Annotated in this window: 55 protein-coding genes and 4 pseudogenes; 35 read left to right on the top strand and 24 right to left on the bottom strand. The window is 69.2% G+C overall.

The window, feature by feature from the left end:
* Window positions 1-178: 178 nt before the first annotated feature.
* A complete protein-coding gene (locus AB0H84_RS43970; protein WP_357618291.1) occupies window positions 179-793 on the top strand; it encodes a TetR/AcrR family transcriptional regulator in 615 nt (204 codons plus the stop codon).
* 40 nt (window positions 794-833) lie between these two features.
* On the opposite strand, the gene AB0H84_RS43965 is transcribed toward AB0H84_RS43970, so the two are convergent.
* Together AB0H84_RS43965 and AB0H84_RS43960 are read right to left on the bottom strand one after the other, a co-directional pair.
* Window positions 834-3,095, bottom strand: coding sequence for an alpha/beta fold hydrolase (locus AB0H84_RS43965; RefSeq protein ID WP_357618288.1), 2,262 nt, complete (start codon window positions 3,093-3,095; stop codon window positions 834-836).
* Window positions 3,092-4,081, bottom strand: coding sequence for an ATP-binding cassette domain-containing protein (locus tag AB0H84_RS43960; RefSeq protein WP_357618285.1), 990 nt, complete (start codon window positions 4,079-4,081; stop codon window positions 3,092-3,094). The genes AB0H84_RS43965 and AB0H84_RS43960 overlap by 4 nt, the downstream gene beginning before the upstream one ends.
* A gap of 164 nt (window positions 4,082-4,245) precedes the next feature.
* On the opposite strand from AB0H84_RS43960, the gene AB0H84_RS43955 reads away from it, so the two are divergent.
* The 4 genes from AB0H84_RS43955 to AB0H84_RS43940 are packed head-to-tail and all read left to right on the top strand — an operon-like array spanning window position 4,246 to window position 6,590.
* The gene (locus tag AB0H84_RS43955; RefSeq protein WP_357618310.1) at window positions 4,246-5,445 is read left to right on the top strand and encodes a histidine kinase; all 1,200 of its coding nucleotides are present in this window, start codon (window positions 4,246-4,248) and stop codon (window positions 5,443-5,445) included.
* Window positions 5,430-6,101, top strand: coding sequence for a response regulator transcription factor (locus tag AB0H84_RS43950; RefSeq protein WP_357618282.1), 672 nt, complete (start codon window positions 5,430-5,432; stop codon window positions 6,099-6,101). The genes AB0H84_RS43955 and AB0H84_RS43950 overlap by 16 nt, the downstream gene beginning before the upstream one ends.
* A 31-nt stretch (window positions 6,102-6,132) precedes the next feature.
* The gene (locus tag AB0H84_RS43945) at window positions 6,133-6,270 is read left to right on the top strand and encodes a hypothetical protein (protein WP_357618279.1); all 138 of its coding nucleotides are present in this window, start codon (window positions 6,133-6,135) and stop codon (window positions 6,268-6,270) included.
* A gap of 2 nt (window positions 6,271-6,272) precedes the next feature.
* On the top strand, window positions 6,273-6,590 hold the full coding sequence (locus AB0H84_RS43940) for a hypothetical protein (protein ID WP_357618277.1): 318 nt from the start codon (window positions 6,273-6,275) through the stop codon (window positions 6,588-6,590).
* A 108-nt stretch (window positions 6,591-6,698) separates the two neighbouring features.
* Here AB0H84_RS43940 and AB0H84_RS43935 read toward each other — a convergent pair whose 3' ends face one another.
* Window positions 6,699-7,352 (bottom strand): methyltransferase domain-containing protein, encoded by a 654-nt coding sequence (locus AB0H84_RS43935; RefSeq protein ID WP_357618274.1) that lies wholly within the window; start codon window positions 7,350-7,352, stop codon window positions 6,699-6,701.
* Between the two features lie 38 nt (window positions 7,353-7,390).
* Here AB0H84_RS43935 and AB0H84_RS43930 point away from each other — a divergent pair, with 38 nt between their 5' ends.
* The 3 genes and pseudogenes from AB0H84_RS43930 to AB0H84_RS43920 all read left to right on the top strand — a co-directional run bounded on the left by AB0H84_RS43930 (window position 7,391) and on the right by AB0H84_RS43920 (window position 11,450).
* Window positions 7,391-7,828: a MerR family transcriptional regulator gene (locus tag AB0H84_RS43930; RefSeq protein ID WP_357618271.1), complete on the top strand. Its 438-nt coding sequence runs from the start codon at window positions 7,391-7,393 to the stop codon at window positions 7,826-7,828.
* A gap of 114 nt (window positions 7,829-7,942) precedes the next feature.
* Window positions 7,943-8,188: pseudogene (locus AB0H84_RS43925) on the top strand (DUF3224 domain-containing protein); the annotation flags it as partial.
* Window positions 8,189-8,327: 139 nt separating this feature from the next.
* On the top strand, window positions 8,328-11,450 hold the full coding sequence (locus AB0H84_RS43920; protein WP_357618268.1) for a Tn3 family transposase: 3,123 nt from the start codon (window positions 8,328-8,330) through the stop codon (window positions 11,448-11,450).
* A 229-nt stretch (window positions 11,451-11,679) separates the two neighbouring features.
* Here AB0H84_RS43920 and AB0H84_RS43915 read toward each other — a convergent pair whose 3' ends face one another.
* The 3 genes from AB0H84_RS43915 to AB0H84_RS43905 form a co-directional block, all read right to left on the bottom strand.
* Window positions 11,680-12,921: an FAD-dependent monooxygenase gene (locus tag AB0H84_RS43915; RefSeq protein WP_357618265.1), complete on the bottom strand. Its 1,242-nt coding sequence runs from the start codon at window positions 12,919-12,921 to the stop codon at window positions 11,680-11,682.
* 432 nt (window positions 12,922-13,353) lie between these two features.
* Window positions 13,354-14,376, bottom strand: coding sequence for an NAD(P)H-binding protein (locus AB0H84_RS43910; protein ID WP_357618263.1), 1,023 nt, complete (start codon window positions 14,374-14,376; stop codon window positions 13,354-13,356).
* Between the two features lie 22 nt (window positions 14,377-14,398).
* Window positions 14,399-15,433, bottom strand: a complete 1,035-nt coding sequence (locus AB0H84_RS43905) for an NAD(P)/FAD-dependent oxidoreductase (RefSeq protein ID WP_357618260.1) — start codon at window positions 15,431-15,433, stop codon at window positions 14,399-14,401.
* 319 nt (window positions 15,434-15,752) lie between these two features.
* On the opposite strand from AB0H84_RS43905, the gene AB0H84_RS43900 reads away from it, so the two are divergent.
* A complete protein-coding gene (locus AB0H84_RS43900; RefSeq protein ID WP_357618257.1) occupies window positions 15,753-17,396 on the top strand; it encodes an FAD-dependent oxidoreductase in 1,644 nt (547 codons plus the stop codon).
* Window positions 17,397-17,731: 335 nt separating this feature from the next.
* On the top strand, window positions 17,732-18,058 hold the full coding sequence (locus AB0H84_RS43895) for a hypothetical protein (RefSeq protein WP_357618254.1): 327 nt from the start codon (window positions 17,732-17,734) through the stop codon (window positions 18,056-18,058).
* A 4-nt stretch (window positions 18,059-18,062) separates the two neighbouring features.
* On the opposite strand, the gene AB0H84_RS43890 is transcribed toward AB0H84_RS43895, so the two are convergent.
* Both AB0H84_RS43890 and AB0H84_RS43885 read right to left on the bottom strand, forming a co-directional pair.
* Window positions 18,063-18,905: an alpha/beta fold hydrolase gene (locus tag AB0H84_RS43890; protein WP_357618251.1), complete on the bottom strand. Its 843-nt coding sequence runs from the start codon at window positions 18,903-18,905 to the stop codon at window positions 18,063-18,065.
* 108 nt (window positions 18,906-19,013) lie between these two features.
* Window positions 19,014-19,829, bottom strand: coding sequence for an oxidoreductase (locus AB0H84_RS43885; RefSeq protein WP_357618248.1), 816 nt, complete (start codon window positions 19,827-19,829; stop codon window positions 19,014-19,016).
* 141 nt (window positions 19,830-19,970) lie between these two features.
* On the opposite strand from AB0H84_RS43885, the gene AB0H84_RS43880 reads away from it, so the two are divergent.
* Entirely contained in the window at window positions 19,971-20,594 is a 624-nt protein-coding gene (locus tag AB0H84_RS43880) for a TetR/AcrR family transcriptional regulator (RefSeq protein ID WP_357618245.1), read from the top strand.
* A gap of 159 nt (window positions 20,595-20,753) precedes the next feature.
* On the opposite strand, the gene AB0H84_RS43875 is transcribed toward AB0H84_RS43880, so the two are convergent.
* Complete coding sequence (locus tag AB0H84_RS43875; protein WP_357618242.1) at window positions 20,754-20,906, bottom strand: hypothetical protein; 153 nt, start codon at window positions 20,904-20,906, stop codon at window positions 20,754-20,756.
* A 236-nt stretch (window positions 20,907-21,142) separates the two neighbouring features.
* Between AB0H84_RS43875 and AB0H84_RS43870 the strand changes: the two are divergent.
* Window positions 21,143-21,692, top strand: a pseudogene (locus AB0H84_RS43870) (zinc-binding dehydrogenase).
* A 296-nt stretch (window positions 21,693-21,988) separates the two neighbouring features.
* Here AB0H84_RS43870 and AB0H84_RS43865 read toward each other — a convergent pair.
* The gene (locus tag AB0H84_RS43865; protein ID WP_357618239.1) at window positions 21,989-22,915 is read right to left on the bottom strand and encodes an alpha/beta hydrolase; all 927 of its coding nucleotides are present in this window, start codon (window positions 22,913-22,915) and stop codon (window positions 21,989-21,991) included.
* Between the two features lie 151 nt (window positions 22,916-23,066).
* Here AB0H84_RS43865 and AB0H84_RS43860 point away from each other — a divergent pair, with 151 nt between their 5' ends.
* Both AB0H84_RS43860 and AB0H84_RS43855 read left to right on the top strand, forming a co-directional pair.
* Entirely contained in the window at window positions 23,067-23,942 is an 876-nt protein-coding gene (locus AB0H84_RS43860; RefSeq protein WP_357618237.1) for a helix-turn-helix transcriptional regulator, read from the top strand.
* A 23-nt stretch (window positions 23,943-23,965) separates the two neighbouring features.
* The gene (locus tag AB0H84_RS43855; RefSeq protein WP_357618234.1) at window positions 23,966-24,664 is read left to right on the top strand and encodes a hypothetical protein; all 699 of its coding nucleotides are present in this window, start codon (window positions 23,966-23,968) and stop codon (window positions 24,662-24,664) included.
* An 8-nt stretch (window positions 24,665-24,672) separates the two neighbouring features.
* Here AB0H84_RS43855 and AB0H84_RS43850 read toward each other — a convergent pair whose 3' ends face one another.
* Both AB0H84_RS43850 and AB0H84_RS43845 read right to left on the bottom strand, forming a co-directional pair.
* Window positions 24,673-27,063, bottom strand: coding sequence for an excinuclease ABC subunit UvrA (locus AB0H84_RS43850; RefSeq protein ID WP_357618231.1), 2,391 nt, complete (start codon window positions 27,061-27,063; stop codon window positions 24,673-24,675).
* Between the two features lie 271 nt (window positions 27,064-27,334).
* Window positions 27,335-27,745 (bottom strand): VOC family protein, encoded by a 411-nt coding sequence (locus tag AB0H84_RS43845; protein ID WP_357618228.1) that lies wholly within the window; start codon window positions 27,743-27,745, stop codon window positions 27,335-27,337.
* A 152-nt stretch (window positions 27,746-27,897) separates the two neighbouring features.
* On the opposite strand from AB0H84_RS43845, the gene AB0H84_RS43840 reads away from it, so the two are divergent.
* The 4 genes from AB0H84_RS43840 to AB0H84_RS43825 all read left to right on the top strand — a co-directional run bounded on the left by AB0H84_RS43840 (window position 27,898) and on the right by AB0H84_RS43825 (window position 31,027).
* A complete protein-coding gene (locus tag AB0H84_RS43840) occupies window positions 27,898-28,995 on the top strand; it encodes an FAD-dependent oxidoreductase (RefSeq protein WP_357618225.1) in 1,098 nt (365 codons plus the stop codon).
* An 82-nt stretch (window positions 28,996-29,077) separates the two neighbouring features.
* Window positions 29,078-29,983 carry an LLM class flavin-dependent oxidoreductase gene (locus AB0H84_RS43835; RefSeq protein WP_357618222.1) on the top strand — a complete coding sequence of 302 codons (906 nt, stop codon included), beginning with the start codon at window positions 29,078-29,080 and terminating at the stop codon, window positions 29,981-29,983.
* A 133-nt stretch (window positions 29,984-30,116) separates the two neighbouring features.
* Window positions 30,117-30,347, top strand: coding sequence for a DUF6289 family protein (locus AB0H84_RS43830; protein ID WP_357618219.1), 231 nt, complete (start codon window positions 30,117-30,119; stop codon window positions 30,345-30,347).
* 101 nt (window positions 30,348-30,448) lie between these two features.
* Window positions 30,449-31,027 carry a TetR/AcrR family transcriptional regulator gene (locus AB0H84_RS43825; RefSeq protein ID WP_357618216.1) on the top strand — a complete coding sequence of 193 codons (579 nt, stop codon included), beginning with the start codon at window positions 30,449-30,451 and terminating at the stop codon, window positions 31,025-31,027.
* Here AB0H84_RS43825 and AB0H84_RS43820 read toward each other — a convergent pair.
* On the bottom strand, window positions 31,024-31,413 hold the full coding sequence (locus AB0H84_RS43820; protein ID WP_357618213.1) for a cupin: 390 nt from the start codon (window positions 31,411-31,413) through the stop codon (window positions 31,024-31,026). The genes AB0H84_RS43825 and AB0H84_RS43820 overlap by 4 nt on opposite strands.
* Window positions 31,414-31,441: 28 nt before the next feature.
* Complete coding sequence (locus tag AB0H84_RS43815) at window positions 31,442-32,911, bottom strand: MFS transporter (RefSeq protein ID WP_357618210.1); 1,470 nt, start codon at window positions 32,909-32,911, stop codon at window positions 31,442-31,444.
* Window positions 32,912-33,125: 214 nt separating this feature from the next.
* Between AB0H84_RS43815 and AB0H84_RS43810 the strand changes: the two genes are divergently transcribed.
* The gene (locus AB0H84_RS43810; RefSeq protein WP_357618207.1) at window positions 33,126-34,058 is read left to right on the top strand and encodes a LysR substrate-binding domain-containing protein; all 933 of its coding nucleotides are present in this window, start codon (window positions 33,126-33,128) and stop codon (window positions 34,056-34,058) included.
* 21 nt (window positions 34,059-34,079) lie between these two features.
* On the opposite strand, the gene AB0H84_RS43805 is transcribed toward AB0H84_RS43810, so the two are convergent.
* Window positions 34,080-34,922 (bottom strand): enoyl-CoA hydratase/isomerase family protein, encoded by an 843-nt coding sequence (locus AB0H84_RS43805; RefSeq protein WP_357618307.1) that lies wholly within the window; start codon window positions 34,920-34,922, stop codon window positions 34,080-34,082.
* 124 nt (window positions 34,923-35,046) lie between these two features.
* Between AB0H84_RS43805 and AB0H84_RS43800 the strand changes: the two genes are divergently transcribed.
* Window positions 35,047-35,430, top strand: coding sequence for a helix-turn-helix domain-containing protein (locus tag AB0H84_RS43800; protein ID WP_357618204.1), 384 nt, complete (start codon window positions 35,047-35,049; stop codon window positions 35,428-35,430).
* A gap of 206 nt (window positions 35,431-35,636) precedes the next feature.
* Here the strand turns inward: AB0H84_RS43800 and AB0H84_RS43795 are convergent, their stop codons facing one another.
* The gene (locus AB0H84_RS43795) at window positions 35,637-36,191 is read right to left on the bottom strand and encodes a DNA-binding protein (protein ID WP_357618202.1); all 555 of its coding nucleotides are present in this window, start codon (window positions 36,189-36,191) and stop codon (window positions 35,637-35,639) included.
* A gap of 47 nt (window positions 36,192-36,238) precedes the next feature.
* A pseudogene (locus AB0H84_RS43790) lies at window positions 36,239-36,808 on the bottom strand (helix-turn-helix domain-containing protein); the annotation flags it as partial.
* Here AB0H84_RS43790 and AB0H84_RS43785 point away from each other — a divergent pair.
* Window positions 36,777-36,959 carry a hypothetical protein gene (locus AB0H84_RS43785; protein ID WP_357618199.1) on the top strand — a complete coding sequence of 61 codons (183 nt, stop codon included), beginning with the start codon at window positions 36,777-36,779 and terminating at the stop codon, window positions 36,957-36,959. The pseudogene AB0H84_RS43790 and the gene AB0H84_RS43785 overlap by 32 nt on opposite strands.
* Before the next feature lie 23 nt (window positions 36,960-36,982).
* Window positions 36,983-37,801 carry an SDR family NAD(P)-dependent oxidoreductase gene (locus AB0H84_RS43780; protein ID WP_357618196.1) on the top strand — a complete coding sequence of 273 codons (819 nt, stop codon included), beginning with the start codon at window positions 36,983-36,985 and terminating at the stop codon, window positions 37,799-37,801.
* Between the two features lie 145 nt (window positions 37,802-37,946).
* Here the strand turns inward: AB0H84_RS43780 and AB0H84_RS43775 are convergent, their stop codons facing one another.
* From AB0H84_RS43775 to AB0H84_RS43765, 3 genes are read right to left on the bottom strand one after another with little or no spacing between them, the layout of a single operon-like run.
* Complete coding sequence (locus AB0H84_RS43775; protein WP_357618193.1) at window positions 37,947-38,267, bottom strand: SDR family oxidoreductase; 321 nt, start codon at window positions 38,265-38,267, stop codon at window positions 37,947-37,949.
* Window positions 38,268-38,279: 12 nt separating this feature from the next.
* On the bottom strand, window positions 38,280-38,753 hold the full coding sequence (locus AB0H84_RS43770) for a MerR family transcriptional regulator (RefSeq protein WP_357618190.1): 474 nt from the start codon (window positions 38,751-38,753) through the stop codon (window positions 38,280-38,282).
* A 19-nt stretch (window positions 38,754-38,772) separates the two neighbouring features.
* A complete protein-coding gene (locus tag AB0H84_RS43765; RefSeq protein ID WP_357618187.1) occupies window positions 38,773-39,645 on the bottom strand; it encodes an SDR family NAD(P)-dependent oxidoreductase in 873 nt (290 codons plus the stop codon).
* A gap of 449 nt (window positions 39,646-40,094) precedes the next feature.
* Between AB0H84_RS43765 and AB0H84_RS43760 the strand changes: the two genes are divergently transcribed.
* The 5 genes and pseudogenes from AB0H84_RS43760 (at window position 40,095) to AB0H84_RS43740 (ending at window position 43,095) form a co-directional block, all read left to right on the top strand.
* The gene (locus AB0H84_RS43760) at window positions 40,095-40,310 is read left to right on the top strand and encodes a hypothetical protein (protein WP_357618185.1); all 216 of its coding nucleotides are present in this window, start codon (window positions 40,095-40,097) and stop codon (window positions 40,308-40,310) included.
* Window positions 40,288-40,533 carry a DUF4158 domain-containing protein gene (locus tag AB0H84_RS43755; RefSeq protein WP_357618182.1) on the top strand — a complete coding sequence of 82 codons (246 nt, stop codon included), beginning with the start codon at window positions 40,288-40,290 and terminating at the stop codon, window positions 40,531-40,533. The genes AB0H84_RS43760 and AB0H84_RS43755 overlap by 23 nt, the downstream gene beginning before the upstream one ends.
* Window positions 40,502-41,050, top strand: a complete 549-nt coding sequence (locus AB0H84_RS43750) for a DUF4158 domain-containing protein (RefSeq protein WP_357618179.1) — start codon at window positions 40,502-40,504, stop codon at window positions 41,048-41,050. Before AB0H84_RS43755 ends, AB0H84_RS43750 begins: the two co-directional genes overlap by 32 nt.
* Window positions 40,960-41,941, top strand: a pseudogene (locus tag AB0H84_RS43745) (Tn3 family transposase); the annotation flags it as partial. The gene AB0H84_RS43750 and the pseudogene AB0H84_RS43745, both read left to right, overlap by 91 nt.
* A 380-nt stretch (window positions 41,942-42,321) precedes the next feature.
* Complete coding sequence (locus tag AB0H84_RS43740; protein WP_357618175.1) at window positions 42,322-43,095, top strand: class I SAM-dependent methyltransferase; 774 nt, start codon at window positions 42,322-42,324, stop codon at window positions 43,093-43,095.
* A 542-nt stretch (window positions 43,096-43,637) separates the two neighbouring features.
* On the opposite strand, the gene AB0H84_RS43735 is transcribed toward AB0H84_RS43740, so the two are convergent.
* Entirely contained in the window at window positions 43,638-45,128 is a 1,491-nt protein-coding gene (locus AB0H84_RS43735; protein ID WP_357618172.1) for a carboxylesterase family protein, read from the bottom strand.
* Between the two features lie 97 nt (window positions 45,129-45,225).
* Between AB0H84_RS43735 and AB0H84_RS43730 the strand changes: the two genes are divergently transcribed.
* Entirely contained in the window at window positions 45,226-45,825 is a 600-nt protein-coding gene (locus tag AB0H84_RS43730; protein ID WP_357618169.1) for a TetR family transcriptional regulator C-terminal domain-containing protein, read from the top strand.
* A gap of 154 nt (window positions 45,826-45,979) precedes the next feature.
* Window positions 45,980-46,777, top strand: coding sequence for a Tn3 family transposase (locus AB0H84_RS43725; protein ID WP_357618166.1), 798 nt, complete (start codon window positions 45,980-45,982; stop codon window positions 46,775-46,777).
* Window positions 46,778-46,790: 13 nt separating this feature from the next.
* On the opposite strand, the gene AB0H84_RS43720 is transcribed toward AB0H84_RS43725, so the two are convergent.
* On the bottom strand, window positions 46,791-47,450 hold the full coding sequence (locus AB0H84_RS43720) for a recombinase family protein (protein WP_357618164.1): 660 nt from the start codon (window positions 47,448-47,450) through the stop codon (window positions 46,791-46,793).
* A gap of 91 nt (window positions 47,451-47,541) precedes the next feature.
* On the opposite strand from AB0H84_RS43720, the gene AB0H84_RS43715 reads away from it, so the two are divergent.
* Genes AB0H84_RS43715 through AB0H84_RS43695 form a run of 5 tightly spaced genes read left to right on the top strand, consistent with a single transcriptional unit; the run spans window position 47,542 to window position 51,937 of the window.
* Complete coding sequence (locus AB0H84_RS43715; protein ID WP_357618161.1) at window positions 47,542-47,889, top strand: hypothetical protein; 348 nt, start codon at window positions 47,542-47,544, stop codon at window positions 47,887-47,889.
* Between the two features lie 5 nt (window positions 47,890-47,894).
* Window positions 47,895-48,569: a TetR family transcriptional regulator gene (locus AB0H84_RS43710; RefSeq protein WP_357618158.1), complete on the top strand. Its 675-nt coding sequence runs from the start codon at window positions 47,895-47,897 to the stop codon at window positions 48,567-48,569.
* Entirely contained in the window at window positions 48,562-49,494 is a 933-nt protein-coding gene (locus AB0H84_RS43705; protein WP_357618155.1) for an ABC transporter ATP-binding protein, read from the top strand. The genes AB0H84_RS43710 and AB0H84_RS43705 overlap by 8 nt, the downstream gene beginning before the upstream one ends.
* Before the next feature lie 5 nt (window positions 49,495-49,499).
* A complete protein-coding gene (locus AB0H84_RS43700) occupies window positions 49,500-51,101 on the top strand; it encodes an ABC transporter permease (protein WP_357618152.1) in 1,602 nt (533 codons plus the stop codon).
* A gap of 14 nt (window positions 51,102-51,115) precedes the next feature.
* Window positions 51,116-51,937 (top strand): class I SAM-dependent methyltransferase, encoded by an 822-nt coding sequence (locus tag AB0H84_RS43695; protein WP_357618149.1) that lies wholly within the window; start codon window positions 51,116-51,118, stop codon window positions 51,935-51,937.
* Here the strand turns inward: AB0H84_RS43695 and AB0H84_RS43690 are convergent.
* The gene (locus AB0H84_RS43690; protein WP_357618146.1) at window positions 51,885-52,256 is read right to left on the bottom strand and encodes a DUF4158 domain-containing protein; all 372 of its coding nucleotides are present in this window, start codon (window positions 52,254-52,256) and stop codon (window positions 51,885-51,887) included. The two genes, AB0H84_RS43695 and AB0H84_RS43690, sit on opposite strands and share 53 nt — an antisense overlap.
* 387 nt (window positions 52,257-52,643) lie before the next feature.
* Between AB0H84_RS43690 and AB0H84_RS43685 the strand changes: the two genes are divergently transcribed.
* The gene (locus AB0H84_RS43685) at window positions 52,644-53,225 is read left to right on the top strand and encodes a recombinase family protein (RefSeq protein ID WP_357618143.1); all 582 of its coding nucleotides are present in this window, start codon (window positions 52,644-52,646) and stop codon (window positions 53,223-53,225) included.
* 159 nt (window positions 53,226-53,384) lie between these two features.
* On the opposite strand, the gene AB0H84_RS43680 is transcribed toward AB0H84_RS43685, so the two are convergent.
* Complete coding sequence (locus AB0H84_RS43680) at window positions 53,385-54,224, bottom strand: TIGR03620 family F420-dependent LLM class oxidoreductase (protein ID WP_357618140.1); 840 nt, start codon at window positions 54,222-54,224, stop codon at window positions 53,385-53,387.
* Window positions 54,225-54,258 lie beyond the last annotated feature (34 nt).

Below are 54,258 nucleotides of genomic sequence, written 5' to 3'. Positions count from 1 at the left end.
GGTCGAATGAACGCGTCGATCCGGCTGCTCGAGCCGCTCGATCACCTCCGCCACGGCCGGCTCCGCGGTGGCGAGTGGTCCAGTGAGGTACGCCCCGATGACAATGACAGTGGTCTGTTCGGAGGACCTACGACTATGCTAAGTGACTAAATTTAGTTACGCAAGAAAGTGAGATCGGATGCCAAGGACCGGAGAGCGCGGCGGCCCTCAGACGCGTGCGAGGATCTCTGAGGTCGCGACCCGGTTGTTCCTCGAGCGCGGGTTCGACACGGTCACGGTCGCCGAGGTCGCGCGGGAGGCCGGGGTCTCGAGCGTGACGGTCTTCAAGCACTTCCCGCGCAAGGAGGACCTCCTCCTGGATCGCGCGGTCGACGCCGTCGAGCTCCTGCGCTCGGCGGTGCGCGACCGCGCTCCAAGCGTCGACGTGCTGGCGTCCCTGCGCGATACGGCCCTCCGTCTCGTCGACACCCGTCACGCGCTGTCCGGCGTGAAAGACGGATCCATCCCCTTCTTCCGGACCGTCGCGGCGTCCCCCGCGCTGGTCGCGCGGGCGAGAGAGATCGCCTCCGATCTTCAGCGGACCCTCTCCGAGGAGCTCGAGCGCGACCCGACGTTCGAGGGCGACGGGACGTTGCTCGCCGCCTTCTTCATCGCCGGGTACGGCACCGTGATGGTGGAGACCGCGCGCCGCCTCATCGCCGGAGAGCCGCCGGACGCCGTGGCGGACGACCACCGCGCGCGCCTCGAACGGCTCTTCGACGCTCTCCGCAGCGGAGTCGTCCCCCGACCGTGAGACCTGGACTCCGCGTGCTGTGTCAGTCGGCGGCCGGTGGTCACCCGGTGGGCCGGCAGGTGGTGCCCGGCGGCGGGAGCCTCAGGCTCGTCAGATAGCGGTTGACGTGGGCGGTGATGCAGCCGCTCTTACCGTAGATGTAGAGCATGTGGCCGTGCCCCTCGTACCGGACGCTCGACGAGCCCGGCACGTGGCGGATGATGTCGGCGACTATGTCGTGGTCGGTCCAGCTCCCGACCCCCAGGAACGGCACCAGCCCACGGGTGGGCAGCGGCGCCCGTGGGTTGGTGACAGGCGCAGGCCAGCCGACGCAGCCCAGCGGCCACCACGACCGCTGCCCTGCGAAGTTCGGCGACAGCTCCTCGGCCCGCCGCAGCGCCCTGCGGTAGGCGGCGTAGCTCCCGTACCCCTTGCCGTCCAGGCAGTGCGTCATGTTCTGCCCGATGAGAGAGGGAACCTTGGGGCTGCCCGAGCCCTGCCTGACGTAGTCGGCGAACCCCGAGGCGTCGCCATCGGCGGCCTTCTTGATCGCGTCGGCCAGCTGGACCCAGCGCGGGACGTCAGGTTCCGGGCCGGGCGAGGTGACACTGGGCGCCGCGGCGACCTTCAGGTCGAACCCGGTGTAAGCGGCTCCGGATGGATCGTTCCGCACCGGCGTCGGCGAGCGGTCCGCGGCGGTCACCAGCCTGCGCCACACCTGGCCGACGTCGCGGCCGTGCAGGGCGCAGGCCGTGGCCGAACGGCACCAGGCGGCGAACCGCTCCATCTCCCGCTCCGCCCGCGCATACATGCGGGGCTCGTCGGCGGCGGTGTCCTCGATGTGGCCGGCGGTGCCGTCCATGACCATGGCACGGATGCGGGAGGGGAACAGACGGGCGTAGGCCGCGGCCGGCGTTCCGCCGTAGGAGTTGGCGAGGAAGCTCAGCCGCTGCTCCCCCAGGGCGACGCGGACGGCCTCGATGTCCCGGGCGACGGAGGCCGAGTCCATGTGGTCGAAGAACTCCTGGTCAGCGGCGCGGCACCGCTGCGCGCGCTCGCGGTTCGACCGTCCGAGCGCGGCGTACTCGGCACGGTCGGCCGGCAGGGTGATCCACGGGCCGGTGGCGAGGCACTCGTACGGCAGCACGCCGCCGGGCTTGACGGTGTTGCGCGGGGCGAAGCTGATCACGTCGAAGCGGTCACGCAGTTGGGCGAACTTGCCGTAGAACTGCTTCAGATCGTCGATGCCCGACGCGCCGGGGCCGCCGGGGATGGAGAAGACGGTGCCGATCCGGCGTGCCGCGCCGGAGGCGGGCAGCATGCCGACCGGGATGGTGATCTTCCGCTCGCCCGGCGCCTTCCAGTCGAGGGGCACCTGGACGGAGGTGCAGCGCATGTCCCGAGGGGCGTGCTTGTCGTCGCACGGCCGCCAGGCCGGCGAGGACGGGCCGGTGTCTGCCGAGTCGCCGGCGGCGGGCACCCACATCAGGCCCGTCAGGAGCGTCGCGGCGACGCCGACGGCCATGACCTTGACCTTGCGTCCCCGCAGCGCCGTGACCGCCGCGCCCGCCGTCAGCGCGGCGACGACGTAGGCGACGAGCAGCGCGGCCGCCGCCGGTGGCGGCAGCAGGCCGCCGCCCACCCCGGCGATCTGCGCCGGCAGATTCTCGATCATGTACGAGCCGGCCTGCGCCCGCAGCGGCGACGGCAGGGCCTGGGCGACGACGGGGAGCACCAGAAAGATCATGACGAGCGCGACCAGAGTCCCGGGAGTCGAGCGGAGCGCCGCGCCCACCCCCAACCCGACCAGCGCCGCGGCCGCCATGGACAGCCCGGAGACCACCACCGAGGCGAACACCCCGGGATCCGAGAGCGGGGTGCCCAGGGTCTGCCCGTCCAGCAGCAACTGACCGGCGCGCTCGCCGAGCACGGCCTGGGCGGCCAGGTGCATGGCGAACGCCAGCAGCTGACCGGCGACCAGGGCGACGGCCGTCAGGCCGGGAATCTTGGCGAACAGGAACAGCTGCCGCCGCGGCACTGCCACCAGGCTCGTGCGGATCATCCCGGTGGAGTACTCGGAGGTGATCGTGAGCGCGCCCAACGTGCCGAAGACGAAGTAGGCAACCGGCAGCCCGGTGCTCAGCCCGTTCCCGTTACTGGCGAAACGCAGCCGCTCCTCCGCCGTCTGATGGTCGAACCCCCGGCCCGTCAGGTACGCGACCCCCGCGCAGGCCAGCACGGCGAGCACGGAGACGGCCAGCAGGTAGGCGTTCGAGCGCAGGGAGCGGAGCTTGTGCCACTCGGACGCGACGGCGTCCATCATCGGGCCACCTCCGCGGTGGCGGGGCGGGTGCCGTACTCGACGCTGTCCGCGGTGAGCTCCATGAACGCCTCCTCCAGCGAGGCGCTGCGCGGCGTCAGCTCCCGTAACGCGATTCCGGCCCGCAGCGCCAGGTCGCCGATCCGGGCGGGGTCCATGCCCCGCACGGACAGGCCGCCGATCCCGGCGGCGTCCATGCCCCGCACGGACAGGTTGCCCTCGGCCCTGTCGGGCGTCGCCGGGTCGGCGTGTTCGGCGGTCACGGTCGCGCCGTGCGCGCGCAGGATCTCCGCAAGCCGTTCGGGACGCGTCGCGCGCACCAGCACGTCACGCTGGAAGCGGGCGGCGAGCGCATCCGTGGTGGTGTCGGAGATCAGCCGGCCGCGCCCGATGACGACGACGTGGTCGGCGGTGAGCGCCAGCTCGTTCATCAGGTGGCTGGACAGCAGGACGGTGCGGTCCTGGGCCGCGAGCGAGCGCAGCAGGTCGCGGAGCCAGCGGATGCCCTCCGGGTCCAGCCCGTTCAGCGGCTCGTCGAACATCAGCACCGCCGGGTCGCCGAGCAGCGCCGCCGCGATGCCGAGCCGCTGCTTCATGCCGAGGGAGAATCCGCCGATCCGCCGGTCCGCGACCTGTTCCAGGCCGACCTGTTCGAGGACCGCGGCCACCCGCCGAGAACCGATGCCGTTGCTGCGTGCCAGGCAGCCGAGATGGGCGTGGGCCGTGCGGCCGCCGTGCACCGCGCCGGCATCGAGCAGCGCCCCCATCGTGTGCATAGGCCGGCGCAGCGACGCGTAGGGGCGCCCGTCCACCAGCGCCGTGCCCGCGGCGGGGATCTCCAGCCCGAGTACGGCCCGCATGGTCGTTGACTTGCCGGCGCCGTTCGGACCCAGGAATCCGGTCACCAGACCCGGTTTCACCGTGAAGGACAGGTCGTCCACGGCGACCGTGCGGCCGTACCGCATGGTCAGTCCCCTCACTTCGATCACGTCTCATCCTCATCCGCTTGTCTGATCGAGCCGGGCCAGCCTCGCGCTCCGCAGCCTCGGCCTCCATGGGTGCGGACCCACCAGCTGGGTGGGAAATTGCCACCCCGGGGGTAGGGCCGGCCCCACCGCCCTTCTCCGCACCGGCAGGGCAGACTGCATCCGTGATGGGGATACGACTTGCGACCGGCGGGCCGACGCGGAAGGCGGTGACCGATCTGGCGGCGTACACGCTGAACGGGGTGACCGGCCTGGCGCTGAACGCGGTCACCGGTCTGGCGGCGCTGGCGCTGCTCCTCCTGGTGCTGGCGAGCGTCGCCCTGGTACCGGCGGCCGGTCTCGGGGCGGCGCCGCTCGCCCGCGTGCTCGTCCTCGTCCGCCGCCTGGCCGGATTCCAGCGCCGGTGGGCGGGCCAGGTGCTCGGCCTGGACAGCGCCACGGACAGCGCCACGGACAGTGCTATGGACAGCGGCCCCGGCACGTGGCGCGAGCTGGCCTGGCTGGCCCTGCACGGCGTCACAGGCCCTGCCCCCGTGGCGGCGGTGTGGGCGATGCTGTACGCCCTGAACTACGTCTGGTTCCGGCTGCATCCGATGGAGACGAGCAGGCTGAACACCTTCGCCCTCAGCTTGTCCATCGCGGCCATCGCGGTGGTCGTTCTCATCGCCATTCCCCTGTTCCGCGGCGGCCAGGCACGGCTGGCGCGACGGCTGCTGGACCCGGGCCCCGCACCGGATGCGCGGATCCGGGAGCTGACCGCGTCCCGGGCCGCGGTGGTCGACGCGCGCGCGGCCGAGTTGCGCCGTATCGAACGCGACCTGCACGACGGCGCGCAGGCCAAGCTGATCGCCATCCGCATGCACCTGGGGCTGGCCCGCGGCTCCGGCGACCCCGACGAGATACTCCGGATGATCGACGAGGCGAGGGACGTCGCCGGCCAGGCTCTGACGGACCTGCGCGACCTTGTGCGCGGCATTCATCCCCCGGTGCTGACCGACCGCGGCCTGGCCGGCGCCATCGAGGCGTCCGCGCTGCTCTGCCCGATGCCGGTCGAGGTCGAGATCGACCTGCCCGGCCGCCCGCAGCCGCCTGTGGAGTCTGCCGTGTACTTCGCCGCGGCCGAGGCGCTGGCCAACGTGGCCAAGCACAGCGGCGCCTCCCGCGCGTGGGTGCGGCTGCGGCACACCGCCGGCGTGCTCCGTCTGACCGTGGGCGACGACGGTCACGGCGCGGTCCGCCGCGACGGGGGCACCGGCGTGCGCGGCATCGAGGACCGTCTGTCCGCCTTCGACGGCTCGCTCACCATCAGCAGCCCTCCGGGCGGCCCGACCGAACTGACCATGGAGGTTCCGTGCGCGTTGTCATAGCCGAAGATCTCGCACTCCTGCGGGACGGCCTGGTCCGCCTGCTGTCAGCGAACGGCTTCACCGTGGTGGAGGCGGTGGACAACGGCCCCATGCTGCTGGCGGCGATGGTCCGGCACCGTCCGGACGTGTCCGTGATCGACGTACGGCTGCCGCCCGGCTTCACCGACGAGGGGCTGCGCGCCGCGCTGGAGGCGCGCGCCCGGGTTCCGGGGCTGCCCGTGCTGATCCTGTCGCAGTACGTGGAGCAGCTGTACGCGAGGGAACTGCTGTCCGACCGCTCCGGCGGGGTGGGTTATCTGCTGAAGGACCGGGTGGGCGACGTCGACCGCTTCGTCGACGCGGTACGCCAGGTCGCCGAGGGCGGGACCGCGATGGACCCGGAGGTGGTCTCCCAGCTGCTCACCCGCCGCGGCAGGGACGAGCCGCTGGCCGCGCTGACGCCCCGGGAGCGGGAGGTGCTGACGCTCATGGCGGAGGGGATGTCCAACCTGGCGATCGCCGCCCACTTCCAGGTCACCGACAAGGCGATCGGCAAGCACACCAACAACATCTTCGCCAAGCTCGGCCTTCCTCCGTCCGAGGATCACAACCGGCGCGTCATGGCGGTCCTGACCTATCTCCAGGCCACGCCCGTACCCCCAAGATCACCGAGATAGGGCGCTCGCCGGGGCCGAGGTACCTCCGGCCTTGATCAGTACCGCCACGACCACTAGCCTGATCGCCGTGCTGCCGGAAGGCGGGGCCGAGGCGATCGCGTCACGCGGGTGGAGCCCCGACCGCGACGAGCTGCTCGACCACGCCACCATGGAGTTTGGGACTGACTGACGATGAGCGCGGAAGAGGATTTCAAGCAGGTCGGCGCCGAGCTGGCCGACCTGGGTGTACGGATCTCCAGGATGATGGGGAGGCCCGCGCTCAAAGATCAGGCGGGGAAGGTGTTCGCGAGCCTGCAGCGCGACGGCGCGATGGTGTTCCGGCTGGTCAGGGAGACCCCCGAACACACAGCCGCGCTCCAGCTGGCCGGGGCGTCCCTGTTCGACCCTTCGGGGCAGGGCAGGGAGATCAAGGACTGGGTGGTCGTGCCGCACTCCTCGGCCGAGAAATGGACGGATCTGGCCGAGGCCGCCCTCAGCCGCCCGCGCTGATCAGCAGGCCGCCCTGACGGTGTGGCGATGGGTGCCCGAGTCGCGCTGGACGCGGAGCACGGCGTCGCCGGAGGCCGACAGGGAAGCTGGCCGGTGTGGTGTCTGCGGTCATGACGGCCTGCCGGTCGGATTGCCGGCAAGCACACAGGCGACGGGCGGGTCGAGCTCGAGGGTCTCGACCCGGAGCTGGGCGAAGCCGGCCTGGGTGAGCATGTCCTGGAGCTCCTGGGCGGCTCGGGCCGTGGTGTCCCGGGTGGCACCGGGGCAGCGGGGCTGGCTGACGAGCGCGATGCGTCCTCCGGGGCGGAGCAGGCGGCGCAGCTCGCGGAGCCGCTCCACCGGGTCGGGCCAGAACCCCACGGAGTTGACGGCGAGGACGGCATCGAGCGGATCGCCGAAACTCGGCAACCGCTCCACGGAGGCGTGCGTGAGGTGCACGCGCTGGGCGCGGACGGCGGCGGCGTTGCGACGGGCGGCCTGCCGGACCATGGCCTGCGAGTGGTCGATGCCGAAGACGTGGCCCCGGGTGGCGCGGGCGGCGAACTCGGCGATGGCGATGCCGGGACCGAAGCCGATCTCGAGCACCCTGTCGGTGGGCTGCACGTCCAGCAACGACACCGCCCAGATGTTGCGCTGCTGGTTGGAGGGGCGATGAGCGAACATCCACCCGTTCGCCCACCCGACGATGCCCCGGGGTCGGTGCGCCTGGCTCACCAGGTATCTGAGCGCGCGCTGCTTGAGAGACGTACCTGCTGTCTGCATGATCGCCAGTGAACGACTTCAAGTATGCTTGAAGTCAAATGAGTGAGCAGTTGACGATCGGCGAGCTGGCGAGCCGCACCGGTGTCGCCACCTCCGCTCTGCGCTACTGGGAGGAGCTCGGCCTGCTACCGGCGCCGGCTCGCATCTCAGGCCAACGGCGTTATCCGCCATCGGCGGTCGGGCTGGTCGGTGTGGTGTTGCTGCTGCGCGATGTCGGTTTCACGTTGCGGGAGGTCAAAGCGTTCATCGCGTCTCGCTCGTCGGCCGGCGACGGCTGGCGGGAGCTGTACCGACGCAAGCTCACCGAGCTGGATCAACGGATTGCCCAGGCCCAGGTGGCTCGCACCGCCATCGCCCATGGCCTGGCCTGCCCGCACAAGGACATCTTCGAGTGCTCCAACTTCGCCGGCGGGGTCGCGGCGTTCCTGGCGGGATCTTCTCTCGAAGAGGCTCACGAAACGGCTCATTCCCACTGACCTCCGCGAGATCGTCACGGCGGAAGGAAGAGACCGAGCTGCCGGTGCGCACATCGGCACAATCATGGCCGTTAGCATCGACGACCTGGAGAAGGCGGCGCCGGCGGTGGCTACGTCGCCTCCGAGCGAATCGAAGGCACGCTCGACGGCCGCCAGGGCACCTTCGTCGTCCAGCACTGGGGGCTGGCCGACGGAGCGGAGCAGAGCAGCGAAGGAAGCATCGTCCCGAACTCCGGGACGGGGGAACTCGCCGGGATCGCCGGTCGAGCGATGGAGCGCAAGTTCCAGGTGCTCACGCGGTCTACACGGGGGGCAGACCAAGTACGGGAGAAAGGGACAGTGGGGCTGCTGAACGGCTAGTCAGAGGGGGTGTTCCTCGGATGATGTGGCCCTCTGCTTGGGCTTGATTGCGGTTTGGTGAGCAAGGCATCTGCTGGAGTTGGTCGTCGCTACGGTTTCGGCGTCTGGACGCCGGGATCGAGGCGAGGGACGGCCTTGGATGACGTGGATCGAGCGGACCGCCTATCCGCAGTTCAAGCGGCTGACGTCGGCGCGGGTGCTGCATGTGTTCTTCACGCCGTCGCCGGAAGAGGTGGATTGGGCTGAAAAACGGACCGGCAGCCCGGAGTCGTGCTTCGCGCTGGTGCTGGCGTTGAAGTGCTTCCAGAAGATGGCGCGCTTCCCGTCCCCGGACGAGATCCCCGAGGTGGTGATCGACCACGTTCGGCGCTGCCTGGAGTTGGCCGACGATGTCTGGCCGGACCATGGCTCCTCCGGCAGCGCAAAGGCGCATCGCAAGCTGGCGCGCCAGCGTCAGGGCGTGAAGTACGACGCGGGCCGGGCCCGGGCGATTGCCGCAGTGGCGATCCGGAAGGCGGCCCAAGCCAAGAACAACCCGGCAGACCTGATCAACGTCGCGATCGAGGAATTACTCCGGCTCCGGCTGGAACTACTCGGATACACGACGCTGGAGGACCTGGCCACCAGCATTCGGGCCGAGGTGAACACCACCATCTTCGCCACGATCCTGCAGCGGATGGGCGAGGCCGGCCGGGCCCGGATGGAAGGTCTGCTCGTCGTCGGGCCGGATGGCAAATCGACGTTCAACCGGCTCAAGAAGCCCGCCCAGCGGGCCACCTGGTCGCGATTCCGCGAGCAGGTGAGATGGCTGGACCAGGTGGACGCGCTCGGCGACACCGACGCCTGGCTGGACGGCATCGCGCCGTCGAAGATCGCCGACTTCGCTGGTGAGGCCGACGCCCAGGATGTCGACATTCTGTCGCGCTACGACCCGGTCAAGCAGGTGGCGTTGCTGGCGTGCCTGACGCACACCGCCCGGATGCGGGCCCGAGATGACCTGGCCGAGATGTTGTGCAAGCGGATGGCCTCCCACGTCAAGCGGGCCAAGGCGGAGCTGGAGGAGATCCGCGCTCGCCAGCGCGCGATGAGCGAGCGGCTGATCGGCACCTACCGCCAGGTGTTGGAACGTCTCGACCCCGGCAGCGAGACCTCGGCCGCCGGGGTCGAGGCGGTGGCGCGGGCCATGGAGGCGGTGACCTCTTGCGCGGCAGTCGCCGGGCAGGTCCAAGCGCTCGGCGAGATGCTGTCGGCGCTCGTAGTGCAGACCCACAGCATGCAGACCGTACGGGCGGCGGTGGAGCAGGCCGGCGGGTTCGCCGCGCAGCTGGCCGACATTGAGGAGGTCGCCGCCTTCCACGGCGACGCCCACGAGCTGCTGGTGTACCGGTTCTTCAAGAAGGACCGGCCGGCGCTGTTCGAACTGGCGGGCAAGCTGCGGCTGAAGGCCACCTCCAGCGACGATTCGGTACTGGCCGCGCTGGCGCACGCCCGCGAGCACTCACCCAAGCGGCGCGACTTCATCCCGCTGCCGCCCCCGGTGGAGGAGGACGTCCCGGAGTCGGGCATCGCGTTCGCCTCGGGCAACTGGCGGCGCGCGGTGACCGACCGCAGACGGCCCGGCATGGTCGCGCGGCGGCACTTCGAGGCCATGGTGTTCTGCTACCTGGCCGAGGAACTGCGCACCGGCGACGTGGCCGTGCTCGGCTCGAACGAGTACGCCGACTGGAGCGCTCACCTGCTGCCCTGGGACGAATGCCAGCCGAAACTGGCGGCGTTCTGCGAGAAGGTCGGCCTGCCCGACACCCCCGCCGGTTTCGTCGCCCACCTCAAGGGCGCCCATCTGAGCGCGGCCGCGCATTTGGACGCCGGCTACCTCGACAACGCCGACCTGGTCATCGACGAGGGTGGTGTGCCCACCCTCAAGCGCCGCCGCGGTAAGGGCAGCGATGCGGAGGCCGAGCGGCTGGCGGCCGAGATCGAGCGGCGCATGCCCGAACGCTCGCTGCTGTCGATCGTGGCGCGCACGGCCCACTGGCTCACCTGGTATCGCCACTTCGGCCCGGCCTCCGGCTCCGACCCCAAGATCAAGGACAAGCTGGGGCGGTACTCGCTGGCCGTGTTCACCGGCGGCATCAACATCGGCCCGTACGAGGCGGCCAAGCACTTCGCCGGCGTCACCGCCCGCGAGCTGTCCATGGTCCGCAACCGGAACATCACCCTGAAGAAGCTGAACGCCGCGATCGCCGACGTGGTCAACGCCCTCGCCGAGCTGGACGTGATCAAGGCATGGGGGGACGGCAGCACGGTGGCCGCCGACGGCACCCAGGTGGACACCTACATCGACAATCTCCTGGCCGAGACCAGCATCCGGTACGGAGGATTCGGCGGCATCGCCTACCACTACATCTCCGACACCTACGTGGCGCTGTTCTCCCGGTTCATCCCGTGCGGGGTGTGGGAGGCGGTGCACCTGATCGAAGGGTTGCTGGCCAACGACTCCGACATCCAGCCCTCCACCGTGCATGCCGACACCCAGGGCCAGAACTTCCCGGTCTTCACCCTGGCCACGTTGTTCGGGTTCGACCTGATGCCGCGTATCCGCAATTTCAAGGACCTGATCTTCTTCCGCGCCTCTGAGAAGATCGCCTATCCACACATCGACCAGCTGTTCGGGGAGAGCGGCCGCAACGTCATCGACTGGAAGCTGATCGACAAGCACTGGATCGACCTGATGCAGGTGGCGATCTCCATCAGTGAGGGCCGCCTGTCCTCGGCCACGCTGATGCGGCGGCTGCGGTCCAACTCCCGTAAGAACCGTATCTACAAGGCCTTCCGTGAGGTCGGCCGCAGCGTGCGCACAGTGGCGTTGTTGCGGTATCTGGCCGACCCGGCGTTGCGGGCGCGGGTGACCGCGGCGACCAACAAGGTCGAGTCCTACAACGGATTCTCCAAGTGGCTCGGGTTCGGCGGGGTGCTGGCCGACAACGACCCCGAAGAGCAGGAGAAACTGATCAAGTTCAACACCCTGCTGGCCAACCTGGTCGTCTTCCACAACGCGCTGGACATCTCCGACGTCGTGCGGCAGCTTGTCGCCGAAGGCTGGAGCATCACCGCCGACCACCTCGGCCAGATCGCCCCCTACCTGCGGGCCCACATCAGCCGCTTCGGTGCGTACGCGACCGATGAGCTTCGTCACCGGCCCGATCCATTCGATCCGCTGCTGAAGGAGGTCGACTTCAGCGACGTCGAGCTGGCCGCTTGATCATGGAGGCGTTTGGTGCTGGCTGGCCGCCCCGCGATGACAGCCCGGACATGACAGGCACCGCCCGCCTAGCACTTGCCGCGAAGAGTCCAGGCATGTACGTGATAACAGCCTATTCTCCGGTACATGACCCTCCCGGCCATCCCCGCGACCTGCGTCCGAGCATTCGTTCGACGAAGTTGCGGGCCCAGACGACCTCGTTCTCCCGCTCGTATTCGAGGAACTCCACTCACGCTGCAGCGGCGGCGATATCCAGACTTTTCATCCGCGCCCTATTGGTCATCATCTTGGCGAGCAGCCGACCGGCGATCGGCAGCCGGGCGAGGCGGATCATCACGGACCGAAGCAGCAACTCGGCGCGGTTGCCTGGGGTGAAGAAACCGCGCATGCTCACACCGCTGCCGAGGTGGTGGTCGATGAACGGGCGCAGGTGGTCCTCCCAGTCCTGCAGCGCTCGTGGCACGTCGTGCGGGTGGCGTTCCAGCATGGTGCCGAGCAGGTCCGCCCCGGCCAGGCCGGTGGATGCCCCCATGCCGGAGTAAACGGTCAGGCACCACGCGGCGTCGCCGACGAGCACGACTCGGCCGCGGTGCCAGTGGTCGAGGTGCACCTGCTCGGCGGAGTCGAACAGGTGGTCCGGGGCCTTCTCGAACTGGTCGAGCAGCCAACCGAGCGTGGAGCCGGTGGGCTCGGGGCCGTAGGCGGCGCGCAGCGAGTCGATGGCCGGCCGGGTGAACTCGGCGTCCACGTCGTCGGTGCGGTAGGAGAACAGCACCGACGGCGGACGGTCGGCGAACGAGAACACCCACACCGATCGGCCCGCCTCGGCCATGTACAGCCCGTCCTGTAGGCGGTAGCCGGGTACCGGCTCGGGCAGGCTGTACACGGCGATCATGTAGTTCAGCCGACGGATCGGGCTCTGCTCGGGCTCGAACGCAAGCCGGCGCACCGTCGAGCGCAGTCCGTCTGCCCCGACCACCAGGTCGAACCGTTCGACGGTCGTCGTCTCCGTCGTCAGGTCGCGGATCTCGACGTCCACCCCGTCGAGGTACTGGTCCAGCGCGATCGGCACGGTCGAGTACCGGATCTCGACCTCGTCGGGCAGGGCGGTGAAGGCCGCGTCTTCGATGTCGCCCCGCATCACCATTCGAGACCCGCCGAACACATCGGCGTAGCCCACACCGCGGCGGCGCCGGCCCGTGCGGTCGACGTCGTAGCTCACGCCTTCCGGAGCGAAGCGATTCGGCACCGCGTCGGCGATGCCCAGCCGCTGCGCGGCGGCGAGCCCGGTCCCGAACAGGGCGATGAAGTATCCGCCGCGGCGCCGCTCGGGGGCCTTCTCCAGCACCACCACGTCCCAGCCCGCGCGATGCAGTCGCAGCGCGGAGGCGATCCCGCTGATCCCGAGGCCGACCACCAGGGCCCGCTGTCGCGATGTCGTGTTCTTGTCCATGGGATTGCGGTCCGACATTGTCGTGTCCTCCATCTGGTTGGGGTGGGTCGGCCGTTCAGGAAGCCGAGGATGTGGAGTCGTCGAGGCGGGCGAGGAAGCCGAGGAGTGTGGCGTTGACCTCGGCGGGACGCTCCTGCTTGCTTGCTTGCTTGCTTGCTTGCTGGCATGGCTGAAAACCGTCTGGAAACTGATCGGTTTCCACCTCGGAAACAGATCGGTTCCTCACCAACGAAGGTGAGGCGAGCGGGTGACGGGCTGAGATCTCAGGGCTTCAAGATCATCCTGTGGCCCCCTTTTGCGGTCAGCAGTTGCCGGCCAAAGGGACAAGCTTGCGGAGACGCCACACGTCCGGGCTTACTACCGCGTACGCCGCCGCGGCGCCGAAGTCGTGACCGATGAGATCCGCCTGCTGAGGACTCCGGTGTGACGTCATGTTCTGCTCCGGAGCGCTCAGTGGCTCGGGGCACCCACCAGTTCGCGCAGGCGAGTATTGTTCTGCAGCGCCCATCGCATGGTCCGCGGTGGGCGTCCGAGCAGGGTTTCCAGTTGGTCGGAGAGGACGTCGTACCGCCCGCTGGCGATCAGCCTGGTCTGGATCTTCAGGTGCGCTGCCACGTGTCGGGCCGCAGCCGGATCGCCCAGGGTCTCCTGCAGGACGGTCTCGTCAAGGAAGGCCTCGTTCCAGGTCTCCACTTCCTCAGGGATGTAGACGACCTGGCGTCCCAGCACGGCTGCGTAGTCCTCAGCGAACCCGTACATGTCCTTCAGCTCCGGGCCGGTGAGCGCGTAGGACTTCGAGATGTGCGGTGCGGGGTCGGCCAGGATCTTCACGCACACCTCGGCCACGTCGTGCACGGCGATGGGCGCGAGCCGCTGGTTGCCGAAGGGCAGGCGCAGTTCGCCGTTGCTTAGCGGGCCCAGGAGCATCCAGGTCAGATGGGGGTTCTCGGCGAACAGGGTCGCACGCACGTTGACGGTGGGGATGCCGGACCAGTCCAGCACCCGCTCGCAGACCCAGTGCGCCCGCTGCTGCGGTGACCAGTCCGTGACCAGTCCGCCGAGCCAGGAACGCCGCTCTTCCTCCGGTGTGGTCATCTTCTCGAGCGTCATGTACGACTGCTCGTAGTTGGACATGTGCACGAAGGCCTCGATGTCGCCCTGGGCTCGCGCCGCCGCGACCATCAAGGTGAGGGCATCGGCGTAGTACGGCTGCGGGGTCATGCTGAAGTAGATGCGCCTGACACCCTTCAGCGCGGCGGCCACGTCCGCGAGTTTGAGCAGGTCGCCGACGAAGACCTCGGCCCCGGCCTCGCGCAGCGACTGCGCGCGTTCGTCGTCCCGTCGCACGAACGCGCGCACCGGGTGGCCCTGTTCGAGCAGCATGTCGACCATCACCCTGCTCACGCCACCGACTTGGCCGCCGGCGCCGGTGATCAGAATGGGATTGCGCTCCGACATCGTCGTGTCCTTCATCGGGTTGGGGTGGGTCGGCCGTTCATGCTGTGGCCGCTTTCAGGCTCACCTCGGCGATCCCCTGCAGGGCCGCGTCGGTGTCCGCGATGGCCAGCACCTTGTTGATTTCGGCGCCGGCCAGTGCGCCGGCCGCTGCGGAGGCTCCGACCTGGGCGACCGGATCGGTGGCGTTGCCGGCCACCCACACACCCGGCACCTCGGTGATGCCGGCCGCGCCGGAGGCGAAACCGCGGGCCATGTTCGGCAGGTCCTGCACCGGCAGGCCCAGACCTTCCAGGCCCTGGGTGCGGGCCTGCATCCGCGGGCCGACCGCGAGGACGCGGCGGGCCACGACCTGACCATCGGCCAGGCGCACCCCGGCGAGGGCACCGCCGGTGTCGTTGACGACCTCGGTGACCGGGGTGTCGATGACGCGGATGCCACGGGCGGCGAAACGGGCGCGGCTGTCTTCGTCCAGGTCGGTGCCGTGGGTGAAGTAGGTCAGGTCCTCGGTCAGCTGACGGAACAGCAATGCGTGGCCGATGGAGGCCGGGCCGGTGGCGAGGACACCGATGGGTTCATCGCGCACCTCCCAGCCGTGGCAGAACGGGCAGTGCACCACGCTGTGCCCCCAGTGCTCGGCGAGCCCGGGCACCTCCGGCAGCACATCCGTGAGGCCGGTGGCCACCAGGATGCGGCGAGCGGTGACGCTGCGGCTGTCGGCCAGGGTGACGGTGAACCGCAGGTCCCCGTCCGCCGACGGAGCGGCAGGCTCGGCCGAGACCACCTCGCCCTGGACGACGCGTCCGCCGTACTGGCGCACCTGCTCGCGGCCCCGTCGAAGGATCTCCGACGGCGGAGTGCCGTCGAAGACGATGAAGCCGTGCACGGCCTCCGCGGGCGCGTTGCGCGGGGAGCCACTGTCGATCACGACGACCGAGCGGCGGGAGCGGGCGAGGATCAGCGCACCGTTCAGCCCCGCGGCGCCCCCGCCGATCACCACCACGTCGACGGTCCCCTCGGCCAGCGCATCGCTCGCGGAGTCCTCGCCGAAGAGCGGCTGGGTCACCTGTGTCATGAGTTCAACCTCCAAGCCGCCTTCGCGGCATCACGGTCCCGCAAGCCCGGACCAAGCCGGTCCGGCGAGCCCAGGACGGTTGTGTACTGAACTGTCAGAAACCTATGCGGTTCTGTACTGACTTGTCAAAGTACGGCAGGTCGGCCATACGATCAGACTGGTCAGGTCCACGAAGGACGCTCGCTGTGGTGGTTGGGCACGGCGGCGATGGCCGTGGCGAGAGTTGAGCCCAGGGAAACGGAAGTCGGGGCCGACGCCGGCAAAACGAGCGGAGAAGAATCGTGACCGGAGTGATTCGCCTGCCAGACAAGGGAGAAGCATGAGCATCATCCCCGTGCCGGACGAGCTGACCCATTACTCGTCCCGTCGGCTGGGCGAGGTCGATGAGGTGGCCTGGCCGGTGTTGAGCCAACACGCCCTGGACCTGTTGCGGTCATCCGGTGAGGAACTGCACCCCGCGCCCGGCGAGTTGCTGTGGGACGCCGGTGATCCCACCGACTTGCACCTCGTGCTGACCGGTGGCGTGCTCCTCGTGGACCGCCGCGAGGACCGGGTTGTCTTCGTGATCGAGGCCGGTGACTTCGTCGGCGAGCTGGGCATGCTGATGGGACAACGCGCCGTCTTCCAGGGCGTGGCCATGGAAGACACCGCGATCCTGCGGGTTCGGGTGGAGGAACTGCGCCGGCTGGTGGAGATCTCGGGGGAGCTGAGCGATGTCCTGCTGTCCGCTTTGGACGCCCGGCGGCGCTTCCTGAGCAGGAAGGGCGAGGGTGGTCTGGTACTGGCCGGAGACGACGACCGCGACCTGCACCGCCTCCAGGACTTCGCTGAACGCAACCAGATTCCCTACCGGACGGTGCTGCGCTCGAACCCGTCGGCGTGGTCGGAGCTGGCGCAGACCTGTGCCTTGCCCGAGACCGGTACGGCCGTTGTCACGGCACAGCGCCGCGTCATGACGGCGCCTACCACGCGTGACCTGGCAACCGCGCTGGGAATCGACCTGTGGGGCATCGCCGACGATTCCCGGTGTGACCTGCTGGTGGTGGGCGCCGGACCGGCGGGGCTGGCCGCTGCTGTGTACGGGGCGTCGGAAGGCCTGGACGTGGTCGTCGTCGAGGACGTCGCCATCGGCGGCCAGGCCGGCAGCTCGTCACGGATCGAGAACTACCTCGGCTTCTACCGCGGCGTGTCCGGGGTTGAACTGGCACGGGCGGCGATGCTGCAGGCGGTCAAGTTCGGGACCAGGCTTCTATCACCCCGCTCAGTCACTGGGCTGTCGGAGGTGCCCGGCGGGTTTCGGGTGCGGCTCGACGACGAGCACGACGTCCTCGCCTCAGCGGTGATCATCGCCAGCGGCGTGCGCTACCGGCGCCTGGACCTGCCTGGCCTCGTCGACCTGGAGGGCCGTGGCGTCTACTACGCCGCCAGCCAACTGGAGGCCAACCAGGTCTCCGGGCGGAACGCCGTCGTGGTCGGGGGCGCCAACTCCGCCGGCCAGGCGGCCCTGTTTCTCGCGCGGAACGCCGGCCACGTCCACGTCCTGATCCGCCGCGATGACCTGCGCGACACCATGTCGAACTACCTGGCGCAGCGCCTGACCCACCACGAGCGGATCACCGTGCACCCTCGCTGCGAACTGTCCGCCGTCCATGGCAGCAGCCGGCTCAGCGGGCTGACCTGGCACGACCGCGCCCGCGACCGGGACATACGACTCGACGCGGCCGCACTGTTCCTGATGATCGGCGCGGACCCCTGCACACCCTGGCTGCACGACATCGGCGTCGACCTCGACGCCAAGGGCTTCGTGCTCACCCACGACAGCTTCGCCACCTCGATACCCGGGCTGTTCGCCGTCGGTGACGTGCGCGCAGACTCCGTCAAGCGGGTGGCATCGGCCGTCGGCGAGGGATCCGTGGTCATCTCCGCAGTCCACGCCTACCTCGCCAGCAGAAGGACGTTCTGACCCGAGCCTTACGGCGAGCCATGGTTGAACAGCTCCGGATGCCGGGTCAGCTCGACCCCGGTCCGGCGGATGTGACCGGAGCGCAATCGCGCTCGGCGTCCACCGAGCCCCAGCGCCGGATCGCATCCAGGAGCAGTCGATGCTCCTCCCGGGGCCTTGCCGGTTTGATGCCGCATTCTTTCTGAGTTGGAAGGGATGCATGTCATGCCGAAGCGGTTGGATCCCGAGCCGGGGCCCGAGCTGTCCGGCTGGTGCTGTAGCACCGTGCCGAGTACCCGACCACATACCGTGGCGGTGCTGGCGGTGTCCAAGAAGGTCGCGGTAGGCAGAAGTCGTTGTGGCGCTGGGTCGCCCAGGCCGAGATTGACGGCGGCGAGGCGCCCGGTGTCACGATCGAGGAGAACGAGGAGAACCGTCGGCTGCGTGAGGACGCGATTCTGAAGGCGGCCACAACTTTCTTCGGGGAGCTCGACCTCTGCAACGGCGGATGGTCGCCGTCATCGACGAGCAGCGTTTACCTGACGGTTCTGACCGAGCGGGTTGAAGGTTGCATCGCTGGTCATCGGGCGGAGATCCGCCTCCTCCCGCCGTCGGCAGCAACGCCATGTCAGAGTCCGCCGCGCGCCGCCGATCCCGGTGGTCTCGCCGCGAGGGTCGAGTGATCCGCTACTGGGCCCATGCCGCGATCCGTTCCGCGATCGCCTCGGGGGCCTCGATGTGCAGGAAGTGACCGACGTCGGGGACGACCTCCAGCGCGTGCGGGGCGGCGAACCGATGTCGGTCGTCGACCTGCGGGGGGAGGATGCAGCCGTCGTCGGCACCGTGGAGCTGCAGCAGGGGCACCGTGATCGGCTGAGACAGGCGGCGCGTCGCCCCAAGCATGCCGGGTCGCAGCATCGCCCGGTAGTACTTGATGGGCGCGGGCATGCTCGCCCGCAGGTGCTCGTGTAGCTCCGCCTCCAGAGCCGGATCGAGCGAGAGGCCGGGCGACCAGTGACGCCAGAGGCGGTCGATGAGGGCGAGATCGCGGGCGGCGACCATCAAGCCGCTTCCCGGCAGTTGAAAGAGCCCCATGTACCAGCTTCGGCGTAGCTGAGCGGGGCGCGGCCGGCTCAGGAACGTGAGTGGGTGGGGGAATGCGAGCGTGACCGCGCGTTCGATCCGCTCCGGCGCGGTGACGCAGGTATGGTATGTGATCGCGGCGCCCCAGTCGCGGCCGATCAACTCCACGGCTCGTCCGGGAGACCAGCGGTCGATCAGCGCGAGCACGTCGCTGGTGAGGGCTGCGAGGTCGAACGGCCCCGCGGTTGGGGACGGCGCGTAACCGCGAAGCCAGGGTGCGACGACGTGACGTCCGCGGCGGCCGAGCTCGGCGAGGAAGGGCGTCGCGGTCGGCGGATGGTCCGGGAAGCCGTGCAAGACGAGCGTCGGTTGACCATCGGGATCACCACCCTGCAGCGCGTGAAAGGTGCCGTGTGGCAGGTCGAAGGCGACGCGTTCGAACTCCATGTGTGTCAGCCTTCTCCACGAGCGGTCGGACGACAGATGCTGATGCTGGCTTCGGTGTCTCTGGTTTTGGACATGGGCGTCTGCTCAGGCGCCGGGTGTCCTGCGGGGTCAGCCGGCCAGCCGGTTGAGCTTGCGGATTTGGTTGTCGAAGGCGCGCGAGGGCACGATCCGGCGCAGGAGGCTGACGCGTGCGGCCATCGAGCCGGCGGTGTACCGGAGCTTGGGCTTGGAGTCGGTGGCGGCCGCGACGATCACCTTCGCGACAACGTCCGGGTCGTCGGCGGTGCGCACGGCGGTGGCCAGCACGTCTCGGGCGATCTCCCGCTGTGCGGCGTAGACCGGCAGGGGCGAGTCGGGTGCCAGGCTGCTCGCCTCGAAACTCGTGCTTGTGTAGGCCGGCTCAATCAGCAGCATCCGGACGCCGTGCTCGCGAAGCTCGTGGTCGACGGACTCGGAGTAGCCCTCGACCGCATGCTTGGCGGCAGCGTAGACAGCCATGAAGGGCGCTGGGATCAGACCGAGTACCGAAGAGACGTTGACCACGCGGCCACTGCCCTGGGCGCGCATGTGGGGCAGCACCGCGTTTGTCATCCGCATCAGACCGAAGACGTTGATGTCGAAGACCTCCTTGGCCTGGTTGATCGAGCTCTCCTCGCCGGCGCCGACCGCGCCCACGCCCGCGTTGTTGACCAGGACGTCGATCCGACCGAACCGCTCGATCACCTCCTCGACCAGGGAGCGGACCGACTCGTCGCTGGCCACGTCGAGATCGAGGAACGTCACCCCGGCCAGCGGCCCGGCGTTCGCCGCGTTGCGGCTCGTGCCGACCACCGCGAAGCCGGCGTCCACGAGGGCGAGCGCTGCCGCCCGCCCGATCCCGGAGGAGGCGCCCGTCACAAGGGCCACTGGGGAAGCTGTCTGCATGGTGATTCCTTCGGTTTTGTTGGCATGACTTCGTCGTGCCCAGTGCGGGGTCGCCAGGACGGTTGTGTACTGAACAGTCAAAAACCTAGGCGGTTCTGTACTGAGTTGTCAAGTACGGCGGGTCGGCCCTACCTTTGGTGTATGGCGAGACCACGAAGCTTCGACCGCGACCACGTCCTGCATGCCGCCGAGCGGCAGTTCCGCACCACCGGCTACAACGGCACCAGCGTCGACGACATCAGCGCCGCCACCGGCCTGGGCCGCGGCAGCCTCTATGCCGCGTTCGACGGCAAGCACGGCGTGCTGCTGGAGGCGATGGCCGGCTACTTCGCCCGGCTGAGCCAGGGGCCGCGGAAGATGCTCGCCGGACCGGACGAGGGTGCCCTGGAACGACTGCACCAGTACTTGCTCCGCGCCGTCCATGGGGTGCCACTCGCCGCCGACGTACTCCCCGCCTCCGACCGGGCGGGGGCGGCCTGCTTCGCCGCCAAGATGGCCTTGGAGGTCGGCGCCTCCGACCCCGAGGTGAAACGCCTGGCCAAGGAGTGCTTCTCCGTGGTCCGGACGGCGGTGGCCGAGTGTGTGCGAGCGGCGCAACGCAACGGTGACATCGACCCCGACGCGGATCCCGACGACCTCGCGTACCTTCTGCTGACCATCATCCGCGGGACCGATGTAGTAGGCGCGTACGGCCACAGTCCCGCCCGCCTGACCTCGATCGCGGAGAGTGCGTTCGCCTTGCTGCCTCGCCCGCACCACACCTGAGAAGGACACGGCCGGCCTCGCTGCACAGACATCCGATGCGGTCGGCCCGCTTCGACGCCGCGGAGGGCACGGCCCGTAGGTTTACGCGCCGCCGGGAGGTCGTCTGGGCGGTTGGCGAAGAACTGCGCCCGCATCAGTCGCCGGGCTTGAACTGCACGGTCAGTCGCCGAACGCCTCGCCGCCAGCAGACGGTGGTACTTCGGCCGCCGCTCCGCCAACTCGGACCGCGTTTGCAGGAAGGAGCAGAACCTGCTGGACATCGACATACAGGTCCACCGCGTCGACCAGCTCGTCCGGGTAAGGCTCACTCATAGCCACGATCTTTATCCCCGCGCGACCAGGGCGGGGCCCGACTTCGCGACGAGATCTACGCACGACCACGTGACCTGCGGATCGGCACCTTCGCCGAGTCGATCGCGATCGACGCCGACGACGTCGCGATCAAGCCCTCCTCGCTCTCCTTCGCCGAGGCCGCCGCCGTACCCCTGGTGGCGCTCGCCGCTCAGCAGAGCCTCGTCGACCTCGCCGACGTCCGCCCCGGACAGAAGATGCTGGTGCACGCCAGCGCCGGCGCCGGCGGCCTCGGCTCGACCTCCATCCAACTCGCCAAGCACCTCGGCGCGTACGTCGCCACCACCGCCCACACCCGCGACATCGACAAGGTCCGAGACCTCGGCGCCGACGAAGCCATCGACTACACCACGACCGACTTCGCCGACGTCCTCAACGGCTACGACGTCGTCCTCGACTCGCTTGGGCCCGGCCAGCCTGAAGAAGTCGCTGATGGTCCTGAAGCCCGGCGGACTGGCCATTGGCGTGGTCGGCCCACCCGACCCGGCCTTCGCCGCGCAGCTCGGCCAGCCGCTCCTCAAGCCGGTCATGGCCGTGCTGAGCCGCAAGCTCCGCAGCCGGGCGAAGCGACTGGGCGTCCGGTACTCGTTCTTCTTCATGCGCGCCGACGGTGCCCAGCTCAAGGCCTTGGCAGCCCTGTATGACGCCGGCACGCTGCGCCCCGTGCTCGACCGCACCTTCGACTTCGACGAAACCTCGACGCCCTCGCCTACGTCGAGCAGGGCAAGGCCAACGGCAAGATCGTGATCACCCATTGACCAAGACGTCGGTGGACCCCCGTTGCCTTTTGACCGTCCCCAGCCGGGACGGCTCGGTGGGCACCAGGTTCCCGAACGTCGTTGCCCCGGTGTGTGTAAGGCGCGGGTGGCGCTCTGTGTCGGGTCTGGGGGTAACCATCTGCCAGGCGCTGGCGCCGGTGGCCAACGTGCTGGCGAGCCATGCGGCACGCTGGGTGGGGCCGTGTGATCGCCCTGGTCAGCGACATGACTATCCCTTTCTTTCGTACTTGGTCTGCCCCCCTACACGTTGTGACATCCGACCGGCTAGGCCGCCCTGCTCAGGTTCTCGCCGAAGAACCCGGCGATCCTTTCGACGGCGAGATCCACGTGCTGCTTCCTGTCATAGAGGTCAACGTGGCTGGCCCCGTCGATCCAGTGGAGCTCCTTGGGGCCGGTGGCGCGCTGGAAGGCTTCGATGCTCATCCAGGACGTGACGGCGCGGGTGCCGACGATCATGAGCAGCGGCCGGCGCCCGATCAGCGGGATCGGCGCGAAGGCGTCGAAGGACGCCATCTTGTCGATGCTGTCCCAGGTGAGGAAGCCCGCCGAGCGGGGGTGCCGGCCGCGTTCGGTGCGGTAGTACTCGAAGCCCTCGGCACCGTGCTCCCCGCCGAGCGCGTAGGCCTGCTCGACGGTGTCGGGGAAGAGGGTCAGCACCGGCGGCTCCTCGCCCCGGGCCTCGACGGTGCGGGCGTGGGCCGCGGCGTCCAGCAGGCCAAGGAACACTGCCGGGTCCTGGGCGCCGTCGGCCCCCAGGCGGAACTGGCGGGCGACGTCGACGGCGCTGACGGTGGCGACGGCTTTGACGCGGCGGTCCCCTGCGGTGGCCGAGAGGGCGTAGCCGCCGGAGGCGCAGATGCCGAGCACGCCGATGCGGTCCGGATCGACCTCGCCCCGGCTGGTCAGGAAGGAGACGGCGGCCTTGAGGTCCTCGACGCGCTGCGCGGGGTCCTCCAGGCCGCGCGGTTCACCGCCGCTCTCGCCCTGGTAGGCCGCATCGTAGGCGAGCGCGACGAACCCCCTCTCCGCCAGGTGGTGGGCGTAGAGGCCGGCGGCCTGCTCCTTCACACCGGTGCCGGGATGTCCGACGACGATCGCCGGGCGCGGCCCCTCGGCCGGGGCGTCGGGAAGGTGGAGGTGGCCGGCGAGCGGGATGCCGGTGCTGCGGAAGGTGACGTCGATCTTCGCCATGGGACTCTCCGTCCAGTGGTCAGCTGCCCGGCACGGTGCCGGGCACGTGTCCACAGTCGTCGCAACCGGGAGGAGGCAAAAGCGGCGAGTTCTTGCCTGGGAAAAGACCTGCCCCCTCAACCTCACCACCCCAGGTCCGACAATGGATGACATGACCACCCCATCCGGCCCCGGCGAACTCGGTGCCTTCCTCAAGGCCCGCCGGGCACAACTGGCCCCGCAGGACCTCGGCCTGCCCGAGCAGGACTCTCGGCGCAAGGTCGCGGGGCTCCGCCGTGAGGAGGTCGCCCAGCTCGCCGCGATCAGCGTCGACTACTACACCCGGCTGGAGCAGGGCCGGGTACGAGCGTCCGCCTCGGTGCTCGCCACGCTGGCCCGCGCGCTGCGCCTCGACGACGATCAGCAGCGGTACCTGTACCAGCTGGCCGGCAAGGCCGACGCCCGGCCGCGCAGGCGCCGGCCCGCGCAACGCGTACGCCCCGCCATGCGGCGCCTGCTCGACCAGCTCGCCGCGACCCCCGCCATCGTCCTGGGCAAGCGGCTGGACATCCTGGAGTGGAACGCCGGCGCCGCCGCCTTGTACACCGACTTCTCGCAGCTCCCCGCGGACCGGCACAACTACCTGCGTCTGCTGTTCACCGACCCGATCATCCGGGACATGCACCTGGAGTGGGAGCACGACGCCCGCGACGCCGTCGCCGCCCTGCGCATGGAGTCCGCGGCCAATCCGGACGACCCCGAGCTCGCCCGGCTCGTCGGCGAGCTGTCCGTGCGGGACGCCGACTTCCGTACCTGGTGGGCGGAGCATCGAGTCAACAACGCCGCCTACGGCACCAAGCGGTACCGGCATCGGCTGGTCGGCGAGCTCACCCTCGACTGCGACACGTGGAGCAGCCCCGACGGCTCGGGACAGCGCCTCATGGTCCTCACCGCCGAGCCCGGTTCGCCGTCGTACGACGCGCTGCGCATCCTCACCTCGTGGGTGCCCGGGCAGCCGAGCGGGAGCCCCTCCCCCGCGCCCCGATGACGCCGCTGAGAGGGGATGGCGCGATGGAATCCGGTTACGCCCTCGCCGGCTATCGGGTCGCCACCCGCGCCGATCGACCGGACTGGCAGGACGTGCGCCTTCCTGGTTCTGGTCTGGTGTCGCTGAGTGACTGCGTGGTGGATCTGGTGCCGGTGGATCCCAGTGGCTGGGACGGCTGGTTCGCCAGTCCGCAGGAGGCTGAGGTCGCGCGCGACAGGGCCGGCAAGCCGGGCCTGCACGTGCTCGGGGTCGGGTTCGCGACTGCCGATGTTCCCGGACTGCTGGCCGATATCGCCGATGGCGGCTGGGACATATCAGCCGGAAGTCTCCCGGAACGGCTGGCCCGGCACGAGAGGTTTCCCTGCCCCGGTGGCCGGCGGTTGGGGTTCGAGCTGGTCGGCTTCGACAGCGGGCGCTGGCACACCTGGACCTGCCTGAGCGGCCTCGTCGCCGACGTCCACCAGGCCACCGGCGTCCTGCCGGGACGCTGGGGGCTGATCCAGGACGAGCAGGACGCGCGGCGGGCCGCTCAATGGCTCACCGACTCAGGTCTCGGCGACCCCAAGGTGTTCCTCTGGGCGGCCGCACTGCTCACGGACGTCGCAGGAGCGATCCTCCAGAGCGAGGCACCTCCTGGGCCATCTCTCTCAGGGAACCGGCTCCGGGACGCGACCCCCTCGGCCGGCCGAGGGGCGCGCAGGTGGCGCCGGTTCCCGTCGTGATGCCGAGGTCAGGCGCCGACGTAGGCCGCGAGGTGCTGGCCGGTGAGGGTCGAGCGGGCGGCGACGAGGTCGGCGGGTGTGCCCTCGAAGACGATCCGGCCGCCGTCGTGGCCGGCGCCGGGGCCGAGGTCGATGATCCAGTCGGCGTGCGCCATGACCGCCTGGTGGTGCTCGATGACGATGACCGACTTGCCGGAGTCGACGAGCCTGTCGAGCAGGCCCAGCAGCTGCTCGACGTCGGCCAGGTGGAGGCCGGTGGTCGGCTCGTCGAGGACGTACACGCCGCCCTTCTCGGCCATGTGGGTGGCCAGCTTGAGCCGCTGCCGCTCGCCGCCGGAGAGCGTGGTGAGCGGCTGGCCGAGGCTGAGGTAGCCGAGCCCGACGTCGGCGAGCCGGCCGAGGACGGCGTGCGCGGCCGGCGTGCGCGCCTCGCCGGCGCCGAAGAACTTCTCGGCCTCGGTCACCGACATCGCGAGCACCTCGCTGATGTCGCGGCCGCCGAGGTGGTACTCCAGCACCGATGCCTGGAACCGCTTCCCCTCGCACTCCTCGCAGGTGGTGGCGACGCCGGCCATCATCGCCAGGTCGGTGTAGATGACCCCGGCGCCGTTGCAGTTGGGGCAGGCGCCCTCGGAGTTGGCGCTGAACAGCGCCGGCTTCACGCCGTTCGCCTTCGCGAACGCCTTGCGGATCGGGTCGAGCAGTCCGGTGTACGTCGCCGGGTTGCTCCGTCGCGAGCCCTTGATCGCGCCCTGGTCGACCGAGACGACACCCGCCCCGGCGGGGAGTGACCCGTGCAGGAGCGAGCTCTTGCCGGAGCCGGCGACGCCGGTGACGACGACCAGCACCCCGAGCGGGATGTCGACGTCGACGTTCCGCAGGTTGTTGGTGTCGGCGCCGCGGATCTCCAGCTTGCCGGTGGGCTTGCGCACCGTCTCCTTGAGGGAGGCCCGGTCGTCGAAGTGGCGGCCGGTGATGGTGCCGCTGGCCCGCAGCCCCTCGACGGTGCCCTCGAAGCAGACGGTGCCGCCCGCCGTACCGGCGCCGGGGCCGAGGTCGACGACGTGGTCGGCGATCGCGATCGTCTCCGGCTTGTGCTCCACGACGAGCACCGTGTTGCCCTTGTCCCGCAGCCGCAGCAGCAGGTCGTTCATCCGCTGGATGTCATGGGGGTGCAGGCCGATGGTGGGCTCGTCGAAGACGTACGTGGTGTCGGTGAGCGAGGAGCCGAGGTGGCGGATCATCTTGACGCGCTGCGCCTCGCCGCCCGACAGCGTGCCCGACGGCCGCTCGAGCGAGAGGTAGCCCAGCCCGATCTCCACGAACGAGTCGAGGGAGTGCAGCAGCTTGGCCAGCAGCGGCGCCACCGACGGCTCGTCGAGGCCGCGTACCCACTCGGCCAGGTCGCTGATCTGCATCGCGCAGGCGTCGGCGATGCTGATGCCCTTGATCTTCGAGGAGCGGGCCCCCTCGCTGAGCCGGGTGCCGTCGCACTCGGGGCAGGTGGTGAACGTGACCGCCCGGTCGACGAACGCCCTGATGTGCGGCTGCATCGCCTCCCGGTCCTTGGAGAGGAACGACTTCTGGATCTTGGGGATCAGCCCCTCGTAGGTGAGGTTGACGCCGTCGACCTTGACCTTGGTCGGCTCCTTGTAGAGGAAGTCCTGGAGCTCCTTCTTGGTGTACTCGCGGATCGGCTTGTTCGGGTCGACGAAGCCCGACTCGGCGTAGACCCGCACCGTCCAGAAGCTGTCGGACTTCCAGCCGGGGATGGTGAACGCGCCCTCGCTGAGCGACTTGGAGTCGTCATAGAGCTGGGTGAGGTCGAGATCGGAGATCGTGCCGCGGCCTTCGCAGCGCGTGCACATGCCGCCGATGCGGGTGAAGGTCGCCCTCTCGGCCTTGCGCGCGCCGCGTTCGACCGTGATCGCACCGCTGGCCCGTACCGTGGGGACGTTGAAGGAGTAAGCCTGGGGCGAGCCGATGTGCGGCTGCCCGAGGCGGCTGAACAGGATGCGCAGCATCGCGTTGGCGTCGGTGGCGGTGCCGACCGTGGAGCGCGGGTCGGCGCCCAACCGCTGCTGGTCGACGATGATCGCCGTCGTCAGCCCTTCGAGCACGTCGACCTCGGGCCGTGCCAGCGTCGGCATGAAGCCCTGCACGAAGGTGCTGTAGGTCTCGTTGATCAGCCGCTGCGACTCTGCGGCGATGGTGTCGAACACCAGCGAGCTCTTGCCGGAGCCGGAGACGCCGGTGAACACCGTCAGCCGGCGCTTCGGGATCTCGATGCTGACGTCCTTGAGGTTGTTCTCGCGCGCGCCGTGCACGCGGATCAGATCGTGGCTGTCGGCGACGTGCGCCGCAGGCGAATCCGTATCCGTCCTCGTGGCCGTGCTCATCGTGTCTCCATCTGTACGTGGGGCCGCCCTCGCGATCCCCGCCGGCGTCGGTGGCTGAATCTAACCAGTTTCGAGAAGTATGTCCGATTTCCTGAAACGGGGTGCAGCAGCTCACGCTAGCCGCGGCTCGGGCGCCGCCGCTTCTCGATTCCTGATCGGTCGTGCCACCGGCCCCTGCGCCGGGCCGGCGGCAGGACGCACGCCATGGCGACGAGCCCTCAGCCGCCGGGCGTGAGGCACGATCAAGCGTCGGAACGCCCGGCCGGAGGGCTCAGGACAGCTCGTTGATGCGGATCATGTTGCCCGCGGGATCGCGGAAGGCGCAATCGCGTATGCCCCACGGCTGCTCGGTCGGGTCCTGGATGACCTCGGCGCCGCCGCCCTTCAGCCGCGCGAAGACCTCGTCGAGGTCGGAGGTGGCCAGCACGATGCCGGCGTAGGTGCCCTTGGCCATCATCTCGGCGATGGTGCGGCGCTCGTCGTCGGTGACGCCCGGTTCGAGGCCCGGCGGGTGCAGGACGATGGATGTGCCGGGCTGGCCTGCGGGGCCGACCGTGAGCCAGCGCATCGCGCCGTTCCCGACGTCCTTGCGCACCTCGAAGCCGAGGGCGTCGCGATAGAAGGCCAGGGAGGCGTCCGGGTCAGTGTGCGGGAGGAAGGTCCAGTGGATGGTGATGTCCATGGCGGTCACGCTAGGCCCGGCCCGGGGGCCGGCGCTTCTCGATTCCTGATCGGTCCGGCCGCATCCCATCCGAGGACGAGTTGCAGTTCGGCTTACGAACTAATATGGTTCGGGATACGAACTCAATCTCTTGTCGTGCTGGAGTGTGAATCATGAGTCGTCGTACGGTCGTGGTCGTCGGCGGAGGTTACGGTGGTTCGGCGATTGCCAAGGCGCTGGACGCCGAGGCGGACGTCGTTCTCATCGACCCCCGTGACGCGTTCGTCAACTCGGCCGGCTCCCTGCGGGCGCTGACCCAGCCGGACTGGGCGCACAACATGTTCTTCCCCTATGACCAGTGGCTCAGGCGCGGCACGGTGGTGCGCGACCGCGCGGTCTCGGTGGACCCCGGCGGTGTCACCCTGGCCTCAGGCCGGCGGGTCGAGGCCGACTACCTGGTCCTGGCCACCGGATCCAGCTACGCCTACCCCGCCAAGCCCGCCTCCGACTCCATGGACGAGGTCCTGGACGACCTGCTCCGGACCCACAAGGAACTGGCGGGATCCGGGCGGGTGCTGATCCTCGGCGCCGGACCGGTCGGCCTGGAGCTGGCCGGCGAGATCAAGGAGGTCTGGCCGCACAAGCACGTGACCATCGTCGACCCGGCCGAGCAGCTGCTGGCCGCCTTCCCGGCGGAGATGCGCGAGGAGCTGCGCCGCCAGCTCGACGAGCTGGATGTCCACCTGCGGCTGGGCACCCGCCTGACCGAGCCTCCGGCGACCGAGCCCGGCCAGGCGGCGACGTTCACCGTCACCACGACCGGCGGGGAGGAGATCACCGCCGACATCTGGTTCCGCGCGCACGGCGTGCGCGTCAACAGTGACTACCTCGCCGACGGCCGCCTGACGACCCGGACGCCGCAGGGGCAGGTGCCCGTCACGGAGACCCTCAACGTCCGTGGATACGACCACGTCTATGCCATCGGCGACATCACCGACGTCGCCGAGACCAAGATGGCCGGGTACGCGATGCAGCACGCCGAGGTCGTGGCCCAGAACATCATCGCCCGGCTCCGCGGCGAGCAGCCAGCGGCCACCTACCAGCCGCTGCCCCACCCCATGATCCTGCTCCCGCTCGGCCCGCGTGGCGGTGTCGGCCAGTTGCCCACCCCTGACGGCCCGGCCGTCGTCCCGGCTGAGACGGTCTCGGCGTACAAGGGGGCCGACCTGTTCACCGGCCGCTTCACCGAGCAGTTCGGCGCCGCCGCCTGACGTGCTCCCCGCGGCCCGGCACTACGGGCCCGGAAGGCGTACGAGAAGATTTACACGGAAAGTTTTATGGAAAGGCAGCACATTGTCCGCACATAACGTCGTCTTCGGTTTTGGCGCGCATTCCGGTTTTGACGACATACCCGAGCTGTTGCGCATGGCCCAGCAGGCCGACCGGGACGGGCTTGACATCTTCACCCTGTCAGATCATCCCTACATCGGCGGGCGCGTGGACGCCTACGCCGCGCTCGGCTTCATCCTCGGGCGCACTCAGCACATCGCCGGCTTCGCCAACGTCACCAACCTGCCGACCCGGCCCGCTCCGATGCTGGCCCGGACGGTGACGTCGCTGTCGGCGCTGTCGGGTGGCCGGATCGTGCTCGGCATGGGCGCGGGGGGGTTGTGGGATCGCATCGCCGACATGGGGGTGCCGCGGCTGACGGCCGGCGACGCCGTGGACGCCTTCGAGGAGGCGATCGTCCTGGTCAAGAAGCTGTCGGGCGGCGGCCCTCCGGTCACCTACCAGGGCAACCACTACCAGGTGAACCGGATCGAGCCCGCTCCCGTCGCCGCGCCGCCCGTGTGGACCGGATCGGTCGGCCCGAAATCCCTGGCCGCCACCGGCCGCGTGGCCGACGGCTGGATCCCCGGCCACGCGGCCGACTGGCTCAGCGGCCGCTACCGGGCCTCCCGGCCGATCATCGACGAGGCGGCGGCGTCCGTCGGCCGCGACCCGAGCGAGATCCGCACGATCTTCAACTTCCCCGGACGCATCACCGACCGGCCGCTGCCCGCCACCCGCGACGGCGACGGCCGCTGGCTCGGCGGCTCCGTCGGCCAGTGGGTCGAGGAGCTGACCGGAGCCGTGCTGGAGCACGGCGCGTCGGGCTTCACGCTCTTCTCCGCCGACCACGGGGCTCCTGACCTCACCGTCCTGGCCCGCTGGGCCCAGGAGATCGTCCCGTCCGTACGGGAGGCGATCGCGAAGTAGTGCCACTCCCCCGCACCGCACTCTGACAGTGGTTTTGACCCTTTGAGTACCGGTATTGACCTTATTGATCTATTCGCTTCGGGGAACGATCATCGAGGGCAGCAGAGCTTGCTCACCCCCCAGGAGGATCTTCATGATTCGCCGCGCATCGCTGGCCGTCCTGCTCGCCCTCGGCACCCTCACCGTGATCGGCTCACCCGCGCACGCCCGCGCCTGCCAGATCGACTTCCACTGCGAAACGTACTACTACAGCGACTCCGACCACACCACGCTGGTGGGGATCAAGTACGAGAACTGCGTCGGCGACGAGACGTGGGTGGGCCGGCGCGGATCGTATCCGGTGTTCGTCGAGACCCCCTGCTGAGCGCCGTGCCCGCGGCCGGGGCGGTGGACGAACGGCCGTTCGCCACCCCGGCTACCTCAAGTATCGATACCAGCAGTAGCGCAATCGGCTATCGTGTGGGCATGACCCGAGCGGCCACCTCCGCCAGATCACCCGGTCGCCCGCGTACCGGTGTCAACGCCGTGGTCTTCGCCGCGACGCTGAGCACGGTCCACGAGCTCGGCTACGCGCGAGCCACCGTCGACCGCATCGCCGCCGCGGCCGGCATCGCCAAGACGACGATCTACCGTCGCTGGCCGACGAAGGGCGCGCTGGTCGTGGAGTGCCTCCTCGACGCGTTCGGCCCGGTGCCGCTGGAGGGCGCCGGTCGAGCCGAGCTCATGTCCTCGGCCATCCGCTGGATCGCGACGAAGATCGGCGAGCCAGGGGTGGGCGACGCGTTCGCCGGCGTGTTCAGTGACGCCGTCAGCGATCCGGCCCTGCGCGAGGTCCTGTCCACGCGGTTGCAGGACCCGTACCGGCTCGCGCTCCAGGAGGCGCTCGGCGAGCCGGAGAACCGGGTCCTGTTCTTCATCGACGTCGTCGTCGGGACCTTGCTCCACCGGATGGGCATGACCGGGGAGCCGATGTCGGAGGCCGACGTCGCCGCGCTGGTCGAGATGGTCCTGCTGTACTTCCCTGACGACGCCGGTCCCGCCTAGGCTTCGGTCCGCTTCTCCAGCCGGCTGCCTCGCGGCAGGGTGACGGCCATGATGTTGCTGGGGATGTCCAGCTCGATGCGGTGCCATCGCCCGCGCGGGACGACGGCGGCGGTCCCGGCCGTCAGCCTGATCTCTTCCTCCTCCTGTCCCGGCCGCTCCGGGCGGAGGTAGAGGCGTATCTTCCCGATGATGCAGGACACGACCTCCTCGGCCTCGGGGTGGACCTCCCAGTGGTCGGCGTGGACGTCGGCGTCGGTCTTCGCATGGAAGGCCCTCACCTGCCAGCCGTCCTGGTCGGAGCCCGTTGCTCTCTTTCCGGCGTGGATCTCGCCGCCTTGGTGCAGCCGGAACGAGGACGCGAACAGATCGAGCGGGGTGACAGTCATGCCGGAACGACCTTCCTGAGGTGGTCTTTCAACGGGCGGGGAGCCGATCGGGGTCCTCTACCTGCTCAGCCCGTGATGGCGGGCTGGTCCGGCGCAGTACGGTCAGGGCGATGAGGACGGCGGCGACCAGGAGCGCGGCGCCGAGGGTCATGCCGAGCGCGTATCCGTCGTTGAGGGTCTCGGGCGTGGCGATCGGGCCGGTGCGGTGGTGGGCCGCGGTGCCGAGTACGGCGAGTCCGAGCGAGGCGCCGATCTGGCGTGAGCTGTTGAGCAGGCCCGAGGCGGTGCCGGTCTCATGGGGTGCGACGCCGGCGGTGGCGGTGGAGACCACCGGCCCGAGGCAGAGCCCGAAGCCGACGCCGACGACGATCGAGGGCCCCAGAACGTCGGTGGCGAAGGAGCCATCCGAGCTGATCAGGCTGAACCACGCGAACCCGGTCGCGGCCAGCAGTCCGCCGGCGGCCAGCAGGGTCCGCGGCGCGCGACGGTAACCGAGTTTGACGGCGAGCGCGGAGCCGGCGATCACACCGGCGGCGAACGGCAGGAACTCGATCCCGGCCAGAGCCGGCCCGGTTCCGAGTACGCGTTGCAGATAGAGGGAGACGAAGTAGAACGAGGCCCCCATGGCCGCGCCGACCAGGAGGTTGAAGGCGTTCGCGCCGGCGACCGAGCGGTTGGCGAACAGGCCGAGCCGGATCAGCGGCTCGCGGGTGGTGGTCCGTTCGAGGTGGACGAACGCGGCCAGCAGCGCGGCGGCGACGGCCAAGGTCGTCAGGGTGGTCGGCGAGGTCCACGCGTACCGGTCGGTGCGTACGATGCCGAACACCAGCAGCGTCATGCCTCCCGTGGCCAGGACGGCGCCGAGGATGTCCGGACGGCCCCTGCGAACCGGGCTCGGACCGGCGGCGACACCCCGCCAGACCATGGCCAGCGCGCAAGCGACCATCGGCACGTTCACGAACATCACCCAGCGCCAGCCGGCGTACTCGGTGAGCACGCCGCCGATCAGGACGCCGAGGGCGCCGCCGGCGGCGTTCGTCGCGCTCCAGACACCGAAGGCCCGGACCCGGGGCTTGCCCGTGGGGAACGTCGTGGTCAGCAGCGCCAGCGCGGCCGGAGCCAGCGCGGCGGCCCCGATGCCCTGCACGGCTCGGGCGGCGACCAGGTGGCCGGGTGCCTGGGCGAAGCCGCCGACGAGTGAGGCCAGGCCGAACAGGCCGAGTCCGAGCAGCAGGATCCGCTTGCGGCCGTACCGGTCGGCGGCCTTGCCGCCCAGCAGGAGCAGCCCGCCGAAGGTGAGCGCGTAGGCGTGGATCACCCAGGTCAGGCCCACCGCGCTGAAGCCGAGGCCGGCAGCGATCTGCGGCAGCCCGACGTTCACGACCGACAGGTCCAGCGACACCATGAACTGCACGACGGCCACCGCGGCGAGGGTGAGCCCCGGCCGCATACCCGACTCGATGACTGCGCTGGTGGATGTACCGACGGGGGTTCTCATGACCGCAATCGTCGTCCAGCTGCTGCTCAGAGGCGTCGTACAGGCGGAGTGATCTGCCGCTACCCCATCGGGACCTACGACCGCCCGGACTACGACTGCGGGAGTACTCCCGCAGGACGGGGAGGAGTATGTGCCGGCAGATTCAGGCGCTATGTCTCAAGGGTTATTTTCTCTAAGATTGATATCACCAGGGTGTTATGTGTCGGGAGGCGTAATGGAGCTGAACTCGCTCAGGCAGTTCCTGGCGGTGGCGCGGCTGGAACACCTCAGCCGCGCGGCCGAGGAGCTTCGCGTCGCCCAGCCGTCGCTGAGCCGTACCATCGCCCGGCTGGAGAGCGAGCTGGGCACACCGCTGTTCGACCGGAGCGGCCGGTTGCGGCTGAACGACGCGGGCAAGCTCTTCCGCGATTACGTCGAACGCGCCCTGGGCGAGCTGGATGCGGGGCGGCGAGCCGTCGCCGAGGCCGTCAGCGAGGGTGTGGGCACCGTACGGCTGGCGTCGGAGACCTTCCTCACGCTCACCGGGCCGCTGGCGGCCTTCAAACAAGCTCACCCGGCGGTTGAGGTCGAACTCCGCTGGATGGCGGCCGAGGACATGGGCCGTCACCTGCGGGCCCAGGAGGTCGACCTGTGCGTCGCCTCCCAGCCGATCGCCACTGAGGGCCTGGAGGCGGTCGAGCTGCTCGATGAGCCGGTCGGTCTGGGCACGCCCCTCGGCCATCCGCTGTCCAACCGTACGTCGGTGAGCATCGACGAGCTCCTCGACCAGCCTTTCGTCAGCGCCGGCAAAGGGCACTGGCAACGCCGCCTCCTGGACCGGCTCTTCGCCGCACGGGACCGTACCCCGAAGATCGTCTGCGAGGTCGACGAGCCCAGCGCCATCGCGGCCCTGATCAGCGCGGGGCTCGGCATCGGTCTCGTCCCCTCCTTCGCCCGGACCACCAACACGCGAATCCCCGGCGCCTGGGTCCCCGTCGACAGCCCTGACTGCCGGCGCGCGGTCACCCTGTACTGGGTTGCCGGCAGCCATCTGTCCACCGCCGCCCGCCTGATGCGCACCACGATCGCCAACTGGGACTGGGTCACCGGCCAACCACAGGAGAGTGGCAGCCGTCGAGGTCATGACGGCGTCGGCTATCACGGTTGAGACGGAGATGACCGGCCCTCTTCATGCTCCTTGGGCCGCGATCGTGCGGAGCAGTGGCTCGAGGTCTCGCTCGCCGTCGGGGGTCTGCGCTCCGCTCGTCAGGGCCGTGCTCATGATCCGCTGCGCTGCGGGCAGGCCCACCAGACCGGCCCAAGCGTTGTTCTCCGCGATCAGTCCCTGGCCGTACTCGGTGGGCGGGAGCGCCTTCTTCGCCGCGGCGATCACGCCGTCAGGAAGTGCTGCGATCTTCGATGCGACGTCGGAAACGTACGCATCGAGGTGTGCCGCCGGAATCGCACGGTTGATCCAGCCGATCGAGGCGGCCGTGCGGGCGTCGACGAGGTCGCCGGTGAGGACGATCTCCAATGCCCGGTTCCTGCCCACTCGCTCACGCAGGTACTGGGTCCCGCCGCCGCCCGGCGTGATGCCCATCAACGCTTCGACCTGTCCGAGTCCCGCTGTTTCCTCCGCCGCATAGGCTAGGTCCGCCGCCGCTACGAACTCGGCTCCCCCGCCACGAGCCTTGCCCGCCAGCTTGACGATCGTGACCTGAGGCTGCCGCCGGATCAGTTCCCCGATCAGCTGGAAGACGTTCACCCCCTCCGGCGCGGACGCGGCGAGGTCCTGCAGGATGTCCATGCGGTCGGCAACCTGGATGTCCACGTGGGCGAGGAAGAACTCGGGATTCGCGCTCTCGAACACGATGACCTTCACCGAGGGGTCCTCACGAACGGCGGCGAGCAGATCCCGCACCTCACGCATCATCACCGCACCGAGGACGTTCACCGGCGGGTTGTCCAGGATGACTCGGAGAACGCCGTTCTCGCCAGTCGCCTGCAGCGTGCTGTAGCCGTCAAGGGGCATCACGGTTTGCTCCGTTTCGTCTCTGTGAGTTAGGTGGTATGCAAGACATACCTAGGCTCGCCCGAGCCCCCGGGGACGTCAACAACGCACTTTCGGCACACCAGGGATCACGGAGGACACCACGATGCCTCGTTCGATTCAGCAGACGGAATGGACGTTCACTCCGGACTGTCCGAGCCGTCCGATCCTCGATCAGATCGCCGACAAATGGTCGATGATGGTCCTGGCGATCCTTGAAAGGCCGACTCGGTTCAATGAACTCAAGCGGCGATTGGAAGGCATCACCCAACGGGTTCTGACACAGACACTGCGCAGGCTGGAACGCAACGGCATGATCCGCCGCACAGTGCTGCCGACGTCGCCGGTGGGAGTGGAGTACTCCCTCACGCCGCTCGGCGAGTCTCTCCGCGACCCTTTCATGCATTTGTACGAATGGACGGTCCGCCACAGCGAGCAGATCATCGCAGCGCAGCGCGAGTACGACGGGCCGCCCAGCGCGCCGACGTGAGCGAGCTCAAGCGGGTGGCCGCCTACCCGACGCTGCAGCGGTTCGTGACCGCCCTCGCGTGGTGATCGCCGAGGTGAACGAGCCGAGGGCCGCTGTCCGTGCTCTCCGGCCCGGATCAGGCCAGCGGCCCGTCATGTGTCCCCCGCGACCGTGGTGAACAGTCGGCCCAGCTCAAGCCCGGCAGATGCCCGTTCAACACCAGTCACCTAGCCGACGAGTGACTGGGTGCCGAGGACGGTGACCAGCGCGAGGCGCTCGGCGTCCGCACTGCCCGGTTCGGCCGTGTAGAGCATGATGCGCAGGTCGCTGCCGGCCACGGCGAGCACGTCGCAGTCGAGCGTCAGCGGGCCGACCTGGGGGTGGTCGATCGTCTTGCGGCCCGCCTCGTGGTGCCCCGCGACGGCGGCCCTCCACAGCTCGGCGAACCGCTCGCTGTGCGTGAGCAGGTCCGCCACCAGCCGCTGGAGCCGCTGGTCGGCGGGATAGCGCGCGGTGGTGGCCCGAAGGTCGGCCACCAGCGCGGTCTCCAGGGCGTTGCGTGACTCCGAGGTGTGCCGGACCCGGCCGTTCAGGCCGGAGAAGTTGCGCCACACCGCGTTGCGTTCGTGGCCGTGCCACCCGGCCGGATCACCCATGAGCGCGGCGTAGGGCGGGTTGGCCAGGAGCAGCGTCCAGGTCGCGTCGAAGACGGCGCGACGGGTGTGCCGGCCAGCCGCTCCAGGAGGCGCTGCACACTCGGCGTGAGGTACGCGGGCACGCACTCCGGGCCCGGCGGTTGGAGCCCGCCCAACTGGAAAAGGAGCCTGCGCTCGGCGGCCGACAACCGCAGCGCCCTGGCCAGGGCCTCGACGACCTGTACCGACGGATTGGTCGCGCGCCCCTGTTCGAGGCGGATGACGTAGTCGACCGAGATGCCCGCCAGCTGGGCGAGTTCCTCGCGGCGGAGCCCTGCGACGCGGCGCCGGCCGCCGGGGGACAGTCCAGCGGCTTCCGGTGACACCCGCTCGCGCCACCGGCGCACTGCCTGCCCGAATGCCTTCGTCCCCACGAAGTCCAGTATGTCCCCGCCGTCTCGGCACCGCCTGGTACCGGCGTTCCCAGGAAGCCCGGGGACCTGGCTGGTCGCCGGAACACCCGGCAGCCTCGAGGCATGGACACCGCGAGACCGACAGCCGGCTTCATCGGCCCGGGCGACCAGGGCCTGCCCACGGCGACGGCGATCGCCGAGGCCGGGTTCGCCCTGCACGCCTGGGCCCGGCGGCCCGACTCGCTGCGAGGTTGCGGGGGGTGCCGCACGACCGCCACGACAGCCTCCAGGAGTCGGCCGCCGCGCGTCCAGCACCGCGTTGACGCTGCTGGACCTGCTGACTCCCGACATCGTTGAGCACCTGTCCAGCATTGAGGCGCTGGACATGGAGCTGTTCGAGGCGGCGATGCGTGAGTCCGGTGTGGACGCCCGGTCCGTCACTGAACGCGGGCCGGCCGGTACGCATGGCCTGCCCGGGCTGCTGCGCAGCCTCAATCCGTGAAAACTCCCGGAAAGGAAAAGAAGATGGACAAACTCGCACTCGTCACCGGTGCCACCTCCGGAATCGGCAGGGCGTTCGCCGAACGGCTGGCGGCCGACGGCTACGACCTCGTGCTCGTGGGCAGGCGCGAGGAGCGTCTGGCGGAGTTCGCCGGCTCGCACCCCGAGGTGAAGGTGCGCACCGTCGTCGCCGATCTGTCCACTCGCGACGGAATCGACGCGGTGGCCGAGATCTGCGCGACGGAACCGTTGACGCTACTGGTGAACAACGCCGGTGTCGCGCACTACATGCCGCTCGCCGAGCTACCCGCCGAGAAGGCCGGCGAACTCGTCGGCGTCAAGGTCCTCGCGCCCACACTGCTCACCCGCGCGGCCGTGGCCGGCATGCGGGAGCGTGGCGAAGGCACGATCGTCAACGTCGCCGGCATGATCGCGTTCAGCGGGCCCGCCCCGCACTCGCTGATGCCGCGTCGTGCCGTCTACGGCGGCAGCCTGGCCTATCTCGTTGCGATGTCGCAGATTCTCAGCGCGGAGCTGGAGGGCAGCGGCGTCACGGTGCAGGTCGTGTGCCCCGGGGTGGTCGCCACCGAGTTCCACGAGCGACAGGGCCTCGACCTGAGCGCGGTGCCCCGCATGTCGGCCGACGACGTCGTGACCGCCAGCCTGCGCGGCCTTGAGCGGGGGGAGACCGTCTGCGCCCCGGGTGTCGAGGACGCCGGCCTGCTGGACGCGGTCTTCCAGGCCGACCTCGCCGCCTTCGCGGGACAGAGCCCAGAACTCGCCACCCGCTACCGGGGTCGGGGTGAACGTGAAGCAGGTGATGCCGAGCGTCTCGTGGAGTGACCGGACCCGGTCGGCTGCCTCGTCGACCGGGCCGGGCAGATAGGTCACCGCTCTGCGCCGCGAGCGCCCGCCCCATCGTCGCGCGCCGCTGATCGCGCAACTCCTCCCCCGCGGCGACCAGCGGCAGCGAGGCCAGAATGCCAACTCACGGCGTCGGGGACGGGCTCACATCGCGACGACCGCGGTCTTGCCGCCGTCGACCGGTCAGGACAGCGCCCTGGATGTAGGAGGCTCGCGGAGAGACGAGAAACCGGATGGCCTCGGCCACTTCCTCGGGCGTGCCGCCTCGACCTGCCGGCAGGCCGGCAAGGTATCCCCCGTACATGTCACGCATGTGTTCGTTGACCGGGGTGAGGACATGTACGTTCGCCACGGTGAGGATCCGGGTCCTGTGGACCTGTTGTGAAGGGACTGGACCGGTCCAGGAGCGCCTGAGAAGGCTCGTCAGGGCTTGTTGCGCGGTCACCCCGGCCGCCGGTCAGCCTTCTGGGTGCCCGTCGTAGACGCGGATCTTGTATTCGGTCGTCTCCAGGGCGAGAGTGAGTTCGCGGATCTGTCGCACGATGCGGTCGCGCTGGTCGAGCATGATGCGCCGGCGTTCCGGGATGGTGCTCGGGCCACGCTCGACGAGGGCGATGTAGCGCTTGAGATCCTGCATGGTCATTCCCGACAGCCGCATCCGGGTGAGGAAGATGAGGCGGCGCAGGTCGAACGCCGAGTATTCGCGGTAACCGGAGGCGTTGCGTGCCGGCCGCAGGAGTCCCTCCTGCTCGTAGTAGCGGAGGGTGTGGGGGGACAGGCCGATCAGGCGGGCGGCCTCGGCGACACTCTTGGGCGTCGCCGAGGCCTCGATCGCGGTGTCGTCGAGGAGTTCGTGCAGCGCATTGATGACCGATGCGGACGGTTCGTCGCCGTCGGCGAGGATGCGCTCGATCAGGTCTTCGGTGGCCATGGTTGACAGGGTACGGAGCTCAGAACGCGCGTTGCGCCGGCGGCATGCCGGGAAAGTCGGCCGATTGGCTGACATACGCCCACTTCTCGACGTCGCTGAGCGCGTTCCTGTAGGTGCGGGTGAGATTGCGCACGGCCTCGGCGCCGAGCGGCAGCCGGAGTGGCGCGTCGGGCGTGTCGAGCATGTCGCGGATGGCCGAGGCGGCGCGTGCCGGGTCGCCCTCCTGGATGCCGTCGGCCTCGGCCATGTTCGCGCGGACGGCGCCGATCACCTCGTCATAGCTCGGGTGCTGGTCCACGGTGTTGAGTACCTCGGCCGAATTGAAGGCGGTGCGGAAGCGGCTGGGCTCGGCGATGAGGACGCGGACGCCGAACGGCGCGACCTCGCCCGCCAGAGCCTCCGACCAGCCTTCGAGGGCGAACTTGCCGGCCGAGTAGCTGCCGACGGCGGGGAAGGACATCCGGCCGCCCTGACTGCTCATCTGCACGATCGCACCGGAACGACGCGCACGCATGTGCGGCAGCACCGCGCGCACGTAGGCGGCCGGGCCAAGGAGGTGCTGCTCGAGCATGTCGCGCAACTGCGCGTCCGTGACCTCCTCCGCGGCGCCCACCTGCCCGGCCCCGGCATTGTTGACAAGTACGTCGACGTGCCCGAATGCGTCGAGCGCGCGCCGTACGACCGTCGCGGCCGCGTCCGTGTCGCGCACGTCGTGCTCGACCGGCAGCAGCCGGTCACCGTACTGAGCCCGGAGCGCGTCGAACCGGCCGGCCCGCCGCGCCGTGCCGACCACCTGCTCGCCCGCGGCCAGCGCCGCCTCGGCCAACGCCAGGCCGAGCCCGGAGCTCGCACCGGTGATGATCCAAGTCTTGGTCCCGTTTGTCGTAGTCATGACGGCGAAGATAGACATTCGAGCGCGCTCGAAGGCAAGCAGGCTTTCCGGCGGTGCAACGATGATTCCGATGGGCACGAGGCTCCCGAACATGACGCCATAGCGGGCTGGCAGGCCCCACAGCGTGTGGCGCAGGCCGATGCCGTCCAGGACGATCTTGTCCTCCTACGCCTTACGCGGCGTCGCGCGCGGCCACCATCACTGAACCGTTCACGGTCATCAGGTCGCGGACCGCTCTGATGTCCAGCCGGTGTCGCGCTGACACGCTCGCAGACACGGCCGGCCCGATGGCACGGCATGCGCTCCCTCGGGAGCACATGCCGTGCAACGCAGCCGACATGCCTCACGTGCCTGACAAGATCACAACGCTCTGGCCTGCAGAAGAGGCTAAGAACCCAAGCTGACAGCGGAGGACGGGCGACCGACATCCCCGGTCTCGATCGGCCGATGTGACGGACGTCGTCGAGCGGGCGTACGAGCCGTGGGATCACGGGTTGAGGAACCGGGGACCAGTCGTTATCGATGAGAACGATCTTGCTTCTCTCGCGGACCTTGCGGTGATCATTTCTGGTAAGGAGCTGGACGTCTGGCTTCTTTCTGGTGGTTACTGGGTGATAGGTGGCGTGTCGACGGTTGTCGCCTATGCCTGTGGGGTTGTTGTCTGATGACCAGGTCCGGGCGTATACGGCGTTCGAGGAGTTGCCGTCGCTGTCTGATCTGGAGAAGTTCTTCTTCCTGGACGCGTTCGATCGGGACGTGATCGCCAAGTCGCGCCAGGACTCGCACCGGTTGGGGGGTAGCGGTTCAGATTGGGACGGTCCGGTACAAGGGCCTGTTCCTGAGCGATCCGCTGGCGGTGCCGTGGCCGGTGGTGGACTACCTGGCTGAGCAGTGGGGAATCGGCGACCCGTCGCAGGTGAAGGAGTACGCGGTGCGGGCGCAGACGGCCTATGACCACGCGTGGATGATCCTCGATGTCTACGGCTTTCACGACTTCGACGATCGGGAGTCGTGGGAGGGCCGGGTGCTGTCGAAGCGGTTCTTGACGTTCTTGCATGGCCGGGCGTGGACGCATGCGGAGGGGTCGACGGCGTTGTTCGATCAGTCGGTGGCGTGGCTGCGCCGGCATCGGGTGCTGCTGCCGGGGGTGACAGTGCTGGAGCGGCCGGTGGCCAGCGTCCGGGAACAGGCTGATGAGCGCCTGTATGCGACGGTGACGCGTCAGGTGGAACGCGTCGACGCGGGGTTGCCGCGGGCGTTGGCGGCGCTGCTGGTGGTTCCCGAGGGGGCGCGGATCTCGGAGCTGGAGCGGCTGCGGCAGCCGACGGGCTGCGCTTCGTCGTCCCGGTGCAGACGATCAACGCCGCCCCCTCGCCCAAGTACTTCGGTTACAAACGCGGCCTGACCCTCCTCAACGCAGTCAATGATCAAGTGAGGGGGATCGGGCAGGTGGTGGTGCCGGGCACCCCGCGCGACTCGCTGTACATCCTGGACTGCCTGATCAACATCGACGCCGGGCCGAGGCCCGAGCTGGTCACCACCAACCAGGCCAGCGACATGGTGTTCGGCATCTTCTCCATGCTCGGCTACCGGTTCGCGCCCCGCTTCGCCGACCTGGGCGACCAGTGGTTCTGGCGCGCCGAGCTGCCCGACGGGAGCACGCCGAAGTACGGGCCGCTGGAGGCGATCGCCCGCAACAAGATCAACCGAAGCAAGATCCATGCCCAGTGGGCCGACATGACCCGGGTCGACCGGATCGTTGGTGACCAACCAGGTCCGCGCCTACGACCTGCTGCGCATGTTCGCGCGCAAGGGGCACCCGACCCCCCTCGGGCAGGCGTTCGCCGAGTACGGCCGGATCGACAAGACCCTGCACCTGCTGTCCATCCTGGATCCGATCGACGACACCTACCGGCGCAAGCTGAACAAGCAGCTCACCGTGCAGGAGTCGCGGCACCGGCTGGCCCGCAAGATCTGCCACGGCAACGGCGGGAAGATCCGCAAGGCCTACCGTGAAAGGCAAGACGATCAACTGGCTGCGCTGGGGCTGGTGGTCAACGCGGTCGCGCTGTGGAACTCCAAGTACCTGTCGGCCGCGGTCGACCAGCTACGCGCCCGCGGCGTGCCGGTCAAAGACGAGGACGCCGCCCGGCTCAGCCCGCTCGGTCACGCCCACCTCGACGTCCTGGGCCGCTATGCCATCGCCTCCTCCGCCCCGGCCGAAGGGCTGCGGCAACTCGGTGAGATCCCCGACGTGCCCGAGGGCGGCGACAGCGTGGACGAGGACGGGGGGTAAAGGCCGGGATCGCGGCCTGCGCCCGTGTCGGAAAGGCTTCCTTGAGCGGTGTCGGGCGAATCGTCCGCCGCGGCGGACGAGCTTGCGCGAGGCTGGCCCTTTGCCGACCTTTCGGGGGATCTGGGGATGGCTGAGCAGATGCACGCGGCGTGGGACGAGATCGTCGACTGATGGGCCGCAATGGCCTGATGTCTGCTATGCCCGAGAAGCTCACCGAGGCCGCATCTTCGTATTGATCGTTCCGAAGCGCCGACACCACGGCGAATGACGCGGATCAGCTCGCGCTATCCGCGGCATGCGCGGACGGGTTGTCCTCGCGAAAACCAATGGCGCCCGGCTTGCTCCGATGATGGACTGACGTCCCGCCGTGAGTCTGCCGCGTGACGGAGGTAGTGGTTGTGACGGAATATGACGTGCTTGCTGAGGTGTATGAATGGCTCATCTCGGATGCAAAGTTGCCTCCAGCCGAGTTCGCTGCGTCGTTCGATGACGTCCTCAGTCTCCTGCCGTCGAACGCTCACGTCCTCGACTGTTCGTGCGGAACCGGACAGTTGGCGGTTGGCCTCGCCGGTCGTGGCATGCAGGTTGTTGCAACTGACGCCAGCGAAGCGATGGTTCGTCGGACTGCAGAGTTGTCTGAGGAGTTCGGGGCATCCGTCCGGGCCATGCGGGCGAACTGGGAAGAGTTGCCCGACCATTTCGAGGACGACACGTTCGACATGGTGTTCTGCGTTGGCAACTCGCTTCACCATGCCGCGGGCGCGACAGGCAGGGGTGCTGCTCTGGAGTCGATGTCACGGCTTCTGCGCCCTGGGGGGCGCTTGGTGCTCACATCCCGCACTTGGGAACTCGTGAGGGCCAGAGGTTCCCGGCTGGACATCAGTGACCGACTCGTCCGCCGGAACGGTCGCGATGCCGTCGTGGTCTACCGCTGGGAGATTGCGCCGCATTGGGAGGAGGAGCACCACATCGAGATTGCGATCGCGCAAGTTGATGCGACTGGGCTGGTCCTTGTCCGCTCGGAACTGCTGTCCTGCTGGCCCTACCGGTACGAGGAACTCGAAGTCGAGCTGCACCGGGTCGGACTCCGGACGGAAGTGAGCACGTTCGATCTTGAGGCCGAGAACTATATGGTGGTCGCGAGCAAGGTATAGACACCGGGCTCTCAGTCCCCGGTCGGACCGCGCTGTTGCTCGCAGGACGCTTGCGCCCTCTCATCGGTGCGGGTCAAGCGGTCAACGCAACGCCTTGTAAGTACTTCGAGACCCGCAGCCGGACCGAAGAATGGGCCCAGGGCGGGCAGGCCGTCCAGATGAGGTTCTGGAACCGGCCGCTGCACGCGATGACCGAAGACTTCACCGCCGCGGGCTTTGGCCTGCCGTAAAGGAAGCTGTCACGAAGTACACGCGAGCGTATTTCGGGGGCGAGGAGCCTGAGGGCAACCGTTGGCGCTGAGATGGATCTTTATTCTCCTGGTTGACATAAAAGGACTTACCGGGCAGCCCGGCCTGCGGAAACACCGAAGATCACATTATCGCGCCGGACTTATCCTGCTCTGTTCGAGCCGAGACCCGCCAGAACGCCCTCGGCCGGGACCGCGAACGACCCCACTACACTCCGTGCCCGCGCTCACGGAGCGTTACTATACGGCACATCACGCCGACCCGAGCGGAGGGCCTAGAGCCGACCCGGACAATTACGAGAGATCGAAGGGGGCAGGGAAGTGGCCTTCCCAGATCTGGTGGGATGCCTGTTCGGGGTAGGGCAGAGTCTTCGACTCGGTGTCCAGGACGCGGGTGAGGTGCCCGCCGGGCCGGTGGGCGGACCAGCCCGCGTCGCCGGTGGTGACGAAGCGGACCCATGCCTCCTGGAGTTCGCGGGAGAGCGCGACGGCCTCGGGAGTGGGCTCCTCGCCGATGAGCTGGGTGCCGACGGGGCTGTCCAGCGTGCCGAACGCCAGGGGCACGTCGAGGCTGTGGCAGGCGCCCAGGATGCCGCCGCTGGCCGGGGCAACCCAGCACAGTTCGAACAAGTACGAGGTGCCGCCGGCTGCGGCGTTCGCCTCGGCCAGCTTCTGTGACGGCATGCGGAAGAGGGCGTCGGAATACACCATCTCCACCAACTCCTCCGGGCCTGCTTGCGGGAACGCGGCACGGTAGGCCCGCGCGCCGTCCGGCTGCGGGGCGTGCAGTTCCAGGGCTGCGTGGGCGTCCTCCTCGGTGAAGGTGCCGTACCGTCCGCTCATGACGCTGAAGTACCGGAATTCGTCCCGGGTGTGGCCGACGAGCAGTTCGGTCCCGCTCGCGCGTGCGCCGGTCAGCGCGGGCCAGGGCGTTTCCGGGAGGACCTCGCCGTCGACGACGGGGCACAGCGCGGTGCCGGTCTCCGTGAGGCGTCCCCAGCTCTCCCGGTGCGCGTGGAGGCGGGCGTTGAAGGAGGTGAGCTCGGCGGCCAGGTGCCATGGGTCGATGTCGCGCAGGGCCGCGGCGGTGGGGGCCGCCGCGCCGAGCCGGTCCGCGAACGAGGCGGTGACCTGCCGTGCCAGCGCGGGGGTGCTGTGCAGCCCCGGCACCGAATGGGCGATGGCCCGCCGGAACAGGCCGCGCGCCGGCTTCATCGTCAGGAGGGCGGCGACCGACCCCGCCCCGGCAGACACCCCGGCCACGGTGACCTGGCCGGGGTCGCCTCCGAAGGCGGCGATGTTGCGCTGCACCCACTCCAGCGCCGCGATCTGGTCGAGGAATCCGCGGTTGGGCGGCGCGTCGTCGAGGAACGCGAAACCCTCCGCGCCCACGCGGCAGTTGATGGTCACCACGACGAGTCCCGCCTCGGCCAGCGCTGCCGGGTCGAACATCGGGTCGCTCGACGCCGCCGAGAGGTAGCCGCCCACGGGGATCCACACCAGCACCGGCAGTCCCGCCGCGCCGGGATCCGGAGTGCCGACGTTGAGCGTCAGCCAGTCGGTGCCCTGCGGGGGCACGTCGATCGGAAGGGACAGCGGCACCACGGGGCCGAACTCGACCGCCTGCCTCGTTCCCTCCCAGCGGTGCGGCGGCGCGGGCGCGGCGAAGCGGAGCGCTCCGACCGGGGGCTGGGCGTACGGGATGCCGCGGAACACCGCGTGCCCCTGCCGCCGGCGCCCCTGCACCACGCCTTCGGTGGTCCGTACCTTTGGCTGTTCGGACATGACGATTCCTTCCCTCGAGTGGACCCCAGGGTTATAGGTCAAGTGTATTATGTCAACTGTATTGGAACAGTCCCCGGGTACGAGGGAGGGGCCGGCGATGCCGAAACAGGTTGATCACCGCGGACGCCGCGAAGCGATCGCCCGCGCACTGTGGCGGGTGGTGGAGCAGCGCGGCGTCACACAGCTGACGATGCGCGTGGTGGCGCAGGAGGCGGGCATGTCACTCGGGCAGCTGCAGCACTACTTCGCCTCCCGGACCGCCATGCTCTCCTTCGCCATGGACTTCGCGTCCGAGCAGACCTCGGTGCGCGTACACCAGGGGCTCGAAAAGCTCGGTGACCGTCCGCACCCCCGCGACGTGCTGCGACTGACGCTCGCGGAAATGCTCCCCCTGCATGCCGATGCCCGCGCGACCAGCCGGATGAGCGCCGCCTACGTCCTGGAGGCGCTGCACGACGAGGCCGTCCACGATCAGGCGCGCCGCGGCCTCGTTCAAGGACGGGCCCTCATTGAGCAGTTGGTCCGCCAGGCGATCGCCGACGGGCACATCGACTCCGGCCGCGACCCGGCGACCGAGACCAACCTGCTCCTCGCCCTCACCGGCCTCACCCCCCTGATCGAACTCGACGTGATCGAGCCCCAGGACGCGCTCGCCGCGATCGACGTGCATCTGGACCGGCTGTTCAGGAGTACGTGACCTGCCTTCGGACACGGGGGCAGGCGGGGACAAGATCAGCTCTGGTCCGGCCGCTCCCCGGCCTGGTCCACAATGCCGATCGCGACGCGGGTGAAGATCGACCAGGTCGCTCCCTTCGATGCGCCATTCCAGATAGGGAGGAACGGGAACCTGATTGCCGTCCTTCATGGTGAACTTCCGGGCCTGTAACGCCTCCGAGGTCGCCGCGATGATGGAGGGCGTGCTGCGGCACTGCACCGACGCGCAGATCGATCGCCAGTACACCGATAGTCATGGCCAGTCGCTGGTCGGGTTCGCGTTCTCCTGCTTGCTGGGGTTCAAGCTGCTGCCGCGGATGAAGAACATCGCCCGGCAGAAGCTGGTGAAGGCTGACGCCGATGACCAGGTCTCGTCATGCCTGACCGGCATGGTGGCCGACAAGCCGATCGACTGGGAGATCATCGCTCAGCAGTACGACCAGATGGGGAAATATGACACCGCCTTGCGGCTGGGCTCGGCCGAGGCCGAGCAGGTGCTGCGACGCTTCACCCGCGGTGGCCCCAAGCACTCCACCTACAGGGCCATCGAGGAACTCGGCAAGGCGGTCAAGAGCGTGTTCGTCGCCGAGTACGTCGCCGCCCCGGAGTTGCGCCGGGAGATCCACGAGGGCTTGCAGGTGGTGGAGAACTGGAACTCCGCCAACACCGACCTGTTCTACGGCAGTGCCGGCACCATCCCCGGCAGTGACAAGGAGCATCAGGAGGTCTCCATGCTCAGTCTTCACCTGCTCCAGTCGGCGCTGGTCTTCATCAACACCTTGCTGGTTCAGTCCGTCCTCAAGGACCCCGCCTGGCAGAAGAAGATGACCGATGCCGACAGGCGAGGACTTTCGCCGCTGTTCTGGTCCAACGCCAACCTGTACGGGACGATCGACATCGACATGGGCCGTCTTGACCTCGACCTGGTCGCCTGACCCTTCCCGTCGATCAGGCCGATGGCCGAGGCTGGCCGCCCTGGCCGGGTAGCAGGTCGGCTAGGGCGGTTCGCACGGCCACCCGGCTTACCCCATGAGCCCGTGCCAGGGCCGCGATCGAGGTGCCCTCGCCGAAGGCCGCCCGCACGTCCTCGCGCCGGTCACCTTCCAGCGCGGGTGGCCGGCCGCGGTAGCGGCCTTCGGCCTCGGCGGCGGCGATCCCCTCGACGGTGAGCTCGTTCTGGATGTCACGTTGGAACTGGCCGACTGCGGTGATCACGTTGATGATGACGGCGGTGGTGGCGTCGTTGGCGGCCAGATCGTGGAAGTTCGACAGCGGTCCGGACAAGACGCGCAGGGCGACGCCGCGGGCTTGGCACCAGTTGCGGACGGCGTGGATGTCGAGCAGGTCGCGGCAGAGCCGGAACAGCTCCGAGACCGTCAGGGTGTCGCCGGGGTGCGCCTTGGCGGCGATCTTGCCGAACGCGGGCCGGTCGAGGGCGGGGATCTTGGAGGTGGTGGCGGGGTCCTCGAAGAGGAGGACGCCGTCGGCAGGCCGGAACCCCTCGGCGACGCCTTCGGTGCGCACGAGAAGGCCGGCCTCGGTGAGGATGTGGCGCTGCCGCAGCAGGGACTGGGTCGCGGTGGAGACGCGGGAGTAGACGATCTGCACCGGGCTCTCCTCGGGAAGGGTCGGAGCCCGGTGTCGTTAAATCAGCTAATTCCGACACCCCGAGAAGACGCCACAGCGCGATCAAGCTCCCGTGCTTATCCACGGCGCGACCGGCGGCGTGGGTGACGTGCTGCGCCAACTCGGCGCTCACCGGGGCCTGGTCATGTACGGCACCGCCTCCGAGCGCAGCCTGCATCTGCTGCGCGACTACGACATCGTGCCCATCGACTACCGGCGCCAGGATGTCGCCCAGGTCGTACGCGCCAAGCACCCCAAAGGCGTCCGGATCGTCTACGACCACCTCGGCGGCCCCTGCTTCCCGCTTCGCCCAGGCCGCCGAGGCGCATCGGGCATTCGAACGACGGGACGTCCACGGAAAGATCATCCTAGCCACGTTCTGACCCCGGTTGCCACGCCACTGAACACGTGTTTATCATAGTAAACGTGTGTTCAGCTCTTTCGTCAGATCTGACTGCTCAGGCCAAGATCCGTAATGCCGCCATCGCGCACTTCGCCCGCGATGGCTTCCAGAAGACAAACCTGCGTGCCATCGCGGCCACCGCAGGAGTGAGCGCCGCCCTGATCATTCGCCACTTCGGCAGCAAGGACCATCTGCGCAGCGTCTGCGATGACCATGTCCTGCAGATACTGGTGCGGCGGGCCCGGACCTCGGCCGGCCCGGCCGGCGTGCAGGATCTGTCCCGCGAATATCTGGCGAACCCGGAGGAATACGGCCTCCACGTGCAGTACATGGTGCGCGCGATCGAGGAGGACTCCTCGGCGGCCACCACGTTCGTCAACACGCTGGTGGAGGAGACCGAGGAGCTCTTCCGGGCCGGAATCGCCGATGGCTCGATGCGCCCCTCCTCGGACGTGCGGGCGCTGGCCGTGCTCACCGTGCTGATCAGCCTCGCCACGCTGACCATGGCGCCGGCCCTGACGCGGGCGCTCGGTTACGACCGCATGGGCCTCGACGTGCTGCAGCGCGTCGGGCTGCCCATGCTCGAGATCTACACCCACGGCATGTACGTGGACGACACGATGCTCAAGGCCGCCCGGACTGCCTGGGAGGCCGAGCAGGGAGATCATTTCCAGCGCAAGGACACCCATCATGGCTGAGACCGATGCCATCACCATGGCCGGAGTGGTCAAGTCGTTCGGCCCGACCCGGGCGCTGAACGGCCTCGACCTCGTCGTACGGGTCGGCGAGGTGCACGGATTCCTCGGGCCCAACGGCGCGGGCAAGAGCACCACCATCAGGATCCTGCTGGGGCTGATGCGCCCCGATGCGGGCACCGCCCGGCTGCTCGGCGGTGACCCCTGGACGCAGGCCGGCGAACTGCACCGCCGCCTGGCGTACGTGCCCGGCGACGTCACCCTTTGGCCCAACCTGTCCGGCGGCGAGGCCATCGACCTGCTCGGCCGGCTGCGCGGCGGCCTCGACCGGCGGCGCCGGGACGAACTGATCGAACGCTTCGACCTCGACCCGCGCAAGAAGGGCCGCACCTACTCCAAAGGCAACCGGCAGAAGGTGGCCCTGGTCGCCGCGCTGTGCTCCGATGCCGAACTCCTCGTCTTCGACGAACCCACCTCCGGCCTGGACCCGCTGATGGAGGAGGTCTTCCGGCAGACGATTCAGGAAGTGCAGCGCGCGGGTGACCGTACGGTGCTGCTGTCCAGCCACATCCTCTCCGAGGTCGAGGCGCTCTGCGACCACGTCACGATCATCCGCGACGGCCGTACCGTGGAGTCCGGCACCATGGCCGAGCTGCGCCATCTCACCCGCACCGCCATCGAGGCCGAGCTGGCCGGCTCACCGGACGGGCTGGCCGGCCTGCCGGGGGTGCACGGTCTGCGTGCCGACGGCGGCCGGGTGCGCTTCAGCGTCGACGCCGCCGCGCTGGACGCGGCGTTGCGTCAGCTCACCGCAGCGGGCGTGCGCAGCCTGGTCAGCCGGCCGCCGACGCTGGAGGAGCTGTTCCTGCGGCATTACGACCGCGCGGCCGCGAGCGCCGGTGGCAGGCACGCGGAGGCGGCACGATGAACCCCTTGACCGGCACCGGAAAGCTCGTCCGCCTGGTGTTGCGGCGTGACCGGTGGCTGCTGCCCCTTTGGGTGGTCTTCATCTGCCTGGCCCCCGTGGTGTTCGTCGGCGCGTTCACCGGGGCGTACCCTACGGCCGAGGCTCGTCAGGCCTACTACGAGACCAGCGTCCACACCAGGGCCTTCACCGTCGCCTACGGCGTGCTGAACGGCTCCAGCCTCGGCGAGCTTGTGGCCTGGCGGTCGGGGTTCGTCACGTTCATGGTCGGGCTGCTCGCCCTGCTCACGGTCGTCCGGCACACGCGTACGGAAGAAGAGGCCGGGCGGCGCGAGTTGGTCGGGGCGACCGCGGTGGCGCGGCACGCGAACCTGGCCGCCGCCCTGATCGTCACCTGTGTGGCCAGCCTCGTCCTGGGCGTGGCGTCGGCGTTGGCGTTGATCGGCCAGGACCTGCCGGTGGCGGGTTCCCTGGCGCTCGGGCTCGGGTTCGCGACGGCTGGCTGCGTGTTCGCCGCGATCGGCGCCGTGACCGCGCAGCTCACGACGGGCGCGGGCGGCGCACGCGCCATCGGGATCACCGTGCTCGGCGCCGCGCTCATCCTGCGCGGCATCGGGGACATCGCGGGACAGACCGGTGACGGGCCGGCCTGGGTGTCGTGGCTGACGCCGCTCGCCTGGGCGGAGGCGCTGCGGCCCTACAGCGGCGAACGTTGGTGGGTTCTCGCGCCCGCAGCCATCGTCGTCATCGCGCTCAGTGCGCTGGCCGCGGTGCTGTCGGCGCGGCGCGACCTCGGCAGCGGCATGTTCCAGGCCCGGCTGGGGCCGGCCGCCGCGGGACCGCGCCTGCGCAGCCCGCTGGCGCTGGCCTGGCGGCTGCACCGCGGCCCGCTGATCAGCAGGGTCGTGGGGCTCACGCTGGTCGGGTTGATGATCGGCGCGATGTCGGCGAGCCTCGGCGCGCTGATGGACAACAGCGGTGCCGCGGCGCGAGAGGTGCTCGCCCGGCTCGGCGGTCCGGGCACGCTCGTCGACCAGTTCCTCGTGCCCATGATGACCATGCTCGGCCTGGTCAGCGCCTGCTTCGCGATCCAGTCCGCGCTGTTGGTCAGGAACGAAGAGCGCGACGGCCGGGCCGAGCCCCTGCTGGCCACGCCGGTCAACCGGCTGCGCTGGGCGGGCAGCCACTTCGCCTTCGCGCTGCTCGGTCCTGCGCTCGGGGTGGTGGCCTTCGGGGCGGCCGCCGGCCTGGCGCACGGGCTCAACACCGGCGACGTCGCCCGTGAGCTGCCCCGTCTCCTGACCGCCGCACTCGTGCAGCTCCCGGTGGTGTGGGTGTTCACCGGGATCGCGTTCGCGCTGTTCGGGCTGCTGCCCCGGCTGGTCGCCGGCACGTTCGCCGTGGCCATGGTGAGCATGCTGTTCGGCTGGGTCGGCGGGGAACTGCAGCTCGACCAATGGGTCATCGACCTGTCGGTCTTCGAGCACGTACCGAAACTTCCCGGCGGGGACATGGCGGCCGCGCCTCTGATCATCATGACCGTCGCCGCGGCAGCCTTCGTCGCGGTCGGCCTGGCCGGCTTCAGACGTCGCGACATACCCACACCCTGAACCTGGAGGCCATCATGGGAATCACCCTTCCCACCTTGAGAAGCCCGCTGCAGGAAACCCTGTGGGTGACGCTGTGCGGCCGGGCGCTCGACAGCCGCCTGCCGCGCCCCATACTCGGCGACCGCATGGCCTACGAGATCATCCACAAGACCGGCTACGACCACCGCAAACTCCGCTGGAGCGCGGCTTCGGCCATCGACGTCGCCCAGCGCGCCAAGAAACTGGACGAGATCGCGCAGCAGTTCATCGCGCGCCATCCCAACGCGATCGGTATCGACCTGGGAGCCGGCCTGGACACCCGGGCCTTGCGCATCGACCCTCCATCCACAGCGGACTGGTACGACGTCGACTTCCCCGAAGTCGTGGATGCCCGGCACCGGGTCATCCCCGAGCGGCCGCACGTGCACGCCATCGGCGCGGACCTGACCGAGCCCGATTGGCTGGAGGCCCTACCCGCCGACCGCCCCGCCGTGGTGGTCGCCGACGGCGTGCTGCCCTTCCTCTCCCAGGAAGAGATGATCACCCTGCTGGACCGTCTCACCAGCCACTTTCCCAGCGGGGAGATAGCGTTCAACGTCTACACACGATTCACCGTCTGGGCCGCGAAACACTACTCCGGCAGCCGGTTCCTAGTCCCCCTCTTCAAGTCCCCCGGCTTCGACCGCCTCGACCCCGTACGGTGGAACCCGCGGCTGACCCTGATCCGGCACATCCTGCTCACCCGGGAGCCCGAGGTCGACCAGTTCCCGACGGCCCTGCGCCTGTGGACCCGACTGTCGGCGCTCAGCACGACCTTCTCCAGGCTGGGCACCACGGTCGCGCACTACCGTTTCTGACGATTCCGGCCGGCGACTCACGCCGGGTCGGGCAGGTCCATTGCCGCCAGCCGGCCGGGTCGACCAGGGCCGCGATCCCGCGATCCGTCAGCTCCGGAGGCCGCACGTGCTCCACCACCACGACTGGCACCTCGCGAGCCTTGGCGAAGCGGCCCAGCCGCTGAAAGCACTTGAGCGCGAGCGTCAACGCCAACAGGTGTTCATCGGTGTCGGTCTTCTCCCGCGCCCACGCCATCTCCTCCTGTGAAGGAGAGAAGAACATGTACAACTCACGCGTCATCATCAACCGCGGGAGCACCCGATAGGCGGTCCGCTCCACCGCACACGCCTCCCGACCGGCCCGCTCAACAAACGAGACACACCGTAGCGAGACGAACACGCACACAACAGACGAAGAAGATCACAGCTTCATCAAACCCACCCGCCCAACCCTTCAAGACCATCTCAATGTGGGTTTGGGCTTTTGTGGGCTGACCCCCTTCTTTCGCCTGGGTTTCTCCTGGGCAAGCTCGGCGACGAACGTGCACGAACACGATGAGACGGCCCGCCCAATCAGCCACATTCACCGCACCGAAACGATCACGAACCGCAAGCTTGATCCTCATTCCGCTACCTGGCGGCTGGGGACATGTTCGGGAGCGGAGGGCCGTATAGGTGTTCCGCGTACTGTTCCGATGAAGGGGCCCTATCCGGAACGCTTCAGAGCGTGAACGGGGCCCGAGTCGGGTACGCGCGTTGCAGCACCGACGAACAGTACGTCGTGATCCAGACCGAGCAGTTCCTGGCCCTCGGCGTGCCCGCCGACCGCATCTACATCGGCCGCGGCTTCTCCGGGACCACCCGCCGTAACCGCGCAGGCCTCGACCAGGCCCTGGCCGCCGTCTGGGACGGCACCGTGTTCACAGTGACGAAGTTCGACCGCTTCGCCCGCAACATGGCTGAAGCCAACGACATCCTGACCGACCTGTCCGGCCGGGGCGTGCTGTTCGGCCTGGGCGCCTCCGTCTACGACTGGAACGACCCGTTCGGCCGGCTCTTCCTGCAGACCCTCGCCATGGTCGCCGAATTCGAAGCGAATATCGGGCACCAGCGCCCGCGAGGGCATGGCCCAGGCCAGAGGAACGGCAAGCTCAAAGGCAAGCAGCCCAAGCTGCCCGAACCGGCGCGGCGTTCCATCCGCCGCCGCTACGCCGAAGGAGAGGTGTCCCTGGCCGACCTGGCCCTCGAGTACAGCGTCGGACGCTCCACCATCCACCGCATCATCCACGGACCAGAAGCTTGCAGGTAGGGCGACCACACGCGGAAGACGGACGTCACAGTCGAGCAAGATCGTTCTCATCGATAACGACTGTTCCCCGGTTCCTCAACCCCGGGATCGCAGCCACCTTGGTGGTCGACACCGCCGTCGCGACCGCGGCCGAATGCGTCGCCCTGATCCTCCGGCACATCACCCGGCCTCGACGGCATGCACCGCTTCGGCGACCGTGCGGAGCGTCGCGATCGGGTCGTCGCCGAGGGGGTAGACGCCGACGTGGTCCGCACCGGCGTCCCGGTGGGCCAGCAGCCGCGTCGCGACGGTGGCCGGGTCGCCGTAGGCGACGAGCCCGTCGATGAGGCGGTCGCTACCGGCGTGGGAAAGATCGTCTTCGGTGAAGCCGAGCCGGCGGAGGTTGTTCGCGTAGTTGGTGACGTTCAGCGCGGTTCCGGGCGGCGCGGACCGGGCGACCACGCGGGCCCGCCCGGTGTCGGGCTCGGCGAGGGCGAAGTGCCCGGGCAGCAGCAGTTTGCCCTCCCCGAGGATAGAGCGCGCCCGCCGGGTGTGCTCGGGCGGCACCATGCACGGAATGGCCCCGGCGGTGCGGTCACCGGCCAGGCGCAGCATCTTCGGCCCGAGTGCGGCCACCACCGTGCGGTCGGCCGGAACGTCCGCACGGGCGAGCTGGTCCAAATAGGACACCAGTGTGTGGTACGGCGAGGCGTAGTCGGTGTGGACTTCGCGGTGCCCGATCCCGACGCCGAGCAGGAACCGGCCGGGGTGCTTGTCCTCGATACGGTGATAAGAGGCGGCGACGGTTTGCGCGTCGGCGGTCCAGACGTTCACCACGCTCGTTCCGACGATCAGCCGGGTGGTCGCGTCGAGCAGCTGCTCCGCGAGGGTGAGGTCGGCCGGGGGCGAGGCGTCCAGCCAGAGCGTGCCGTAGCCGGCGCGCTCGACTTCCGCCGCGGCTTCCTGGTTCACTTCGTGCTCGCGCAGATGCGCACCGAGCAGGCCGAGATCGATGCTCATGCCTCGACTCCAGCACGACGGCCCACGGGCGAAC

The sequence above is a fragment of the Nonomuraea sp. NPDC050786 genome (assembly GCF_040654115.1).
GTDB lineage: Bacteria > Actinomycetota > Actinomycetes > Streptosporangiales > Streptosporangiaceae > Nonomuraea.
The sequence above is the reverse complement of the archived record's forward strand: the minus strand, read 5'-3'. Positions and strand labels throughout refer to the sequence as shown.

What these genes read in the sequence shown, in the direction of transcription:
- AB0H84_RS43970 (WP_357618291.1), top strand. Translation starts at nt 179, where the DNA reads ATGCCAAGGACCGGAGAGCGCGGCGGCCCTCAGACGCGTGCGAGGATC.
- AB0H84_RS43965 (WP_357618288.1), bottom strand. Translation starts at nt 3,095, where the DNA reads ATGATGGACGCCGTCGCGTCCGAGTGGCACAAGCTCCGCTCCCTGCGC.
- AB0H84_RS43955 (WP_357618310.1), top strand. Translation starts at nt 4,246, where the DNA reads ATGGGGATACGACTTGCGACCGGCGGGCCGACGCGGAAGGCGGTGACC.
- AB0H84_RS43940 (WP_357618277.1), top strand. Translation starts at nt 6,273, where the DNA reads ATGAGCGCGGAAGAGGATTTCAAGCAGGTCGGCGCCGAGCTGGCCGAC.
- AB0H84_RS43935 (WP_357618274.1), bottom strand. Translation starts at nt 7,352, where the DNA reads ATGCAGACAGCAGGTACGTCTCTCAAGCAGCGCGCGCTCAGATACCTG.
- AB0H84_RS43930 (WP_357618271.1), top strand. Translation starts at nt 7,391, where the DNA reads ATGAGTGAGCAGTTGACGATCGGCGAGCTGGCGAGCCGCACCGGTGTC.
- AB0H84_RS43920 (WP_357618268.1), top strand. Translation starts at nt 8,328, where the DNA reads ATGACGTGGATCGAGCGGACCGCCTATCCGCAGTTCAAGCGGCTGACG.
- AB0H84_RS43915 (WP_357618265.1), bottom strand. Translation starts at nt 12,921, where the DNA reads ATGTCGGACCGCAATCCCATGGACAAGAACACGACATCGCGACAGCGG.
- AB0H84_RS43910 (WP_357618263.1), bottom strand. Translation starts at nt 14,376, where the DNA reads ATGAAGGACACGACGATGTCGGAGCGCAATCCCATTCTGATCACCGGC.
- AB0H84_RS43905 (WP_357618260.1), bottom strand. Translation starts at nt 15,433, where the DNA reads ATGACACAGGTGACCCAGCCGCTCTTCGGCGAGGACTCCGCGAGCGAT.
- AB0H84_RS43900 (WP_357618257.1), top strand. Translation starts at nt 15,753, where the DNA reads ATGAGCATCATCCCCGTGCCGGACGAGCTGACCCATTACTCGTCCCGT.
- AB0H84_RS43890 (WP_357618251.1), bottom strand. Translation starts at nt 18,905, where the DNA reads ATGGAGTTCGAACGCGTCGCCTTCGACCTGCCACACGGCACCTTTCAC.
- AB0H84_RS43885 (WP_357618248.1), bottom strand. Translation starts at nt 19,829, where the DNA reads ATGCAGACAGCTTCCCCAGTGGCCCTTGTGACGGGCGCCTCCTCCGGG.
- AB0H84_RS43880 (WP_357618245.1), top strand. Translation starts at nt 19,971, where the DNA reads ATGGCGAGACCACGAAGCTTCGACCGCGACCACGTCCTGCATGCCGCC.
- AB0H84_RS43875 (WP_357618242.1), bottom strand. Translation starts at nt 20,906, where the DNA reads ATGAGTGAGCCTTACCCGGACGAGCTGGTCGACGCGGTGGACCTGTAT.
- AB0H84_RS43865 (WP_357618239.1), bottom strand. Translation starts at nt 22,915, where the DNA reads ATGGCGAAGATCGACGTCACCTTCCGCAGCACCGGCATCCCGCTCGCC.
- AB0H84_RS43860 (WP_357618237.1), top strand. Translation starts at nt 23,067, where the DNA reads ATGACCACCCCATCCGGCCCCGGCGAACTCGGTGCCTTCCTCAAGGCC.
- AB0H84_RS43855 (WP_357618234.1), top strand. Translation starts at nt 23,966, where the DNA reads ATGGAATCCGGTTACGCCCTCGCCGGCTATCGGGTCGCCACCCGCGCC.
- AB0H84_RS43850 (WP_357618231.1), bottom strand. Translation starts at nt 27,063, where the DNA reads ATGAGCACGGCCACGAGGACGGATACGGATTCGCCTGCGGCGCACGTC.
- AB0H84_RS43845 (WP_357618228.1), bottom strand. Translation starts at nt 27,745, where the DNA reads ATGGACATCACCATCCACTGGACCTTCCTCCCGCACACTGACCCGGAC.
- AB0H84_RS43840 (WP_357618225.1), top strand. Translation starts at nt 27,898, where the DNA reads ATGAGTCGTCGTACGGTCGTGGTCGTCGGCGGAGGTTACGGTGGTTCG.
- AB0H84_RS43830 (WP_357618219.1), top strand. Translation starts at nt 30,117, where the DNA reads ATGATTCGCCGCGCATCGCTGGCCGTCCTGCTCGCCCTCGGCACCCTC.
- AB0H84_RS43825 (WP_357618216.1), top strand. Translation starts at nt 30,449, where the DNA reads ATGACCCGAGCGGCCACCTCCGCCAGATCACCCGGTCGCCCGCGTACC.
- AB0H84_RS43820 (WP_357618213.1), bottom strand. Translation starts at nt 31,413, where the DNA reads ATGACTGTCACCCCGCTCGATCTGTTCGCGTCCTCGTTCCGGCTGCAC.
- AB0H84_RS43815 (WP_357618210.1), bottom strand. Translation starts at nt 32,911, where the DNA reads ATGAGAACCCCCGTCGGTACATCCACCAGCGCAGTCATCGAGTCGGGT.
- AB0H84_RS43810 (WP_357618207.1), top strand. Translation starts at nt 33,126, where the DNA reads ATGGAGCTGAACTCGCTCAGGCAGTTCCTGGCGGTGGCGCGGCTGGAA.
- AB0H84_RS43805 (WP_357618307.1), bottom strand. Translation starts at nt 34,922, where the DNA reads ATGCCCCTTGACGGCTACAGCACGCTGCAGGCGACTGGCGAGAACGGC.
- AB0H84_RS43800 (WP_357618204.1), top strand. Translation starts at nt 35,047, where the DNA reads ATGCCTCGTTCGATTCAGCAGACGGAATGGACGTTCACTCCGGACTGT.
- AB0H84_RS43780 (WP_357618196.1), top strand. Translation starts at nt 36,983, where the DNA reads ATGGACAAACTCGCACTCGTCACCGGTGCCACCTCCGGAATCGGCAGG.
- AB0H84_RS43770 (WP_357618190.1), bottom strand. Translation starts at nt 38,753, where the DNA reads ATGGCCACCGAAGACCTGATCGAGCGCATCCTCGCCGACGGCGACGAA.
- AB0H84_RS43765 (WP_357618187.1), bottom strand. Translation starts at nt 39,645, where the DNA reads ATGACTACGACAAACGGGACCAAGACTTGGATCATCACCGGTGCGAGC.
- AB0H84_RS43755 (WP_357618182.1), top strand. Translation starts at nt 40,288, where the DNA reads ATGCCTGTGGGGTTGTTGTCTGATGACCAGGTCCGGGCGTATACGGCG.
- AB0H84_RS43735 (WP_357618172.1), bottom strand. Translation starts at nt 45,128, where the DNA reads ATGTCCGAACAGCCAAAGGTACGGACCACCGAAGGCGTGGTGCAGGGG.
- AB0H84_RS43730 (WP_357618169.1), top strand. Translation starts at nt 45,226, where the DNA reads ATGCCGAAACAGGTTGATCACCGCGGACGCCGCGAAGCGATCGCCCGC.
- AB0H84_RS43705 (WP_357618155.1), top strand. Translation starts at nt 48,562, where the DNA reads ATGGCTGAGACCGATGCCATCACCATGGCCGGAGTGGTCAAGTCGTTC.
- AB0H84_RS43695 (WP_357618149.1), top strand. Translation starts at nt 51,116, where the DNA reads ATGGGAATCACCCTTCCCACCTTGAGAAGCCCGCTGCAGGAAACCCTG.
- AB0H84_RS43680 (WP_357618140.1), bottom strand. Translation starts at nt 54,224, where the DNA reads ATGAGCATCGATCTCGGCCTGCTCGGTGCGCATCTGCGCGAGCACGAA.